Consider the following 57,671-nt stretch of genomic DNA (forward strand, 5'->3'; position numbering starts at 1 on the left):
CATCGGTGGCATGGCCGATGCCGGTCGCTGGGCGCTGGTGCGCAAACCCGGCGCGAATGCCGAACCGCCGGCGCGCGGCCCACGCTCGATCCCGCGGCGCTGGAGCATATCGCCCGGGTGCTGCTGCGCCGTTACGGCGTGGTGTTCTGGCGGCTGCTGGCGCGTGAGGCCGACTGGCTGCCGCCGTGGCGCGAACTGCTGCGGGTCTACCACCGGCTGGAGGCGCGCGGCGAGCTTCGCGGCGGGCGCTTCGTCGCCGGCGTGGCCGGCGAGCAGTTCGCCCTGCCGGAAGCGCTCGGCTTGCTGCGCGAGGTGCGCAAGCGGCCGCTGTCCGGCGAGCTGGTGGCGGTGTCGGCGGTCGATCCGCTGAATCAGTTGGGCACGTTGCTGCCCGGCGACAAGGTGCCGGCGCTGCCCGGCAACCGCATCCTCTATCGCGACGGCGTGCCGCTGGCGGCGCTGGTGGCCGGCAAGCCGCAGCTGCTGGCCGAGCTGGACGAGGCCGGGCAGCATGAGGCCCGGCGGCTGCTAGGGAGAGGTTGATTCCGGCGCGGCCGCGAACGAAACGTCAACAGCCCTGGTGTTGCGTCGGAGTCCTTGTAGGAGCCCGGGGGGACGCCGAGTCCTTGCCGGCGATCATCGGTGTTGCGACGGATCGCCCGCAGGCGGGTTCCTCCAGAATCGACTGCCGATATGTGCTAGGGCCGGCAGTCCAGCGTGGCGAGATCCTGGTGCATCCGCGCCAGGCGCTGTTGCAGATGCTCGCGCTGGCGTTCGTCGGCCATGCCGTGCAGGTCGGCCAGCAGCGTCAGCGCGGCCTGTTCGGCGCTGCGTTGCGCGGTGCGGTCGGCCTCGCTCAGCAGGGTCTCGCGCTCCTGCAGCAATTGTGCGATGCGCGCAGCGAAGCCCGGTTCGTCGCGCGCATTCAGCGCGTCGAGCAGGCTGCGCTGCCAGTGTTCGCGGTTCCTCAGCCAGCGTGCGTTCTGCGCACCGAGGCCGTGCGACCAGGCCAGCACGCGTTGGCGCTGCGCCGCGTCGAGCGGCCCGAACCAGTGTTCGAGGCGTTCCTGCATGCGTTCGGCCCGTTCGCGTATCTGCCGCTCCAGCGGCGGCGCCAGGTATTTCTCGCGATGTTCCAGGCGGTTGCTGTCGAGCGCCCGGGCCAGCTGGTGCAGCTGGGCATCGTCGAGGTCACGCAGCAGCTCGGTGGCGGTCGGGGTGATTTCGACGGCGATCGCGTGAATCGCCTGCTTCGCCTCGAGGTAATGCAGGCGCAGGTGATCACGGTCCAGTTCGCCGCCGGCGCTCTGCTGGCGCAAACGCTCGAGCCCAGCGAGGAGGTCGGGCAACTGGGTCCGGCAATGCCAGGCGAGGTGCTCGCCCAGGCGGGCTCTGAGTTTTTGCCGCTGGTTGCGGTCGAGGTCCAGGTAATCGTCGAGCGACCAGGGCACCAGCAGGTCGAGGTTGCGGTAGACCAGCGTCGCGCGGCTGCAGCCCGCCAGCAGCAGGCAGCCGAGCAGCGTCAGCAGAAACAGCCGGCCGGTCAAGCGCATCACGGGTCCTCGCCTGTAACGACAGTTCTGTAGAGCCGCGGCACCGGCGGCGGTTTCGTCAGGTCGGGCGAGAAAAACTGCGACGCGCATGGTCTTCCCCGTATGGGCCGCGACACGAGCCGCGGCAACTTGGCCAACAGCAGTGGAGAAACGCCATGACCCCGCAGATCAAGCACCTCAGCGGCGAAGACGTACCCAAAGCCTGGCGCCCGACCTGGGCCGTCTGCTGGGTGGTGGAACTGGACGGCACGCTGATCGGCGGCCCCTACGCCACCGAGCAGGAAGCGCGCGCCGTAGCCAACGGCGAGCAGGAGCCGCGGCTGTCGGAGACGCCCGCGCCCTGACGTTCGCCCTTGCCGCGCTGGGTGGGGCGTAATGCGTAGGTTGGGTGAGGCGCGTAGCGCCGAAGCCCAACATTCAACTGAGCTCAACCCAGCCTACCCAGCCTACCCAGCCTTTTGTCACGCCGTGGAAATGCATTGGCCCTGCCCCGCGTGTTATGCCCCGCGTACCTGGCCGGTAGGGGCTAGCGCGACAGCTCCAGGCAATACTGCGGGCAGGGCGCCCGGTAGTCGGCCATGGGCGGCGGCGGGGCGACCAACTGGTCGACCACCTCCAGGGCTTTCTCGAACGAGGGGTAGCCGCTGCGGGCGACGTCCAGCTCGGCGTAGGCCCGGCGGTAGTGCTCGGCCTTGGCCGGGTCGGGCTCGTCGAGAAGGTAGGGCTCCTGGTACATCTTGTAGAGCAGGGCGACGGCGTGGGGATGGCCCTTGGCCTTGGCCTTTTCCAGCAGGCGCAGGACCTGGGAGGTTTCCGGCCCCTGGCGGATCAGCAGCAGGGCCTGGTAGAGCTCGATCTCTCCGCGCCGGTCGAGGGGGGCGCTGCGGTCGAGCAAGGCCTGGGCCAGTTCGTAGCCGTCCTCGTTGCCGACGGTGATCAGGATCTTCGCCTGCAGCAGGTCGTTCTGGTACAGCAGTTGCTCGGCCCGGCAGGCACTATCGCTCCAGGGTTCGCAGGGGCCGGTGGCGCAACCGCCGAGGGCCAGCAGCAGGCCGATCACCAGTGCCTTTTTCATGACTGACGCGTTCTCCATTCGTTGTTTCGCCAGTATGGGCCGTGCCAGCTTCGATTCGCCAGAGGCGCTTGCTCAGTATTTCGGGCAGGGGGCGCTCATCTGCTGCAGGCCGTAGCGCCGAAGCAACTGCTGCCAGAGGGCGCTGCGCGGCAGGTCGGTGACCAGTTGCTGGATGAACTGGGTGGCCTCGGGACCGAGGCTGGCGGTGGTGAGCAGGTGGCGGTCGAACACGTACAGCGGGCTCGGGGAAACGTATAGCTGTGCCTGCGATACCTCGGTCACGCTGTAGAACAGCCATGCCGAACGTGGCATCAGGGCCACGTCAATGCGCTCCGAGAGCAGCTTGTTCAGGTTCTGCAGGTCGCTGTGCACATCCTCGCGGTGGATCAGGCCCTGGCCGATATCCTCTTCCAGGGCTGTGTAGCGATGCCCGAGGATGCCGCCGAGCCTACGCCCATGCAGCGACTGCGGCCCGTCGTAATCGAAGGGGGCCGCGCTGCGGGAGATGAAATCCTGGGTGTCGCACAGCAGCGGCAGCGTCCAGTGGGCCCCTGCTGTCAGCCGCGCCGGGAAGAATTCGGGGGTCGCCCACAGCAGCACGCCGGGCTCGTTGTCGGCGAGCCGCGCATCGAGGCGCTTGCGCGGGAGCTGCGTGAGCTGGAAGTCGAAGCGCTTCTGGTTGGTCGAGTGTTCGTTGAGCAACTGCACGAGGGCTTCGGAAAGGCCCTGGCTGTGCTCGGAGGCGAAGGGGGGCGAGGGCTGGTAGGCCCAGACAGCGACGCGCTCGACCGCCAGGACGTTCAGCGGGGAGAGGAGCAGCAACAACAGCAGCAGTTTCTGCATTGCGGTCCTGGAGACGGGCAGCGGATCGGTTCGACCCGGCAAGTGGCTCAAGACTGATTCAGCACAGCATGCAAAGCAAGCCTACCCCGCTGGCCGGTGTTCCGGCAGCGTCGGGGAGCGCGAGCGGCGGGATCAGAAGCGCTCGTGCGCGCCAGGTAGCGCCATTGGCCGGCCGGCAGCCTGGCCATCGACAGCCGGCCGATGCGGATGCGCTTGCTCGCCAGCACGTGCAGGCCGATGGCTTCGCAGAGCAGGCGTACCTCGCCCGGCGCGGGCTCCTTGAGCACCATGCGCAGGCGATTTTCGCTCTGCCAGCTGACCTTGGCCGCCGGCAGGCTCCGGCCGCGATGGTCGATGCCCTTGGCGAGCCGTGCCAGGTCGTTGGCCTCGGGCTCGCCGCTGACTTCGACGATGTATTCCTGTTCGAGCCGGTTGCGCGAGCCGGTCAGGACGCGGATCACCTCGCGCTGCTGGCTGAAGACCGCCAGGCCGCTGGTCTCGGTATCCAGCGGCAGCAGCTCGTTCTGCCGCAGCAGGTGGCGTCGCAGGGGCTCGATGCGGCTGGGGTCTTCGCTCCAGTGCGTGGCCGCCGTGAGCACGCGCAGGGCGCTTTCGGCATCGGCACTGGCTGCCTGGCCGGCAGGCTTGTGCAACAGCAGCGTGGCTGGCGCGATCTCTATCGCCGTGGCGCCAGCGCGCAGTTCGAGGCGTTGTTCGGGTTCGACCTTGCGGAAGGGGGCTTCCACCACCTGGCCGTCGACGGTCACCCAGCCGCCCTCGATATACAGCTCGGCCTCGCGTCGGGAGCAGCCGAGCTGTTCGGCGAGGCGTTTGGACAGGCGCACGGGGTCGGTCATGCTGAACTCGGCGGGGAGTGGGGAAGAACGCGGCGAGCCGCAGTGCGGACGGTGCTGGCTCGCCGAAAGCGTTGCGATTTCAGGCCATCACTTCTTGCTGATGGTGATCTGCCGGGACGGTCCCTGGGTCTGGCCACTGACCCGTTGGGGATGGTCTGGATTTCACCGCCGGCCTTGAGGAAGGCGGCCATCTGCTCGGCGAGCGACTGGCTGGTTTCGGTTGCGGGTTCGGGCTTGCGCTTGGCGCTGGTGGTTTTCGTGGCCATGGAGTGCTTTTTCCTTCAATCGGTCGAACCGGGCATTATACAGATTTTGATCGTTTTTTGTTCAGGTTTCTGTCTACGGTCATTTCTTGAAGCGTTTTCGCGGCACGTCCGGGGCTGGTTTGGTCTTCACTTTAATGTCCGTCAGCCAGGGTTCGGGCTGGCGACCGTCGGCCCATAGCGGAGGACCACCATGCTGCATCCCGTCATTCGCACCGCGCTCTGCGGTTCGCTTTTCGTCGCTGCGTTCGTCTTCGCCGCCGAGCCGCAGCGCTACCCCAGCGAGCAGGGCCAGGTGCTGGTCAAGCCGATCGTCGAAGGCCTGGAAAATCCCTGGGCGCTGGCCTTCTTGCCGGATGGCAAGCGCATGCTGGTGACCGAGCGGCCCGGGCACCTGCGGCTGGTCGGCCTGGATGGCAGCCTGTCCGAGCCGCTGGGCGGCGTGCCGGAGGTATTCGCCCGCGCCCAGGGCGGGTTGCTGGACGTGCAGCTGTCGCCGGATTTCGCCACGGACCGGCTGGTGTACCTGAGCTACGCCGAAGCCGGCGAGCAGGGAATGGCCGGGACGGCAGTGGGCCGCGGCCGGCTCAGCGAGGATCTGGCCCGGCTGGAGGACTTCGAAGTGATCTTCCGCCAGCAGCCGAAGCTCTCCAACGGCATCCATTTCGGCTCGCGGCTGGTGTTCGATCGCGAGGGCTACCTGTTCATCGCCCTCGGCGAGAACAACCAGCGGCCGACCGCGCAGGACCTGGGCAAGCTCCAGGGCAAGGTCGTGCGCCTCCGCCCCGATGGCACGGTGCCGCGGAACAACCCCTTCGTCGGCCAGCAGGGCGCCCGCCCGGAAATCTGGTCTTACGGCCATCGCAACCAGCAGGGCGCCGCGCTCAACCCTTGGAGCGGCGTGCTCTGGACCCACGAGCACGGCCCGCGCGGCGGCGACGAGATCAATATCCCCCAGGCCGGCAAGAACTACGGTTGGCCGCTGGCGACCCACGGCATCAACTACAGCATGCTGCCGATCCCCGAGGCCAGGGGCAAAACCGCCGAAGGCACCGAGCCGCCGTATCACGTCTGGGCGAAGTCGCCGGCCATCAGCGGCATGGCGTTCTACGACGCCGACCGTTTTCCCGCCTGGCAGCACAGCCTGTTCATCGGTGCCCTGGTGGACCAGTCGCTGATCCGCCTGCAGCTGGACGGTGGCCGCATCGTCGGCGAGGAACGCCTGCTCAAGGAACTGGGCGCGCGTATCCGCGACGTGCGCGTCGGCCCCGACGGCTACCTCTATCTGCTCACCGATGCCGGCAACGGCAGGCTGCTGCAGGTCGGCTTGCAGGCGCGGTAGCGCGAACGCCGCTTCGTCGTTGGTCAATCGCCGCACGACACGGGAGCAATCGCGCGCCCGCGCCGGTCCACTCTCTGGGAGGCCGCCACAACGCGGCGTTCCGCACCCGGGCGTGGGGCGTCGGCCCTGCATGCCGGCACGGCCCCGGGGCCGATAACAAGACGGAAGGAGAGGGTTGTGGCTGTAGTCATCAGCGGTGCGTTCTGCATCATCCTGGGGCTGGCGCTCGGCGCGGGAGGGGCGAAGGTCATCAGCCTCGGCGGGACCTGGTATTTCGCCATCGTGGCGATCGGTTTCCTGCTCACCGGCGCGTTGCTGCTGATGCGGCGGCGGGCGGCGCTGTGGTCCATGCGCTGCTGATGCTCGGCACGCTGGGCTGGGCGCTCTACGAGGTTGGGCTGGACGGCTGGCAACTGGCGCCACGCGGCAGCATCGTCGTACCGCTCGGCCTCTGGCTGCTGACGCCGTGGATCGTGCGGCGGCTGGGCTGGCAGCCGTTCGGTTTCCGTTCCTGGGGCGGCGCCGCGCTGCCGTTGCTGCTGGCGGTGGCGCTGTGGGGCGCGACGGCCGTCTACGCCATCGGCCACGACAGCCACGACATCAAGGGCATGCTGCCGCCGCCATTGGCCGGGGCGCCCGCCAGCAACGATCCGGTCCCCGCCGGCGATTGGCATGCCTATGGCCGCAACCAGCATGGCCAGCGCTATTCGCCGCTGGCGCAGATCACCCCGCAGAACGTCGAGCGCCTGCAACCGGTCTGGCACTACCGCACCGGCGATCTGCGTGGCCCGGACGACCCGGACGAGACCACCTACGAAGTCACGCCGCTGAAGATCGACGACAGCCTGTACCTGTGCACGCCGCACAACCGGGTGATCGCCCTCGACGCCGAGACTGGCGAGGAGCGCTGGCGCTTCGATCCCAAGGTGCCGCATTCGGTCAACCGGCAGCACCTGACCTGCCGCGGGTTGTCCTATCACGCCGCGCCGGAGCCCGCCGATGGGCAGGCCTGCCGCCAGCGCCTGTTCATGCCCACCGCCGATGCCCGTCTGATCGCGCTGGACGCCCATACCGGCGAGATCTGCCCCGGCTTCGGCGACAACGGCGAGGTGGATCTGTGGGCGAACATGCCGCATGTGAAGGAGGGCTTCTACTATTCCACCTCGCCGCCGGTGGTGGCCCGCGACCTGGTGATCGTCGGCGGGGCGGTGAACGACAACGTGCGCGCCAACGAGCCGTCCGGGGTGATCCGCGCCTACGACGTCTACAGCGGCGCGCTGAAATGGAACTGGGACCCCGGCAACCCCGAGGCGACCGCGCCCATCGCCGCCGGGCAGACCTACAGCGCCAGCAGCCCGAACAGCTGGAGCATCTCCAGCGCCGACGAGGAACTGGGCCTGGTCTACGTGCCGCTGGGCAACCAGGTGCCGGACCAGTGGGGCGGCCGCCGCAGCGAGAACAGCGAGCGCTTCTCGTCCTCGATCGTCGCCCTGGATATCGACAGCGGCGAGCTGCGCTGGGTGTTCCAGACCGTGCGCCATGACCTGTGGGACATGGACGTGCCGGCGCAGCCGAGCCTGCTCGACATCCAGACCGCGGACGGCCCGGTGCCGGCGCTGGTGGCGCCGACCAAGCAGGGCGATATCTATGTGCTCGACCGCCGCAACGGCGAGCCGATCCTGCCGGTGCGCGAGGTGCCGGCGCCGCAGGGTGCCGCGGAAGGCGACTGGGCCGCCGAGACGCAGCCCGCTTCGGCGCTGTCCTACGAACCGCCGAAACTGCAGGGCAAGGACCTCTGGGGCGCGACCCTGGTCGACCAGATGCTGTGCCATATCCAGTTCCATTCGCTGCGCTACGAGGGCCGCTACACGCCGCCGTCGACCCAGGGCACGCTGGTGCATCCGGGCAATTTCGGCGTCTTCAACTGGGGCGGGGTGGCGGTCGATCCGGTGCGGCAGATGGTCTTCAGCACGCCGGCCTACCTGGCCTTCACCTCGCGCCTGGTGCCGCGCGAGGACGACCTGACGACCTACGTCTCCGGCAAGGAGCCGTTCCTCAACGAGAATTTCGGCTCGCCGTTCGCGGTGGAGCTGGGCCCGTTCGTCTCGCCGCTCGGCCTGCCCTGTACCGCGCCGCCGTGGGGCTACGTGGCGGGGGCCGACCTGCGCACCGGCAAGACTCACTGGCTGCGCCGCAACGGCACGGTGCGCGACCGTGCGCCGCTCCCGCTGCCGTTCAAGATGGGTGTGCCGAGCCTCGGCGGGCCGATGCTCACCGCCGGCGGCGTGGCCTTCCTCAGCGGCACGCTGGACTACTACCTGCGCGCCTACGACACCGCCACCGGGCGCGAGCTGTGGAAGGCGCGGCTGCCGGCCGGCGGCCAGTCCACGCCGATGACCTACCGCAGCCGCTCGGGCCGGCAGATGGTGGTGGTGGTCGCCGGCGGCCACGGCTCGCTGGGCACCAGGGCCGGGGATTCGGTCATCGCCTATGCCTTGCCGCGCTGAAGCGAGGCGGCCGGCGCAGCCTTGCGGGCGTCCGCCGCCGCAATGCGGCTCGCGCCGAAACGTCAACGGACCTAGAATCGCCAGCTTTCTTGCTCGGGACACCTGAAATGGCCGCAATCGGACGCTACAACAGCCTGCCCATCGTCAAGCACACCGGTTTCGGCCTGTACCTGGACGGTGGTCCGGATGGCGAGATCCTGCTGCCCAAGCGCTATATCCCCAAGGACACGCCGACCGAGGTGGACGACTGGCTCAACGTCTTCGTCTACCTCGACAGCGAGGACAAACTGATCGCCACCACGGAAAAACCCAAGGTGCAGGTCGGCGAGTTCGCCAGCCTCAAGGTGGTGGAGATCAACCGCGTCGGCCTCTTCCTCGACTGGGGCCTGCCCAAGGACCTGCTGTTGCCGCACTCCGAGGAAAAGCGCCCGCTGCAGGTCGGCGACTACTGCGTGGTGTACGTCTACATCGACAAGCGCACGCGCCGCATCACCGCCACCGCGCGCCTGGACCGTCATCTGGACAAGACCCCGGCTGCCTATACGGCCGGCGAGGCGGTCGACCTGCTGATCGTCGAGGCCAGCGACCTGGGCTACAAGGCGATCATCAACGGCCGGCACTGGGGGCTGATCCACAAGAACGAGGTGTTCAAGTTCCTCCGTGGCGGCATGCGCGAGCGTGGCTATATCAAGGAAGTGCGCGCCGACGGCAAGATCAGCCTGAGCCTGCAGCCCATGGGCAGCGAGGCCGCGGATGCCCTGCAGGCGCTGATCCTGCAGCAGCTCGAGGAGAACCAGGGCGTGCTCGAACTGAGCGACAAGAGCCCGGCGCAGGAGATCGCCCGGCGCTTCGGCGTCAGCAAGGGCAATTTCAAGAAGGCCATCGGCGGGCTCTACAAGCAGGGGCGCATCGTCATCCATCCCGACCGCATCGAGCGGGCCTGAGCGTCGAAACGACCGTCCTGGTACATGGGGCTTTCGCTTTCGGGTGCGCTGCGCGCACCATCGGGCCGGGCCTCGGCGCATGCGGTGCGTGCAGTGCACCCTACCGTAGGTTGGGCTGAGTTCCGCGAAGCCCAACAAACGAGTTTCCAGCCATACACCACAGTCCGCCCATTACCTCACCGCCAGGCGTTGGGCTTCGCTGCGCTCAACCCAACCTACGTCACCGCCGGACCGTGCCGGGTATCGGAAGCGGTGTTGGCTTGACGGCTACAGATCCAGGCTGATCTGTTCGTTCCGGGCCTGCTTCCCGAGCGCCTCGCCGCGGCCCGGAACGTAGCTCAGCCGCCCGTCGACGAGGCGGGCCGGGGCGGTGAAGGGATGGGGGATCGCTGGCGTGTCGTCCTGGATATGCAGCACCTCGATGCCACGCACCTTCAGCACATCCGACACCAGCGAGCGGTGGCAGCGCCACCAGAGCAGTTCGGCGCACATCATCGCCGTGCGACGGCGCGCGGCGAGTTCCAGCAGGCGCGCCAGGCCTTCGGCGAATTCCGTGCTTTGCAGATGGTCGGCATAGCCGCGAAACGATGCATTGCGCCAGGCCATGTTCTGCGAGTCGGCATGCGCCCGGCGCCGGCCGCCGAGCGCTTCGAACCAGCAATAATCGATGCCGTGCTCAGCCAGCGCGCTGCGTAGCGTGTCGCCACCGAATTGCGGCAGCCGCCGCGAACCGGGAAAGCGTCGCACGTCGGCGATGGCTTCGATGCGGTGCTGCCGGAGCACCTCGACGAACTGCTCCAGCGAGCGTGTCGAGTGGCCGATGGTCCAGATGGCGGATGGCTGTTTCACCGTTTCCTCAGGGCAGTTTCTTCAGCGCCGAATGCCTGTGCATGGCGATGTGCTCGGTCTTGTCGCTCTTGATTTCGTACTGCGGCTCCTGCGCGCTGGCGTGACGCAGGTGGCCCTTGTAGTGGGTATCGCGCGTGTGCACGCGGATGATCGTGCCGCTGACATGCCCCGCCTCTGAGTTCCAGCCGACGTGATCGCCCACCTTGAAATGCTCGCCCATGAGTGGCCCCTGTGCAGTTGCCGATACTTCTTCTGACCCCGATGCGCAGAGGAAGGTCTCGCCTTTTGCCAATTGCCGTTCGTCGGGTAAGTTGCAATAGCTTTTGCCTGTTTCTTACTTGCAGAATTCAAAAAAATGACGCGCATAACTTGTTCTGAAGCTATTCAGGCACGATTTTCATAGTGTCATTTGGATATCAAATTGATTTTTGACAGTATCAAATTAATAGCCACTCGCAATTAACGGCGATTTTCTGGCGATACATTTCCGTCAGAAAAATTTCCATTCCTTTTTTGAACCTATTATAAAGCCGCCACGCAAGAGGTTTGACCGGTGTTCAGGGGGGCGGCGGGGGATTTCTTGCTGAACGGTTCGTTTGGTTGTGTCACCTGCGGCTTTTCTTCCAGCGCAACGCCCCACGACTCAATTGAGCTCTCGCCACTTTTTTAAAGGCAACGCCTTTAGACGTATTAAGTTCCGGAGAGATTGAATGCCCACCACTGTTTTTGCCGGTGCTCGCAAACTGCTCTGCACCTCTGTTGCCATGGCTGCGCTCATGGGCGGTTTCATGGTTGCAAGCGCACCGCTCGCCGCCGCATCGACCGCCGTCACCACGTCCAGCGTCAGCGCGCCGATCAATGCCTTCACCAACACCGATTGGCTGAACGGTGTATTCCGCACTTCGGCGGGTTTCTCCATCCAGGCCACTGCCGCCAACCAGGCGGCCTTCAAGGCGGGTGCCTCGGTGCAACTGGCCGATGGCCAGGTGCGCAAGATCAGCCGCGTGCAGATCGTCGGCGCCAACATGAGCGTGTTCCTCGAAGGGGCGCTGATCGACGGTAACAAGGTGGGCGCGCCGCGTGCGGTGACCATCGCCGGGACTTCGACGACGACTTCGCCAGTGAGCACCGCACCGTCCAGCGGTACTTCGGCGAGCATCAACGCCTTCACCAATACTGATTGGCTGAACGGCGTGTTCCGCGCCTCGGCGGGTTTCTCCATCCAGGCCACTGCCGCCAACCAGGCGGCCTTCAAGGCTGGCGTCTCGGTGCAATTGGCCGATGGCCAGGTGCGCAGGATCAGTCGCGTGCAGATCGTCGGCAGCAACATGAGCGTGTTCCTCGACGGTGCGCTGATCGACGGCAACAAGGTGGGCGCGCCGCGTTCGGTCAGCATTGCCGGTACGTCGACCGATACATCGACGCCGGCCCCGGCGCCATCTACCGAAACCAGTTACGCCACCAGCATCAATAACTTCACCAATACCGATTGGCTGAACGGTGTATGGCGCAAGTCCGCCGGTTTCTCCATTCCGGCGACCGACGCTAATAAGTCCGCTTTCAAAGTTGGCGTGTCGGTCAAACTTGCCGACGGCCAGGTGCGCAAAGTGACTGTCGTACAAGTTGTCGGCAGCAATATGAGTGTGTTCCTCGATGGCGCCGCGGTTAATGGCAGCGTTGTCGGTGCGCCCAATAAGTTGAGCCTGGCCTCGGCTACCAGCAGCCCGGCGCTGACCGCGCCCTCGCCAACCACTACGGTGGCGACCAGCAACCTGAACAACTTCACCAATACCGATTGGTTGAACGGTGTCTACCGCGCTTCGGCCGGTTTCTCCATCCAGGCCACTGCCGCCAACGTCGCCGCCTTCAAGGCGGGGGCGTCGGTGAAACTGGCCGACGGCCAGGTACGCAAGATCCTGCGTGCGCAGATCGTCGGCGCCAACATGAGCGTGTTCGTGGAAGGTGCGGTGCTCAACGGCACTACCCTGGGCTACCCGAAGACCGTTTCCGTGATCAGCGAGTCGAGCGTCAGCACACCTTCGGCACCTGCCGACAGCAGCCAGTCCGAGATCGCCCTGCCGGCGCCTACCGCGCCGGATACCACCAATGGCAAGCCGCGGCTGGTCGGGGTCAACCTGTCGGGCGCCGGTTTCGGGCCTTCCGTGGTGCCCGGCACGCACGGCACCAACTACACCTACCCGGCCGAGTCGTACTACAAGAAGTATTCCGACCTGGGCATGCCGCTGGTTCGCCTGCCGTTTCTCTGGGAGCGCATCCAGCCCAAGCTGAACACCCCGCTGAATGCCGAGGAGCTGGCGCGTCTCAAGCAGTCGCTGGACTTCGCGCACAAGCACAACGTCAAGGTGATCCTCGACCTGCACAACTACTACCGCTACTTCGGCAAGCTGATCGGCTCGAACGAGGTGCCCATCAGCTCCTTCGCCGCGGTCTGGAAGCAGATTGCGCAGCAGGTGGTGAACCATCCGGCCGTCGAAGGCTACGGCCTGATGAACGAGCCGTACTCCACCAATGGCCTGTGGCCGCAGGCTGCCCTGGCCGCCGCGCAGGCGATCCGCAGCGTCGATGCCCAGCGCTGGATCTACGTCGCCGGCGATCGCTGGTCGAGCGCCTACCACTGGCCGCACTACAACAGCCAGCTGATCAGCAACGCCTGGATGCGCGATCCGAAGAACAACCTGGTGTACGAAGCCCACATGTACGTCGACAGCGACTTTTCCGGCAACTACTTCAACAAGAGCGAGACGTTCGACCCGATGGTCGGTGTGAATCGCGTCAAGCCCTTCGTCGACTGGCTCAAGCAGAACAAACTGCGCGGCTACATCGGCGAGCACGGCGTGCCGGACTTCTCCCCGTCGGCCATCGTCGCCACCGACAACCTGATGGCCTACCTGCGCCAGAACTGCATTCCCAGCACCTACTGGGCGGCCGGGCCCTGGTGGGGCGACTACGCCCTGTCGCTGGATGTCAGCAGCGGCAAGCAGCGCCCGCAGCTGCCGGTATTGCAGAAGCACGCCAAGACGGCGCACAGCTGCACCAGCATCGGCCCGCTGTAAGGGCCGAGACGCGATGCATACGGAACGGGCCTTCGGGCCCGTTCTTGCGTTTGCCCGCCGAAAAGAACGCGCCTTCGCTACGGCTCGTCAGCCCGCGGCAGCAGCCGGGTGCATCTCGTGCTGGGCGATACCCCATCCCATGCCGCTTCGCCTGCTCGATTCCCCGCCAACCCGCAGCCCAGAGCGCATGCCGGCCGGTCCCGGCCATTCGGTTGGGCGAGTCGCTTCGCCCCCGGCGCTGGCTGCCACGGCGTGCCGGTCCGGGGCCGCGACTGCGCCGGCAAAGCCCTGAACCGCCCGGCTGGAGCGACGGAACTCAAAATTTGGGCCCCGGTCACCATTTATGTGCGCACTGAAACTGCACGGCCGCGGCAACCCCGCATCGCTGTGTTTCAACGGACCGTGGTCATCCGGCCAAACCCCATGAAAGGTGGATCAACATGACGACACCCGATGAAGACATCACAGGTTATGGCGGCCCAGCCAAGACCGGCTCCCTGCAGTCCACGGACAGCTCGCCCAGCCAGGCTCCGGCGCAGACCGCTGGCCCCGATGCCTCTCAGATGAGCGAATCGGCCAAGGCGAGTGCGCGTCAGGCCGCCGAGCAGGTCAAGCAGCAGGGCAAGATCCAGCTCGAGAACTATCGCGGCAGCGCCGCCGACGAGCTGGAAAAGGTCGCCCGCAGCGCCAAGGCCGCTGCGGCGGAACTGGAACAGCAGGATCGGGCGGGACTGTCCCACTACGTATCCGACATGGCGCAGAGCATGGTCGAGTTCGCCGACGACCTGCGCGGCAAGAGCGTCGACGAGCTGGTCGGCGAGGTCAATCGCCTGGCCCGCAACAATCCGGCACTGTTCATCGCCGGCAGCGTCGCCCTCGGCTTCGGCCTGACCCGCTTCGCTCGCGCCTCCAGCCACCGGGCGCAGGCCGGGCACCGCGAGCGACCCACGATTACGGCCATTCCGACGCCGCGCGACCGCATCCCACCTCACCCCTGGGCGTGCCGGCGGACGTGACGGCGGAAACCCTGCCCAGCCAGGCCGAGCTGGATTCGCGCCTCTCCAGCGGCGCACCCGCCGGCACCGTCGGCAGCATCAGCAACGCCGGCGTTCCCCCGGCAACCCAGGGCCTCGGCAACAATGGCAAAGGCACAGATGGAGGCTTAATCGATGAACGAGCAACGCAACCTCAATACGCCTTATGAACCGCTCCATTCCGAACCGGACGGCTCGGTCGGCGGCCTGCTGCGCCAGCTGACCCGTGAGGTGCCGTCGTTGTTCACCAAGGAGCTGGCACTGGCCAAGGCCGAGCTGAACGAATCGCTGCGCGCCACCAAGGCCGGTGCCGCCAGTGTCGCCACCGGCGGTGCGGTGCTGCTGGCCGGCTTCATCATCCTGCTGATGGCCGCCGTGTACTTCCTGGGCACCCTGATGGAAACCTGGCTGGCGGCGTTGATCGTCGGCGGCGTGGTCATGGTCATCGGCCTGATCATGGTCGCGGCGGGCAAGAAGAAGTTCGAAGCCTCGTCCTTCAAGCCCGATCGCACCCTTCATTCGCTGAATAAAGACAAAGAAGTCGTCAGGGGGCACGCATGAGCACTCATCATCGGATCGACGCCGAAGCGCAGAAAGACCCGGACACCCTCGAACGGGAAATCGACCAGCAGCGCGCCGAAATCGACCATATCGTTCACGCCCTGGAAAGCAAGCTGTCGCCCGGCAGATGATCGATACCGCGCTGGGCTATGCCAAGGGCGGCGGCGGGGAGTTCCTGCATAACCTGAGCGATACCGTGAAGGCCAATCCGGTGCCGACGCTGCTCACCTCGATCGGCCTGGTCTGGCTCATGGCCGGGCAGAACCGGCGACCGGACTACGGTGCAACCAGCGGCCCGTCGGTGACCGACAGGCTCGCTGCCAAGGCCTCGGGCCTCAAGCAGCAGGGCAGCGGCATCAAGGACAAGGCCGCGCAGATGCGCCACGATGCCTCCAGCACGCTGGACAATGCGCGCCAGCGTGTCGGTGATTCCGGCCGGCATGCAGCCGATAGCCTGCGCCATACGGCGGACCGTGCCCGTGGCGGTTTCTCGCAACTGCTCAACGAGCAACCACTGGCACTGGGAGCCATGGGTATCGCCCTGGGCGCATTGCTTGCCGCATCGATGCCACCTACGCGGCGCGAGGACGAGCTGATGGGCCCGAGCAGCGACGAGCTCACCGGCAGGCTCAAGCAGAAGGCGCGTGAAGGCTACGAGATGGCCAGCGCCGAGGGCGAGCAGCTGGCCAGCCAGGTCAAACAGGACCTCGGCCGCGACGACAGCCAAGCCATTTCGAGGCCTCACTGAGCGCAAAACGCCCGCTTGGCGGGGCGCCACTCGACATTTCACCGCAGCGACTGCGGTCGGGCTTGAGTCCGGCCGCAGAACCCCCGATAATCCGCCGCCTGGCGCCGGTGTAGCTCAGTAGGTAGAGCAGCGCATTCGTAATGCGAAGGTCGCAGGTTCGACTCCTGTCTCCGGCACCAATGAAATCAAAGGGTTAGCTTCGGCTAGCCCTTTTGTTTTTGGGCCGGTGTCTCACAAGTGTCCCTTTCTTGTCCCGCTAGCGGATCGCTTGACCGATACAGCGCTGGAATATGTTGGTCATCGCCTGATAGTCACAGGTTACCGCGTCGATATTGGCTTGGATCCACTCGCGCTCATCGACCTGCCACCAGTTGATCTCATAGCCGGCGTTCACAATGATGTGATCAAACAGGATCCGCTGCGCACGTCCGTTTCCTTCCCGGAAAGGGTGGACCATGTTCAGGTCGCCATAGAGTTCAGCGACAGCGGAAACCAACTGTTGCCGTGACATCCCCTCATACCAGTTGGCCGCCGCCAATTGTCTGAAGAGCTTCGTGGCCTCAGGCTCGATTCGGGTAACGTTGCAGAAGTGCGTACCGCCCTTCGATATGTCCACGGTACGTAGCTCTCCCGCCCATTCGTAAACATCTTCGAAGAGAGTGCGGTGGATCCGTTGCAGATAGGTGAGATCGTAGGGAGGAAGGGCGAAGTCAATGGTGCCTGCAGCGATTTCGGAAAGCGTGCGCTCAGCAGCGTGAAGCGCTTGGTCATCGGTCAGGTCCAGGCGGTTGCGTAGAACCGTGGTGCCTGGATAGCAGAGAGGATCTTGACCGACACCGTACTTATCGAGCATCAAGCCTGCCGAGCACGCAAGGCTCTCAGGGCAGCTTCGCGAGTTGGAAGTTTGCGTTTAGCGTCAGCTGGTGTGGTATCGAAGCCTTCCAGGCGCAGGCTGGCGGCATAGTTCGATTGGCGGACCTTCGCATAGTAGGTCTTCTTCTCTTCCAAGGTCAGATCGGGCATAGCTAAACCTCGTTCGCGGTGTGCGGGTCATTATAGCGGAATAGCGGATGCTAATTCGCAGCGTCTTGCCGGTCCTTCTGGCTGAGCAACGCCAGCGGCGAATGACTGAGCACGGTGGCAAAGTGATCCGGCGCCAGATGCGAGTACCGCATCGTCATCTTGATATCGCCGTGGCCCAGGATTCGTCTGTGCGTTGGCCATGTTCTGGTGCGTTTGCGCGTGCCAGAAACTGCCCTTTTCCGCAGCGATGCGGGCCTTTTCGTTTCGAGGTGCAGTGGCTCGTCAGAGCCAGGTCGAGAGGGTGATCGAGCCGAACTGGTCGTGCTCCTGCTGGCCTTCGAACTCGTGGGTGCGCCAGACACTGGCGAATGCCAGTTGCCAGCGATCCCAGGTCAGTGCCACGCCGAGCTTGGCGTCGCCGACCCATTCGCGACGATCGACCGAATGGCTGTCCTCGAAGGTGTTGCCGTCGAGCAGCATGTTCTGCGCCATGTAGCGCCCCTCGACATTGGCGAATCCATACCAGCCGAACCCACCGCCGGGGCGGAAGAACTGGCTGCCGCTTTGCGCCGGTGTCACCGCCGGAATGCTGAAGCTGCGCCCGAGGTTCTGTCCGAGGCGTGCGCCCAGCCCGGCCGAGGCGTAGGTGTAGAGATTGCCGAGCGAGAAGCCCAGGCTCGGGCCGTATTCCAGCTCCAGCCCGGCGAAGCGCTCCTGCAACCACCAGCGGTGCTGGTAGGCCAGGTTGATGAAGGGTTCGTTCTCCAGCTGGTTGTCCCAGCCCATGGGCTCGTCGCTGTCGGTGACCTTGTGCACCGCACGCTGCAGCCGCTTGCCACCGGCGGCGGGGCCGACGATGCCGACGTCCAGGTGCAGCCCCTCGGCCGCCCGCCAGCCTCGTGCTGCGTGTCGGCGAATAGCGACAGCCCGGCGAACATCAGTCCGGCATAGGGGCGATCGTCTTCGAGCAGGCGGTCGGTCTCGATTTCCTCGGGGGTGTAGATCTGGTGGCCGAAACGGTAGGCGACATTGCTCACGGTGTCACCCGACCACCCTGGCAGGAAGTCGGCGACGTTGCGGCTCCAGTGTTCCCGTTGCGGTTCGAAGCCCCAGATCAGTTCCAGGCCGTTGCTGTAATGGCCATCGCTGCCGGAGGAGATGATGTCGTTCTCCGCCTTGATCGAGAGGATGCCGGCCGATGCCAGCGTCGGTACGGCGAACAGGGTGGCGAGCAGGCAGGGACGCAGCAGAGGTGGGCAGTGCATGGCGGTACTCCTGGGCTTACATTCGTTTTTGTATGTTTCGCTTTGGACCGCCGTCACGCATGCCGGTTCGCTTGGGGCTCATGGTTGTGCAAAGGTTCCCGCATTTTCGGCGATGATCGAGTCGTCCAGGGCGTCCTGCTCGGCCTCGAGCAACTGCCGGGCAAGCGCCGAGGAGAAATCCCGCACCGCTGACCAGCGCAGGTGGATGGCATCGACGAAGGCCGAGGGTGGGGCGACCCATTCGCGGTCCGCGTTCCAGTAGCGGGCCGTGTCGCTGTCGGCTAGCGCGGCGCTCAGTCGGTTGTCGAAGTAGTCGAGGAAGCTGCCGTCGTGATCGAACTCTTCCTTCCATTGCGGATGCAGTGGCGTCGATACCACCATCAGTTGGCGTTTCTCCTGCTCCAGGCGGCCGGCCAGTGCCGCCAGTGCAGTGAAGCAACCGCTATCGAGCGGGTCCGGGCGCCCGTAGAACAGGCCACGGTCGCCGCGTGGTTCCAGCGGGCCATCGCCGTAGCGGTTGAATACCAGCGGGTCCCATTCGATCAGGTTGGCCCGCTGCGCCTTGATCGTGCGTGCATTGTGCAGCAGCGAGCGCGGCGAGAAGTAACGCAGATAGTAGTTCCAGGGTGAGACCTGTCCGTTGACGTAGCTGTCGACGTCGTTGCGGTCGAATACCGCGTCCGGCACCTTCCAGCAGCCGGCGAAGTCCAGTGGATCGACAATCATCACCACCTGGCGGATGCCCGGATGGCGGTCGAGCAGCCAGTTCGCGACGTAGACCGCCTGGTTCGCGTGCAGCCCGCAGAAAGCGCCGTTGAATGGGCGCGAGCCGGGTGCCTGTTCGACGAGTACCTCGCCGTCGACGTGGCGCCAGGCGACCGAGGAGCCGATCACCAGCAGGTTCGGGTCACGCACGGGATTGTCGCGCAGGAAGCTGAGCTTCTCGTCCACGCACAGGCTGTTGGAGAAGGCCGGCGGGGGCAGGTTGTCGGTGATCTCGAGCCCGGCCAGCAACAGCGCGAAGGCGCCGAGCGAGCCGAATAGCCCGACGAGCAGGGCCAGCAGGTAGGTCGCGCGCATGCCGGCCGGATCGGCCTCGGCCCGGGCGGCCGAACCGCCCAGGGATGTTTCGACGGTTCCGCTCATGGCTTAGCGCCCCTCGAGCTTGGTCTGGATCAACTGGACGAAGTGGCCGACGTTCTTCAGCGATTCCAGTTCGGCGGTGCGGAACTTGATGCCGAAGCGCTGCTCGGCGGCGACGATCAGCAGGACGTGCGCCTGGCTGTCCCAGCCATCGATGCAGTCGGCGGTGGTTTGCGCGCTGAGGACGATGTCGTCATCGTCGAACACGTCATGAAAGACCTGGGTCAGCGCCGCGAGAATGTCCTTTTCGTTCATGCTTGCACCTGGATGAAGTGGTCGAGGGGAGCGCGCGAGGCCAGCTCGCAGCGCCAGAAATTTGCGTCGCGCTCGGCGCCTGCCGGGGCCGGGCGTTGCTGGAAGCCCAGCCGTGGATAATGTTCGGCCACCATGCCGTTGCGCTCGGTGGGTCGGTATTCGCCGACCAGTGCATGCCAGCCGGCTGCCGCTGCAGCATCGGCCAGGGCCTCGAGCACCGCGGCCTCGACCTGGCGGCCGAGCACGCGGCAGCTCATCAGCCAGCTGTCGATGAGCAATTCGTTCGCCTCGATGCCGGCGTCGGGGCGTGCCAGCACCACGCTGATCAGGCCGTTGTCGCCGAACTTGTCTTCCAGGCGCAGGGCCAGGGCGATGGCGCGTGGATCGCCGGTGATGCGCTCGACCTCGGCCTCGGTGTAGCGTCGCGTGGTGAGGTTGAACTGGTTGGTCTTGTTGATCAGTTGGGTGCTGCGCGCCAGTTCGGCGGGGCCGATGCGGGTAACGCGCAGGATCATGTCCAGGCCGCGCAGGTAGCCGTCCATGTCGGTGGCCTGGCCCAGCGCCACCTTGCGCTCGGCATTGGCGGCATAGCTGCGGCCGCGGCCGGTGTCGTCGGTGGTGAAGGACGCCGCCTCGAAATAGCCGGCCGCTGCCAGCCGGGCCGGGTAGTCGGCGACGTCCTCGGGCAGTTCCGGGACCGCCACGGCGGGCAGCTCACGGCGCACGATGTCGCGTTCGGCCGGGTTGTCGTCGACGAACACCAGGCTGTCGAGGCCGATGTCGAGCAAGGTGGCGATGCGCCGCAGGTTGCCGGCCTTGTCGTCCCAGTTGGCGATGAAGGCGGCGACATCGCGGCGGGTGATGGCCATCTCTCGGTGGGCGAACGCCGCTTCGGCCACGTCCAGGTCGTTCTTGCTGCATACCGCGAGGATCACCCCGCGGCGTGCCAGTTGCGCGGCGTAGCGCTGGAAGGCGAGGAAGGCTTCGCCGCTGGCGCTGCCCTGGCCCAGCTGGATGCCGTCGACCCCATCGTCGCCGGCCACGCCGCCCCACAGGGTGTTGTCCAGGTCGAGTACCAGGCATTTGCGCGACAGCCCGAGCGCGGCGGCGAGAACCCGCGCCAAGTGGTCGCCATAGAGCGGCGCCAGCGTCGGGCTGACCAGCTGCTTGGCCTGATGCCAGCGCACCGGGTCGGCCAGGCCATTGCCATAACCGCCGGCCTGCCAGGCGAGGTCGAGCAGCAGCACGCCGTCTTCCCGCGCGGCGTTGCGGATGGCGGCGTTCAGGCGCTCGATCAGGGCCAGTGGCGAGGCGGGCACCAGCGCTTCGTAGGAGCCGAACAGCGGCGGATCGACCGGCACCAGCGTCTGTTGCACGACCTGCGCGGCGTAGCGTTCGCGGGCTCGCCGCCAGAGCAGGCGCAGCTCGTCGACACGCGCCTGCACGGCGGTATCGACCTCGGCCGGCGAAGCGTCCAGCGGCACCTGCAGCGGCGTGTCGCGGGCATCCAGGGCCAGCACCACGAACTGCGGGACGAAGGCGTTCAGTGCCGGGTCGTCGGCCAGCAGCGCCTGGCGATACATGCCGTAGGGCGTGACATGCAGCGCCAGCGCCAGGCGCCGCAGCAACCCGGCGACGCGAATGGCCGGCAGCAGGTGATCCACGGTGTGCGAGGCCAGCAGCGCCACGCGCAGCGGCATGAGTCGCGCCGCCGCTGCATGCTCCGCCAGCACGGCGGCGGCCAGCCGGTCCAGCCGGGCGGTGAGGGTGAAATCCCGGCGGTAGCCGGCGAGCCGGATGGCTTCGGCCAGGCGCACCAGCGGATCGTCCAGGTGCTTGGCCTGGCCGATGGCGGCGCTGAGGTCGGGATGTGGGGGTAGCCAGGAGAGTTGTTCCATTACCAGGGACTCCTTGTCGCGGTTCAGAACTGGAAGTAGAGGAATTCGGTCGGTGCCATGGAGAAGGCGACGGCCAGGGCGAAGAACCCAAGCATTCCGATCGCCACGCCGTACGCGGGGGCGGGGCGCCAGGCGCCGAACGGCAGCCAGCGCCCGGTCCAGTGCGGCTGCGGCTGGAAATTCAGCGCGGTACGGAAATGCCCCATCCACTGCTGGATGTTCGGCATGCCCCAGACGAACAGCAGCAGCGCGGCGATGTAGACGAAGTCGGAACGGTCCATCCGCGTGCTGACCGGGCTCAGCCCGAGCATGCCGGCGAGTACGGCCAGCGCCGCCGGCACGTCGGCGGCGCGGAAGAACACCATCGCCACCACCACGCAGAGGAAGGTCAGCAGCACCGCCGGCAGCCGATGCCACCAGAGGTCGCTGTCCAGCTGGCGCCCGTGGCTCACCTTCCAGGCGCGCCAGCCATGGGCAACCACCAGGTAGAAGCCGTGCAACAGGCCGAATACGACGAACTGCCAGCCGGCACCGTGCCAGATGCCGGAGATGAACATGGTGAAGACGGTCGGATAGGCGACCAGGGCGAAGAAGGTTCCGGCGGTCATCCTGCCGCGCCGCGGTTGCGGCTTGCCGGCCGCCATCCGCGCGCGGGTCACGCGCAGCACGATGGGATTGTAGATGTAGGCGGTAAGAAAGCGCGTCAGCGTCATGTGCCAGCGCGACCAGTAGTCGATGACGTTGCGTGCCTTGAACGGGCTGTTGAAGTTCGCCGGCAGGCTGATGCCGAACAGCAGGGCCAGGCCGATGGCCATGTCGCTGTAGCCGGAGAAGTCGAAGTAGATCTGCAGGGTGTAGGTCAGTGCCCCGGTCCAGGCGTCGTAGAAGGATGGAATCGAGCCATCGACGGCGAGGCTGAACACCGGTGTCGCCTTCAGCGCCAGGGTGTCGGCGATCACCACTTTCTTGAACAGCCCCAACAGGAAGATCGTCGCGCCCAGGGAGAGGTTGTCCAGCCGGGCGCGAAAGGTAGCGCGCTCGCGGAACTGGGCGAGCATCTCGCCGTGGTGGGTGATCGGCCCGGCGATCAGCTGCGGGAAGAAACTGATGAACAGGCAGTAGTTGGCGAAGCCGTGCTCCTCCACCACGCCGTCGTGGGCATCGACCAGATAGGCGATCTGCTGGAAGGTGAAGAAGGAGATGGCCAGCGGCAGGATGATGTCGTGCACGCGCCAGCCGAGTTCGAAGGCTTCGTCGAGGTTGCCGAAGAGAAAGCCGGTGTACTTGTAGTAGCCGAGCAGCAGCACATTGGCCGCCATCGCCAGGCCGAGCACCAGGCGTGAGGGGTGCTGGCGCAGGTAGCCGCCGAGCAGGTAGTTGAACAGCATGCTGCCGGCCAGCAGCGGCACGTAGGCCGGGTTCCACCAGCCATAGAAGACCAGCGACAGGACGGTCAGCCAGATGACCGCGAGGCGCTGCCGGCCCGAGCCGGTCAGCACGAAGAATCCGATCAACACCAGCGGGAGAAATCCCGCGATGAACTCCACAGAATTGAAAAGCATCTTCCTTAATCCCTGTTCAGCGTATGTGCTCAACGCTGCCCAGACCGCCTGTGGGGCGGGGCGATCCATCCTGTTCGGTAACCGTCTACTACCGTCGCGGCACTGCGCCCGCCCTTGGCAGGTGCCGCGGCATCCTCGGTCCTTCACCGGATGCTTCGCTCGGGCATCGGCCACCCGGCCGGTACCCCCTGAGCTCCTCTGGCTCCGACTTGGAGCTGTAAGCAAAAGTTTCAGCGTTCCGTGCGCCACCGGGCGCTTTCCCGTCTCTGGCCGGCAACCCCGCGAACGGCCTGGCCTGCAGCGGCCGGCCTTTCGTCGGCGAGCCATCCCGGGCGTTCCGTTGTGGACAAGCGTTGGGGGCGCTGGCGGCAGCGTTCAAGCCGACATGCCGTTGCCGGCCAGGCCTGTCAGAGTGCGCTGGGCGCGGCCTGCTGGCACGCGGGCTGTTCGTCGGGCTGCTGCTCGGCCGGCGGCTGTTCGAGCTTGCGCTGCAGGTGGCGGATGGTGCGTTTGAGGCGGTGCACCTTGTCTTCCAGCTGGAAGACCTTGCGGTGGTTGTAGAACATGCCCAGCACGAACCCCAGCGAAGTGAAGACCAGGCTATAGATGAGTGCGGCGTCGTAGAGATAGCTGGAAAACATCCTGTCGTCCTTCTTGTTGTGGCGACCGCCTACATCCCGGAGGCGGGGCGATCGCAGGTGACCCTGATATCGATCAGCCACCTTGAGACAGGGCGCACATTGGAAACGTTCCCGGGTGCTGCTCGTCCTGCCGCAACCCGTGGGGGGCAGCCTGGGTTAGCGGGAAATGGCGGACATCGCGATGGCCGCGGCGGCGGTCCGGGTTTCCACGCCGAGCTTCACGTAGACGTGTTCCAGGTGCTTGTTCACCGTGCGCGGGCTGAGGCCGAGGATGTCGCCGATGTCGCGGTTGGTCTTGCCGCAGGAGACCCAGTGCAGCACTTCCACCTCCCGCCCGGTCAGCTGGAAGCGCTGGGTCAGCATCGCCTGGACCTGTTGTTCGTCCGGTGGCGCCTGCAACTGCTGCGAGGTCTGGCGGGCGCTCTGCAGTGCGCGCGCGGTACGCAGGTGGGCGGCCACCCGGGCCAGCACCTGTTCCGGGTGGATGGGCTTGGTCACGTAGTCGATGCCGCCGGCCTCGAAGCCTTCGAGCACGTGTTCGCTTTCGGTCAGGGCGGTCATGAACAGCACCGGCACGTCTTCCAGCTCCGCCTGGGCCTTGATCCGGCGGCAGGTCTCGAAGCCGTCGAGCCCCGGCATCATGGCGTCGAGCAGGACGATGTCGGGTTTCAGGCGCTGCATGCGCTCCAGTGCGCTGAGGCCGTCGAGCGCCACCAGTACCATGTAGCCGGCCTGGTCGAGGGCGCCCGACAGCAGGGCGAGGTTGTCGGGGACGTCATCGACGATCATCACGACGCCCTGGGTCTGCGGATGATCAACTGGATGCATGGCTGTTCTCCGTGGGGGGCGGGCTTTCGGCGGCCTGCAGCGCCTGGTCGAGGCGCCGACCCAGCTCGTCGAGCTGGAAACGCCTGGCCAGCTGGCGCAATGCCTCGATCTGCTGGGCGGCGGCGGGTTCGTCGCGCTCCAGCTGGTCGAGCAGTTGCAACACGCCGCGCAGGTAACCCAGCGAGGCCTGTTGCTGGAGCGACAGCAGGGCCGCCGCCGGCAGGCCGACGGGGCGGGGCCTGGGCTGGCCCGCATCGCGCCGGATCCATTCCAGCGCCAGCTGCTGCCTGATCTTGTCCAGCAGGATCGGCGCGTGCACCGGCTTGGGCAGGTAGTCGTTGCAGTCGGCGGCCACGCTGGAGCCGTCGACGAAGGCGTTGGCCGAGATGACGATGATCGGCGCCGTCGAGCCGATGGAGCGGCGAATCAGCGCGGCGGTCTGCCAGCCGTCCAGCTGCGGCATGGACAGGTCCATCAGGATCAGGTCGGGATTGTGCAGCGACACCTGGCTCAGCGCCTCCTGGCCGTTGGCCGCCATCAGGACCTCGAAGCCCAGCGGCTCGAGCATGCCGACCAGCACCCGGCGGTGCTCGATATGGTCGTCGACCACCAGCACGCGCCGGCGCGGACCGAGGTAGCCGACGATGTCGTGCTCGACGTGCACCACCGCCTGCGGCACGCGCACCTCGGAGAGGAACAGCCGCAGCTGGAACACGGTGCCGCGTCCTTGCTCGCTCTTCACCGACAGCTCGCCGCCCATCAGCGCGGTCAGCATGCGGGTGATGGTCAGGCCGAGGCCCAGGCCGTTGTCCTGGCGCAGCGGGTCGCCGCGTTCGAAGGGCTGGAACAGCCGCTCGACCTGTTCGGGGGCGATGCCGATGCCGGTGTCGGCGATCTCGAAGGTGGCGGTCTCGCGCAGGTAGCTGGTGCGCAGGCTGATGCTCCCGGCGTCGGTGTAGCGCACGGCGTTGCCGAGCAGGTTGATGAGGATCTGCCGCACGCGCTTCTCGTCGCCGCGCACCACGGCCGGCATGCGGCCCTGGCTTTCGAAGTGGAAGCGCAGGCCCTTTTCCTCGGCCTGCGGCGCGAACATCTGGCGCAGCTGGACGAGGAATTCCGGGAAGGCGATCTCCGAAGGCTCGAGGTTGAGCTTGCCGGCTTCGATCCGGGCCACGTCGAGCAGGCCGTCGATCAGCGACAGCAGGTGCGCGCCGCTGCGGTGGATGGTGCCCAGGGCATCCTTGTGCCGGGTCGCCATCGCCGTATCGCGCAGCAGGATCTGCGCGTAGCCGAGGATGCTGTTGAGCGGCGTGCGCAGCTCGTGGGAGAGGCCGGTGACGTAGCGGCTCTTGGCGGCATTGGCGGCCTCGGAGGCTTCCTTGGCCTTCTGCAGTTGTTCGTCGGTCTTGCGGTGGGCCTCGATCTCCTGCATCAGCAGGTGGGTCTGGCGGTCGGATTCCTCCTGGGCGACGCGGCGGCTCTCGCGCGTCAGCACCACCCACCAGGCGAGGATGCCGGCGAACAGCGACAGCGTCAGGAAGGCCTTGATGAAGGCCTGGTAGAGGCTTTCGCCGGCCTCCCGGGAGCCTGCCGCGACACCCGGCGAGACTTGGCTGTAGATCAGCCAGAGCGCCAGCGAGAGCAGCCCGACGATCAGCCCGAGCACGCCGAGATACTGCGCCAGGCGGGTGTGCAGGCGAGGGATGGAGACCTGCGGGAAGACCCAGCGGAGGAGGTTTTCCCATTGCGCGGAGAAGCGCGCGTCGGGCTTGCAGAGGTCGCCGCAGCGGGCATCGAGCGAGCAGCACAGCGAGCAGATCGGCGCGCCGTAGGCGGGGCAGAAGGCGGTGTCCGGCTCCTCGAAGGCATTGCTGCACAGCACGCAGGCGACCTTGCCGCGCACGCTGTAGGGATAGAGCAACTGCGGCTGGCGTTGCCGCGCGATGTAGTAACGCCCGCCGGTGAGCCAGGCGATCAGCGGCGCGCAGACCAGCGCCGTGCCCAGCGCGATGATCGGCGAGGCCGCCTGGGCCAGCGTGCCGAGGGCGCCGCTGTGGGCGAGGATGGCCAGCAGCGAGGCGATCAGCATGGCGCCGACGCCCACCGGGTTGATGTCGTAGAGGTGCGCGCGCTTGAATTCGATCTCCCGCGGCGACAGGCCCAGCGGCTTGTTGATCACCAGGTCCGCCACCAGCGCGCCGATCCAGGCGATGGCGACGTTGGCATAGAGCCCGAGCACCTGCTCGATGGCCTCGAACACGCCGAGCTCCATCAGCATCAGCGCGATCGACACGTTGAACACCAGCCAGACCACCCGGCCGGGGTGGCTGTGGGTGACGCGGGCGAAGAAGTTCGACCAGGCCAGCGAGCCGGCGTAGGCGTTGGTCACGTTGATCTTCACCTGCGAGACGATGACGAACAGCACCATCGCGCCCAGCGCCCATTCCGGCGAGGCGAACACGTAGCTGAAGGCCACCAGGTACATCTGCGTCGGCTCGGCGGCCTTGTCCAGCGGGATCTCGTGCTGCAGCGCGAGGAAGGCGAGGAAGGCGCCGGCGAGCATCTTCAGCGCGCCGGGGATGATCCAGCCGGGGCCGGCGGCGAGCATTGCCAGCCACCAGCGGCGGCGGTTGTGGCGGGTCTTCTCCGGCAGGAAGCGCAGGTAGTCGACCTGCTCGCCGATCTGCGTGATCAGCGCCAGCGCCACGGTGCAGGCGGCGCCGAACGACAGCATGTTGAACGCGCCGCCATCGGCTTCGCGACCGGCGAAGCTGGTCAGGTCGGCCAGCGCCCCGGGGTTCTTGGCGATGACGAAGGCATAGGGCAGCAGCAACAGCGCCAGCCAGACCGGCTGCGTCCACAGTTGCAGGCGGTTGATCAGGGTGATGCCGTAGGTCACCAGCGGCACGATGATGATCGAGCAGACCACGTAGGCCAGCGCCAGCGGGATGGCGAAGTACAGCTCCAACGCCAGCGCCATGATCGCCGCCTCGAGGGCGAAGAACAGGAAGGTGAAGCTGGCGTAGATCAGCGAGGTGATGGTCGAGCCGAAGTAGCCGAAGCCGGCGCCGCGGGTCAGCAGGTCCATGTCCACGCCGTAGCGCGCGGCGTAGTAGCTGATCGGCAGGCTGGTGAGGAAGATCACCAGGGCCACGGCGAGGATCGCCCAGAGGGTGTTGGTGAACCCGTAGGAAAGCGCCAGGGTACCGCCGATGGCCTCCAGGGCGAGGAACGACACCGCGCCGAGGGCGGTGTTGGCGATGCGGAATTCCGACCACTTGCGGAACGACTTGGGGTGAAGCGCAGGGCGTAGTCTTCCAGCGTCTCGTCGGCGACCCAGCTGTTGTAGTCGCGGCGGATCTTGACGATGCGCTGTGTTCCTGTGAGTTGCACGCGGGCGGCCCCGGCTGATGGTCGTTTCATGGCTCGAGCAACTTCCGTGCCCCGTGCGGCACTGCCTGGCATTGAACGGCGGGCCGCGTGCCAGACGCCTGCGCAGCGGCGCTCCGCCGCCGCGGGCAGGTACGCATGCGTGGCCGTGCTCCATACGGGCGCAAGGATGCACCAGCAACGCTCCGGCGCGGATACGTCAGATGACGTACCCCTTTACGTCATCCTGCGTATACCCCGGCCCGCCCGCCGAGCCCATTCTTGCTCCCGACCCGATGCCGGCCCGCAGCCGCCAGGCTGCCGCAAGCCATGCACGGCCCACCGAGACAGGAGCATTCATCATGGATTCAAAACTGACGGGTTCGTCACGCCGCCTTCCCCGCCGGCTCGCGCAGGGGGCTGCGGCACTCTCGCTGCTGGCGATGAGCATCTTCGCCTCGACCGCCAGCGCCGAGGTCAACACCACCGGGCTGGCCGTCACCGATACGGAAGTGGTGGTCGGCCAGCTGCATTCGGCCACCGGCACCATGGCCATTTCCGAGACCGGCTCGATCCAGGCCGAGCGCCTGGCCATCGAGCAGATCAACGCCGCGGGCGGCATCCTCGGCCGGCAGATCAAGGTGGTCCAGGAAGATGGCGCCTCCGACTGGCCGACCTTCGCCGAGAAGGCCAAGAAGCTGCTGGAACGCGACAAGGTCGCCGCGGTGTTCGGCTGCTGGACCTCGGCCTCGCGCAAGGCGGTGCTGCCGATCTTCGAGCGCGAGAACGGGCTGCTCTACTACCCGACCTTCTATGAAGGGCTGGAGCAGTCGAAGAACGTCGTCTACACCGGCCAGGAGGCTACCCAGCAGATCCTTGCCGGCCTCGACTGGGTCGCCAAGGAGAAGGGCGCCAAGACCTTCTACCTGCTCGGCTCGGACTACATCTGGCCGCGCACCTCGATGAAGATCGCCCGCAAGCACATCGAGAACGTGCTCGGCGGCAAGGTGGTCGGCGAGGAGTACTACCCGCTGGGCAACACCCAGTTCGGCTCGCTGACCAACAAGATCAAGCTGAAGAAGCCCGACGTGATCTTCGCCGCAGTGGTCGGCGGCTCCAACGTCGCCTTCTACAAGCAGCTCAAGGCCGCCGGCATCACCGCGGACAAGCAGACCCTGCTGACCCTGTCGGTCACCGAGGACGAGCTGCTGGGCATCGGCGGCGAGAACATGGCCGGCTTCTACGCCTCGATGAAGTACTTCCAGAGCCTGGACAACCCGAACAACGCCGAATTCGTCAAGGCCTTCAAGGCCAAGTACGGCAGCGACGCGGTGATCGGCGACGTGACCCAGGCCGCCTACCTCGGCCCCTGGCTGTGGAAGGCCGCGGTGGAGAAGGCCGGCAGCTTCGACGTCGACAAGGTGGTCGCCGCCTCCAGGGACATCGAGCTGAACACCGCTCCCGAAGGCTACGTTAAGGTGCACGAGAACCATCACCTGTGGAGCAAGACCCGCATCGGCCAGGTGCAGGCCGACGGCCAGTTCCAGGTGGTCTACGAGTCCGATCTGATCGAACCCAACCCGTTCCCGAAGGGCTACCAGTAACGGCAGCTTGAAGCGGAAAGCCTGAAGCTGGAAGCAAAAGCGATCTGCTCTTCGCTTCCAGCTTTTGGCTTGCGGCCTTCTCTTACGATTCAGGAGACCATCATGGAATGGCTATCGGAGTTTGGTGCCATCGCGGCCATGCAGGGCTTCAACGGGCTGTCGGTGTTCTGCGTGCTGCTGCTGATGGCCCTCGGCCTGGCGATCATCTTCGGCCAGATGGGGGTGATCAACATGGCCCACGGCGAGTTCCTCACCGTCGGCGCCTACACCACCTATCTCGTCTCGGTGCTGACGCTCAAATATGCGCCCGAGCTGCAGCCCTACTACTTCTTCGTCGCCATCGTGCTGTCCTTCGTCATCGCAGGGGCGCTGGGCTGGCTGGCCGAATGGGCACTGATCAGCAAGCTCTACCAGCGCCCGCTGGATACGCTGCTGGCGACCTGGGGGCTGTCGCTGGTGATGCAGCAGGCGTTTCGCTCGATCTTCGGCGCGCGCGAGGTCAGCGCCAGCATGCCGGACTGGCTGATGGGCTCGTTCAACCCCACCGACGCCATCGACATTCCGCGCAACGGCCTGTTCGTGATGGCCGTGACGCTGCTGCTGACCGCGGCGATCTTCTTCCTGCTGTACCGCTCGCGCTGGGGCCTGCAGGTGCGCGCCACGGTGCAGAACCGGGTGATGAGCCGCGCGGTGGGGATCAACACGAAAAAGGTCGACCGCATGACCTTCGCCCTCGGCTGCGGCGTGGCCGGGGTCGCCGGCGCGGCGTTCACCACCATCGGCTCGACCGGGCCGACGTCCGGCTCGCTGTACATCGTCGACACCTTTCTGGTGGTGGTCTTCGGCGGCGCCGCCAGCCTGTTCGGCACCATCGCCTCGGCGTTCTCCATCGCCCAGACGCAATCGATCGCCGAATTCTTCATCAGCGGTTCGATGGCCAAGGTGCTGACCCTGTCGGCGGTGATTCTGATCCTGATGCTGCGCCCGCAGGGGCTGTTCTCGATCAAGGTGCGCAAATGATGGGCTGTTTTCTTGTGGGGATGGCGAACGACGTGAGGGCCAGGGCATGAACACGACACTCGATAAATTCCTCGGCGGCAAGCAGGGGGGCATCGGCCTGCTGATCCTCGCCGCGCTGATTCTGGTGGTATTTCCGCTGGCGCTGGATGCCTTCCGCCTGAACATGGTCGGCAAGTACCTGACCTACGCCTTCGTCGCCGTGGGGCTGGTGCTGTGCTGGGGCTATGGCGGCATTCTCAGCCTCGGCCAGGGCATCTTCTTCGGCCTTGGCGGCTACTGCATGGCGATGTTCCTCAAGCTGGAGGCGTCGGACCCGGAGAGCACCCGCATCCAGTCCACGCCGGGCATTCCGGACTTCATGGACTGGAACCAGCTCACCGAGCTGCCGTTGTTCTGGCAACCGTTCCAGAGCTTCGGCTTCACCCTGGTCGCGGTGGTGGCGGTGCCGGCGATCCTCGCGCTGATCATCGGCATGGCGATGTTCAAGCGCCGCGTGGGCGACGTGTACTTCTCCATCGTTACCCAGGCCATCGCGGCGATCCTGACCATCCTGATCATCGGCCAGCAGGGCCTGACCGGCGGGGTCAACGGCATCACCGACCTGAAGACCCTGCTCGGCTGGGATATCCGCAGCCACGAGGCGAAGACCATCCTCTACTTCGTCAACGCCGCGCTGCTGCTGGGCTGCATCCTGCTCGGCCGCTTCATCCTCGCCTCCAAGCTCGGCCGCCTGCTGATGGCCATGCGCGACAAGGAAGAGCGGGTGCGTTTCTCCGGCTACGACGTGGCCAGCTTCAAGATCTTCGTGTTCTGCGTGGCGGCGAGCTTCTCGGCCATCGGCGGGGCGATGTTCACCCTGCAGGTGGGCTTCATGTCGCCGAGCTTCGTCGGCATCGTGCCGTCGATCGAGATGGTCATCTTCGCCGCCGTCGGTGGGCGCATGTCGCTGCTTGGCGCGGTGTACGGCGCGCTGCTGGTGAACTACGGCAAGACGGTGTTCTCCGAGAGCTTCCCGGAGCTGTGGCTGTACTTCATGGGCGGGCTGTTCATCGCCGTGGTCATGTACTTCCCCAACGGCCTGGCCGGCCTCTGGCAGAGCCATGGCCGCAAGTGGCTGGCGCGCTTGCGCCTGCCGGACCGGCGGCGACCAGCGGCGGCGCAACCCGCCGAGCAGCAGTCGACCGTGGGCGCCGGAACGATCGATGCGGTTCCCGCCAAGCAACTGGAGAGCACCCCATGAGTGGATTTCAGATGCCTAAACCGGTGCTGGCCATCGAAGGCCTGACGGTTTCCTTCGACGGCTTCAAGGCGGTCGACGACCTCAATCTCTACCTGGACCGCAACGAGGTGCGCGTGGTGATCGGCCCCAACGGCGCCGGCAAGACCACGGTGCTCGACCTGATCTGCGGCAAGACCAAGGCCAGCGGTGGCTCGATCCAGTTCGACGGCCGCGAGCTGACGAAGATGAAGGAGTTCGACATCGTTCGCGCCGGGGTCGGGCGCAAGTTCCAGAATCCCTCGATCTACGAGAACCTCAGCGTGTTCGAGAACCTGGAAATGTCCTACCCGGCCGGGCGCAAGGTGTTCGGCGCGCTGTTCTTCAAGCGCAGCGCCGAGGTGGTGGCGCGGGTCGAGGAGGTCGCCGCGGAAATCGGCCTGGCCGACCAGTTGCACGACGAGGCCGGGCTGCTCTCGCACGGGCAGAAGCAGTGGCTGGAGATCGGCATGCTGCTGATGCAGGACCCGGCGCTGCTGATGCTCGACGAACCGGTGGCCGGCATGAGCGTCAGCGAGCGGGCGCAGACCGCCGAGCTGCTCAAGCGCATCAGCCAGGGCCGCTCGGTGCTGGTGATCGAGCACGACATGGAGTTCGTCAAGAGCATCGCGCACAAGGTCACGGTGCTGCACCAGGGCAAGGTCCTGGCCGAGGGCAGCATGGAGGCGGTGCAGAGCAATCCCAAGGTGATCGAGGTGTACCTGGGGCATTGAGGTGGTGCGGGCCCTGGCAATGCGTGGATAACGCTTCGCGGTTATCCACCCTACGCCGACGGCTGGCCCGCGCACCGTAGGGTGGACATCGCCGCAGGCATGTCCACGCGTGTCGCCCAACAGGCACAAAAAAGGAGTTCAGCATGTTCCAGATCAGCAATCTCGCCTCCGGCTACGGCCAGAGCCAGATCCTTCACGACCTCGAGCTGAAGGTCGACAAGCAGGAAATCGTCGCGGTCATGGGCCGCAACGGCATGGGCAAGACCACGCTGTTCAAGACCCTGATGGGCATCGTGCCGCAGATGGCCGGCAGCGTGAAGGTCGACGGCCAGGAGGTCGCCGGGCTGGAGACCCACCAGCGGGTGGCCAGCGGCGTCGCCTACGTGCCCCAGGGGCGGATGATCTTCCCCAGCATGACCGTGCTGGAGAACATCCAGACCGGCCTGCCGGCCTCGGCCGGCGGCCAGGTGCCGGAGGACCTCTACGCGCTGTTCCCGGTGCTGCACGAGATGCGCAAGCGCAAGGGCGGCAACCTCTCCGGCGGCCAGCAACAGCAGCTGGCCATCGCCCGCGCGTTGGCGACCAATCCCAAGGTGCTGCTGCTGGACGAGCCCACCGAGGGCATCCAGCCGTCGATCATCAAGGACATCGCCCGCACGCTGAAGGAAATCCGCAACTTGCGCGACCTGACCATCGTCGTCTCCGAGCAGGTGCTGTCCTTCACCATGGAAATCGCCGACCGCTTCCTGGTGATCGAGAAGGGCCGCTTCGTGCTAGAGGAAAGCGCGGCCAACGCCGACGAGGCGACCATCAGCCGCTACCTGTCGGTCTGAAAAGCAGCCGCAAGCTTCAAGCCGCACGCTACAAGAGAGAGCCGGGGTACTGCGCAACCGCAGGGCCTCGGCTTTTGTCTTTCTCGCCGTTTACAGCTCGCCGCTGCCCTACGTCATCCAACGTATTTCGCAAATACCGAGGACGGCGAAGACTAGCTCCCGTGTTCAGCGCAACGCTGATTTCCATCCACGTCCCAGGAGCTTCGTCATGACCGATACCCTGATCAAGGTCGATTTGAACCAGCCCGCCCCCGAGAACGAACAGATCCACAACCGCTGGCACCCGGACATTCCCATGGCCTGCTGGGTGAACCCGGGCGACGACTTCATCCTCGAGACCTACGACTGGACCGGCGGCGCGATCAAGAACGACGATGACGCCAGCGACGTGCGCGACGTGGACCTGTCCACCGTGCACTACCTGTCCGGCCCGGTGGGCGTGAAGGGCGCCGAGCCGGGCGACCTGCTGGTGGTCGACCTGCTCGACATCGGCGCCAAGCAGGACTCGCTGTGGGGCTTCAACGGCTTCTTCTCGAAGACCAACGGCGGCGGCTTCCTCACCGATTATTTCCCTGCGGCGCAGAAGTCCATCTGGGACTTCGAGGGCATGTTCACCAAGAGCCGGCACATCCCCGGCGTGCGCTTCGCCGGGCTGATCCACCCCGGGCTGATCGGCTGCCTGCCCGACCCCAAGCTGCTGTCGGCCTGGAACGAGCGCGAGCAGGCGCTGATCGACACCAACCCGACCCGCGTGCCGCCGCTGGCCAACCCGCCGTTCGCCGCCACCGCCCACGCCGGCAAGGCCTCCGGCGCGCTGCGCGACAAGATCGCCGCCGAGGGCGCGCGTACCGTGCCGCCGCGCGAGCATGGCGGCAACTGCGACATCAAGGACCTGTCGCGCGGCTCGAAGATCTTCTTCCCGGTCTACGTCGACGGTGCCGGGTTGTCGGTGGGCGACCTGCACTTCAGCCAGGGCGACGGCGAGATCACTTTCTGCGGCGCCATCGAGATGGCCGGCTGGGTGCATATGAAGGTCGAGCTGATCAAGGGCGGCATGGCCAAGTACGGCATCAAGAACCCGATCTTCAAGCCCAGCCCGATCGTGCCCACCTACAACAACTACCTGATCTTCGAAGGCATCTCGGTGGACGACAGCGGCAAGCAGGCCTACCTGGACGTCAACCTGGCCTACCAGCAGGCCTGCCTGAACGCCATCGAGTACCTGAAGAAGTTCGGCTATTCCGGTGCCCAGGGCTACTCGCTGCTCGGCTCGGCGCCGGTGCAGGGGCACATCAGCGGCGTGGTCGACATCCCCAACGCCTGCGCCACGCTGTGGCTGCCGACCGATATCTTCGAGTTCGACATCAACCCCAGCGCCGCCGGCCCGATCAAGCACCTCGACGGCAGCATCGACATGCCCATCGCATACGACAAATGACCGGAACGTAGGTTGGGTTGAGCGAAAGCGAAGCCCAACGGACGGACTAAGCCGACCCAACCTACGTTGCCGAGAGGACGATCAGCATGCCCATCTACGAATACGACTGCGCCGCCTGCGGCGATTTCACCATGCTGCGGCCCATGGCCGACCGCGACCAGCCGTGCGCCTGCCCGGCCTGCGGCGGCGAGGCGCGGCGGGTGATCCTCAGCGCGCCGGGCCTGGCGACCATGGCCGGCAGCCAGCGCCGTGCCATCGAGACCAACGAACGCAGTGCCCATGCGCCGCAGTCGCTGGCCGAATACAAGGCCAACCGCAAGCACGGCGCCGGCTGCAGCTGCTGCGGACCGAGCAAGCCGAACACACCGACCAAGGCCAACCCGCACGGGCTGAAAGCCAGCCCCTCGGCGCGGCCGTGGATGATCAGCCACTAACCATTGTTTCCAGCAGGGTGGAAATCGCTACGCGGATTTCCACCCTACGTTGCCAAGCCCTCCGGCGTAGGGTGGAAAACGGCGAAGCCTTTTCCACCGAGAGCCCGCCCGCGAGCCAAACCGAACCAAACGGAGACCCACCATGCGTCACGGAGATATTTCCAGCAGTCCCGATACCGTCGGCGTCGCCGTCGTCAACTACAAGATGCCGCGCCTGCACACCAGGGCCGAAGTGCTCGATAACGCCCGCAAGATCGCCGAGATGATCAAGGGCATGAAACTCGGCCTGCCGGGCATGGACCTGGTGGTGTTCCCCGAGTACAGCACCATGGGCATCATGTACGACCCCGGCGAGATGATGGAGACCGCCACCACCATCCCCGGCGAGGAGACCGCGATCTTCTCCTCCGCCTGCCGCGAGGCCAGGACCTGGGGCATCTTCTCGCTGACCGGCGAACGCAACGAAGACCCGGCCAAGGCGCCCTACAACACTCTGGTGCTGATAAACGATGCGGGCGAGATCGTGCAGAAGTACCGCAAGTGCATCCCCTGGTGCCCGATCGAGCTGGTACCCGGGCGACCGTACCTATGTGACCGAAGGCCCGAAGGCATGAAGATCAGCCTGATCATCTGCGACGACGGCAACTACCCGGAGATCTGGCGCGACTGCGCGATGAAGGGCGCCGAGCTGATCGTGCGCTGCCAGGGCTACATGTACCCGGCCAAGGAGCAGCAGGTGCTGATGTCCAAGACCATGGCCTGGGCCAACAACTGCTACGTGGCGGTGGCCAACGCCGCCGGCTTCGACGGCGTGTACAGCTATTTCGGCCACTCGGCGATCATCGGCTTCGACGGCCGTACCCTGGGCGAATGCGGCGAGGAGGAAATGGGCATCCAGTACGCCCAGCTGTCCATCTCGCAGATCCGCGACGCCCGCGCCAACGACCAGTCGCAGAACCACCTGTTCAAGCTGCTGCATCGCGGCTACACCGGCGTCTACAACTCCGGCGACGGCGACCGGGGAGTGGCCGACTGCCCGTTCGAGTTCTACCGCACCTGGGTGCTGGATGCCGAGAAGGCCCGGGAGGATGTGGAGAAACTCACCCGCCGGACCGTCGGCGTCGCCGATTGCCCGGTGTACGAGCTGCCGCATGGCGGCAAGGAAAAGGCGGCTGGCTGACCTGTGTCCGCCGGCAGGCCCGGTTTTTTTGTAGGAGCCGGCTTGCCGGCGATGCTCTTGAGGTTTACGGAAGGAACGCCATGCCCTTCGTCAACGATTTGATCGAGCACAACCGCGAGCGCCTGGCCGAGCAGGAAGTGGCGGCCAGGTTGCAGCAGTCGCGCTTCCTGTTCGAGCCGGATGTGGTGATGACATCGCTGCGCGCACGCATCGTCGGCCAGGACGCCGCGCTGGCGGCCATGGAGGCGATGCTCAAGGTGGTCAAGGCCGATATCGGCGACCCCGAGCGGCCGCTGGCGGTCAACCTGTTCATGGGGCCCACCGGGGTCGGCAAGACCGAGATCGTCCGGCTGCTGGCGCAGGCCATCCATGGCCGGCCGGACGCCTTCTGCCGCATCGACATGAATACCCTGGCCCAGGAACATTACGCCGCCGCGCTCACCGGCGCGCCACCGGGCTACGTCGGCAGCAAGGAGGGCACCACGCTGTTCGATGTCGAGGCCATCGCCGGCAGCTTCGGCCGGCCGGGCATCGTCCTCTTCGACGAGCTGGAGAAGGCCAGCCGGGAAGTGGTGCGCAGCCTGCTCAACGTGCTCGACAGCGGCCAGCTGACGCTCGCCGCCGGCACGCGGCGCATCGACTTTCGCAACAGCCTGGTCTTCATGACCAGCAATATCGGTGCGCAGGACGCCGCCGAGTACCGCTCGCGCTTCCAACGGGGCTGGCGCCGCGCGCTGCGCCTGCGGCCGCGAGGCGAGGGCACGCTGCTGGAGCGGGCCTTGCACCGGCATTTCGAGCCGGAATTCCTCAACCGGATCGACCGCATCCTGGCCTTCGAGCGGATCGATGGGCAATGGCTGCAGGCGCTGCTGGACATCGAGCTCGGCAAGCTCGGCCAGCGGTTGCGCAAGGCCCGCTGCGAGCTGTTCGTCAGCACCCCGGCGCGGGACTGGCTGTGCAGCGGCCACGACGCCCGTTTCGGCGCGCGCGACCTGGCGCGCCGGTTGCGGACCCAGCTGGAACCGGCGCTGGCGCAGGCCATGCTGGACAATCCCGACTGCCGGCGCTTCACGGCCGAGGTGTTAGCCGAGCAGTTGCGCGTCGTCGCGCTGCGCTGATCCGGGTTCGTCGCACCGGGCCTCCCGCGCCCCCGACGCCTGCCGAACTCTTGCACGGCGGCATCGTCCCAATTCAGACAGTTCTGTTCCGGTTGGGGGAATGCATGGCAATCCTGGATACGCGCGGGGTCGGAGCGCTGACCCTGCTCAAGCGCACCTTCAAGGAGTTCAGCAACGACGACATGTCCACCTACGCCTCGGCACTGGCCTATCGGGCGTTGTTCTCGCTGTTTCCCTTCCTGCTCTTCCTCATGGCCCTGCTGGGCTTCCTGCACCTGCCGGAGTTCTTCGCCTGGCTGCGCGAGCAGGCCTCGCTGGTGCTGCCGCCGGTGGCACTGGATCAGGTCAACCCGGTCATCGACCAGTTGCAGGAGCAGAAGGGCGGCCTGCTCTCCATCGGTATCCTGGTCGCGCTGTGGACGGCTTCGGTGGGTGTGCGCTCGCTGATGAATGCGATGAACAAGGCCTACGACGTACAGGAAGGTCGCCCGAGCTGGAAGCTGGCCCTGTTGTCGCTCGTCTACACCGTCGGCATCGCGGTCATGCTGCTGCTGGCCGCCGGCCTGATGGTGATCGGACCGCAGGTGATCAGCTGGCTGGCCGAGCAGGTCGGGCTGAAAGACGTCGTGGTGCTGCTATGGAGCTGGCTGCGCTGGCCGATCGCGGTATTGCTGATGATGCTGGTGGTGGCGGTGCTGTACTACGTCGCGCCGGACGTCGAGCAGGAGTTCCGTTTCATCACGCCGGGCTCGGTGCTGGCGGTGATCGTATGGATCGTCGCCTCGATCGGCTTCGGCATCTATGTGCAGAACTTCGGCAATTACGATGCGACCTACGGCAGTATCGGGGCAATCATCGTGTTGCTGCTGTATTTCTACATCTCCGCCGCGGTGCTGTTGCTCGGCGCCGAACTCAACGCGGTGATCGAGCATGCCTCGGCCGAGGGCAAGGACCCCGGCGACAAACGCCTCGACTCCTAGGGTCTGTTGCCGTTTCGTCGCGAGCCGCGTTGCTGCGTCAAATGGCGCCAGGCAAGGCGCGGGACGCAGGCAATGGTCGCTCCCTTGCCAAGTCCCGCAACGCCGCATGGCGCCATTTGCCGCGCAACCCGAAGGGCCGGGCGCGGCCGCGAACGAAATGGCAACAGACCCTAAGGTCTTACTGGCCCGGCGGCGCGAACGACTCTCCAGCCTAACGGTCATTTATTGCAATACAGGGTTCTTCGCGTGGGACCGACCGGTGCGGCGCCCGGACGCTACGCAGGCCCGCAGAGGACCGAACGGAGACGCTGCATCTTGCATATTGCCGATATGACCATGTTCTACGCACCCGCCAGCGGTGGCGTGCGCACCTACCTCGAGGCGAAACACCGTCGACTTCAGTTCTACCCGGGCGTTCGGCACAGCATCCTGGTGCCGGGCAGCTGCTATGGCCACAACAACGGCGTCTACCAGGTGCCCGCGCCGGTGCTGCCGTTCGGCAAGGGCTACCGTTTCCCGGTGCGCCGCGCGCCCTGGCGCAATCTGCTGCGCTCGCTACGCCCCGACCTGATCGAGGTCGGCGACCCGTACATGACCGCCTGGGCCGCGCTGGATGCCGGGCGCCGGCTGGATGTGCCGGTGATCGGTTTCTATCATTCGGACCTGCCGCTGTTGGTCAGCAACCGGATCGGCCACTGGCTGGGGACCAACCTGAACGGCTACGTCTCGCGGCTGTACGGCAGCTTCGACCGCGTACTCGCGCCCAGCCAGGTGATGGCCGACAAGCTCATCGAGCTGGGGGTGAACAACGTCTTCGTGCAGCCGCTGGGGGTCGATCTCGACACCTTCCAGCCTGGCCGCCGGGCGCCCGGCCTGCGCGCCGAGCTGGGGCTGGCGGACGATACCCGGCTGATGATCTTCGCCGGCCGCGGCTCGCGGGAAAAGAACCTGCATGTCCTGCTGGACACCGCGCGCCAGCTGGGCAAGCCCTATCACCTGCTGCTGGTGGGCTCGAGCATGCCGCACCGGGTGCCGGACAACGTGACGGTGATCGACCGCTTCTGTCCCGCCAGCGAGGTGGCACGCTTGCTGGCCAGCAGCGATGTGCTGCTGCATGCCGGCAACCAGGAAACCTTCGGCCTGGTGGTGCTGGAGGCGATGGCCTGCGGTATTCCGGTGGTAGCGGCGCGCGCCGGTGCGCTCCCCGAACTGGTGCCCTTCCACAGCGGGCGGCTGTGCCGGCCGCTGGACGCGCATGCCATGGCCCGGGCCGTGCGCGAGCTGTTCGAGGTCGGCCCGCGCATGCTCGGCCTGCAGGCCCGTCAGCACGTGGAGGCGCACCATGCCTGGGATGCGGTGGTCGCCGGGCTGCTCGCGCATTATCACGCGGTACTCGGCACCGCCGATCTGCCGGTCGCCTTGAATGTCTGAACGCGCGCTGATGCTGGTGTTGCACGACGTGGCGCCGGAAACCTGGGCGGACTACCGGCCGTTCGTCGAGGCGGTGGATGCGATCGGCGGCGTGCCCATGACCTGGCTGGTGGTGCCGGATTTCCATAACCGCAACCCGCTGCGGGCACATCCGGCATTCCGCCGCCTGCTCGACGGGCGCCTGGCACGTGGCGACGAACTGGTGCTGCACGGCTGCTATCACGCCGACCAGGCAGCGCCACCACGCACGCCGAAGGACTGGTTCATGCGCCGGGTCTATACCCATGAAGGCGAGTTCTATTCGCTGACCGAGGACGCCGCGCGCGAACGGCTGGGGCAGGGGCTGACGTTGTTCCGTCACTACGGCTGGCCGCTGCACGGCTTCGTCGCGCCGGCCTGGCTGATGAGCCGGGCACCCGCCGTGCGCTGGCCGGCAGCGGGCTGCTGTACACCAGCGACCCACGGCACTTCTACCTGCTGCCGGACTTCACGCCCATCGTGGCGCCGGGGTTGGTCTGGAGCGCACGCAGTGCCTGGCGCCGCGGTTTGTCCTGGCTGGTCAGCGAGGGGCAGCTTCGCCAGCAGCGTCGGGCGCCGCTGCTGCGCCTGGGGCTGCATCCGGTGGACATGCGCCACGGCTTTTCCCGTGACTACTGGCTGGCCGTGCTGCAGCGCCTGCTGCAGGAGGGTCGGCAGCCGACCACCAAGGTCGACTGGTTGCGCCGCTACGCGCCGTCGAGTCCTGCGGCATGAACCGTCGCTGGTGGCTGCTGGGCGCACTGTTCGCCGCGGCGCTGATTCCGCTGCTGCTGGGCGGCACCGGCCTGTTCGAGCGGCTGGGGCGCTTCCCGGCCAGCCTGCTGGCGATCATGCTCGGCATGATCCTGCTGGGTTGGTATCTCAATGCCTTGCGCCTGCGGTTGTTGCTGGGGCGGCGCAGGCTGGGGCAGCGGCGTGCATTCGGTATCGTCATCGCCACCGAATTCGCCATCTGCGCCACGCCGGGCGGCGCCGGCGGGCCATTGACCTTGATGGCCCTGCTGATGCGCCAGGGCGTGGCACCGGCGAGAGGGACGGCGACCTATGCGGTCGAGCAGCTGAGCGACCTGCTGTTCTTCGCCTGTGCGCTGGTCGGCGTACTGTTCTATGCACTGACCCACGCGCTGAACGCCTACATGGCCAGCCTGCTGGGCTTCAGCGCGGCACTGCTGATCGGGGTGATGGTGTTGCTGGCGCTGCTCGGGCGCTTCCATCGCCAGGTGTTCCTGCTCAACGGCTGGCTGGTCACCCGCCTGGGCGTGCAGGCCTCGCGCAAGCGCCGCTGGGCGCGCAAGTTGCTGGGGTTTCGCAATGCGCTGGTCGACTGTTTCCGCCTGCCGCGCCGGATCCTGCTGGCGGTGTTCGGCCTGACCATTGCGCACTGGTTGTTGCGCTACAGCGTGCTCTACCTGACGTTGCGGGGGCTGGGCAGCGAGATCGCCTGGGCCTGGACCTTCCTGGTGCAGCTGCTGGCGCTGACGGCCGGCCAGCTCAGCCTCCTGCCGGGCGGCGCCGGCAGTGCCGAGCTGGCGTCGGCGGCGCTGCTGACGCCGATGGTGGGCAAGTCGGCGACCGCCGCGGCGATCCTGATCTGGCGCTTCGTGACCTATTACTTCTACCTGATCGTCGGTGCGCCGGTGTTCCTGCACCTGGCCGGTCGGCCCTTGCTCCGCCGCCTGCTGCGCGCACGACAGGCCTGAACCTGCGATCCGATGACCGGGGGAAACCATCGCCGCGCCCGCCCGGTCCACTCCCATGCCATCGATAAAAACAGAAGGGGACCGCCATGAGCAGCAGCGAAGACAAGATCAAGGGCAACGCCAACGAAGCCGTCGGCAAGATCAAGCAGGGCGTGGGCGAAGCGACGGACAACCAGCGCCTGAAGGGCGAAGGCCAGCGCCAGGAGATCAAGGGCGAAGCTCAGCAGGCCAAGGGCGAGGTGAAGGATGCCCTGAAACGGGGAATCGACAGGACCTGAGGCCGCTGTCGGCTGCGCAAACGAAAATGCCCGCATCGCTGCGGGCATTTCTGCATGGCTGGCCGGGCTGAAGGATCAGCGCTCCAGGTACTGCAACTTGTCCTTCACGCCGTCCCATTCCTCGGCGTCCGGCAGCGCATCCTTCTTCTCGGTGATGTTCGGCCAGACCTCGGCGAGGTCGGCGTTCAGCTCGATGTATTCCTGCTGGTCGTCGGGCACCTCGTCCTCGGAGAAGATCGCCTGGGCCGGGCACTCCGGCTCGCAGAGGGCGCAGTCGATGCACTCGTCCGGGTGGATCACCAGGAAGTTCGGGCCTTCGTAGAAGCAGTCCACCGGGCAGACTTCCACGCAGTCGGTGTATTTGCACTTGATGCAGTTGTCGGTGACGACGAAGGTCATGTCTAGCTATCTCCTCAGGCGTGTCAGGTTGGCGTTACGGTGACGCCCCTGCGGCTAGGCGGCATCAGGCAAATGCCGCATATCCAAAAAATGCGCGCGATTCTAGCAGCTTTCTCGGTGCATCAAACGCGCGATTTCAAGCTGTATAGCAGCTCCAGGGCCTGACGCGGCGTCATGTCATCGGGATTGATGCGTCCCAATTCCTCGATCACCGGGTGCGGCAGGCTGGCGAACAGGTCATTCTGCAAGGGGGGCGCTGGTTGGCCGGGCGCTATTCTCGGCGCTTCGTGGGGCAGGCTGGTGGTTTCCAGCCGCGACAGATGGTCGCGTGCGCGCTGGATCACCTCGCCCGGCACGCCGGCCAGTTGCGCCACCGCCAGGCCGTAGCTCTGGCTGGCCGGCCCCGGCAGCACGTGGTGGAGGAAGACGATACGCTCGTTGTGCTCGGTGGCCGAGAGGTGCACGTTGGCCACCACCGGCTCGCTTTCCGGCAGCACGGTCAGCTCGAAGTAGTGGGTGGCGAACAGGGTGAAGGCGCGCAGCTTGGCCAGGTGCTCGGCCGCCGCCCAGGCCAGCGACAGGCCGTCGAAGGTGCTGGTGCCGCGGCCCACTTCGTCCATCAGCACCAGACTCTTGTCGCTGGCGTTGTGCAGGATGTTGGCGGTCTCGCTCATTTCCACCATGAAGGTCGAGCGCCCGCCGGCGAGGTCGTCCGAGGAGCCGATGCGGGTGAAGATACGGTCGACCAGCGACAGCTCGCAAGCCGCCGCCGGGACGAAGCTGCCGATCTGCGCCAGCAACACGATCAGCGCGGTCTGGCGCATGTAGGTGGATTTACCGCCCATGTTCGGCCCAGTGATCACCAGCATGCGGGTGGCGTCGTCGAGGCCGAGGTCGTTGGCGACGAAGGGTGTCTCCAGTACCTGCTCGACCACCGGATGGCGGCCCTGCTCGATGCGCATGCAGGGCTGCTCGACGAAGCGCGGGCGATTGAGGTCGAGGTTCAGGGCGCGTTCGGCGAGGTTGCTCAGCACGTCCAGCTCGGCCAGGGCGGCGGCGCTTTCCTGCAGCGGCGCCAGGTGTTCGATGAGCTTTTCCAGCAGCTCGTCGTAGAGCAGCTTCTCGCGCGCCAGCGCGCGGCTCTTGGCCGACAGTGCCTTGTCCTCGAATTCCTTGAGCTCGGGGGTGATGAAGCGCTCGGCGCCCTTGAGCGTCTGCCGGCGGATGTAGTCGGCCGGGGCGGATTCGGCCTGCTTGCTCGGCAGCTCGATGAAGTAGCCGTGCACGCGGTTGTAGCCGACCTTGAGGTTGGCCAGGCCGGTGCGGGCCTTCTCGCGGGTTTCCAGGTCCATCAGGTACTGGCCGGCGTTCTCGGAGAGCGACTGCAGCTCGTCCAGCTCGGCGTCATAGCCGGTCTTGAGCACGCCGCCGTCGCGGATCACCGCCGGCGGGTTGTCGATGATCGCCCGCGCCAGCAACTCGGCCAGTTCGGGATAGGTGGCGATGCTCGTGGCCAGCGCATTGAGATGCGGCGCGACCAGTTCCTGCATGCCGGCCTGCAGTTGCGGCAGCGCAGCCAGGGCGTCGCGCAGGCGCGCCAGGTCGCGTGGGCGGGCGTTGCGCAGGCCGATGCGGGCGAGGATGCGCTCGAGGTCGCCGATGTCCTTGAGCTGCGGCTGCAACTGTTCGAAGCGGTAGTGTTCCAGCAGGCAGGTGATCGAGTCCTGGCGCGCCTCGAGGACCTCGCGGTTGCGCAGCGGGCGGTTCAGCCAGCGGGTCAGCAGGCGCGAGCCCATGGCGGTCTGGCAACGGTCCATCACCGACTGCAGGGTGTTGTCGCGGCCTCCGGCGAGGTTGACGTCCAGCTCCAGGTTGCGGCGCGTGGCGCCATCGAGGATCACCGTGTCGTCGAGGCGTTCGTGGCGCAGGCTGCGCAGGTGGGGCAGGGCGGTGCGCTGGGTTTCCTTGGCGTAGGCCAGCAGGCAGCCGGCGGCGCCGATGGCCAGCGTCAGGTTCTCGCAGCCGAAGCCCTTCAGGTCCTGGGTGGCGAACTGTTGGCAGAGGCTCTTGAACGCCGAGTCGCGGTCGAAATCCCAGGGCGCGCGGCGGCGCACGCCGCGGCGTTTCTCCAGCGGCAGGCCCTGCGGCCAGTCGTCGGGGATCAGCAGCTCGGCCGGGCTCAGGCGCTCCAGCTCGGCCAGCAGGGTTTCCCAACCCTTGAGTTCCTGCACGTTGAAGCGGCCGCTGGCGATGTCCAGCACCGACAGGCCGAACAGCTTCTCGTCGCCGACCACCGCGGCCAGCAGATTGTCGCGGCGCTCGTCGAGCAGCGCCTCGTCGCTCACCGTGCCCGGGGTGATGATGCGCACCACCTTGCGCTCCACCGGCCCCTTGCTGGCGGCGGGATCGCCGATCTGCTCGCAGATCACCACCGATTCGCCGAGCTTGACCAGGCGCGCGAGGTAGCCTTCCACCGAATGGAAGGGAATTCCCGCCATGGGGATCGCGGTGCCGGCCGACTGACCGCGCGCGGTCAGGGTGATGTCCAGCAGCGCGGCAGCCTTCTTGGCGTCGTCGTAGAACAGCTCGTAGAAGTCGCCCATGCGATAGAACATCAGCTGGTCCGGATGCTCGCGCTTGAGCTTCCAGTACTGTTGCATCATGGGTGTGTGCTGCGAAAGATCAGAAATTGCTTTATTCATCAGGCTTAGAGCTAGGTTGTATTTTTCGTGGGCAAATATGGGGCATTGTCATTTCTGCATGCCTGTCCAAATGTGTTGCAGCTCGTTCGGGGGCTCGTTGCCCATCCATTTGGCGACATCTGGACCGGCATGGTGAAGGCCTTATGCCCACCTGCTTGGCGATGGACGCAAGGGTACCACGCGCTACCAGACACCAGCAGGCGTAGGTGTGGCGGGCCTGATATATTTGTGGCCATTTGACATCAAAAGGAATTGAGAAATGGCTTGGATGGGTGGCAAGAACTCTCTCAAAACGGTGAAAGAGGCACTGGCGAAAACCACCGCAAAAGTGGCCGACTCTGTCTCTTCAGCGAGGGTTGGTCAGGCAGTTGGGACAGTCAAGGACAATGCTCTCGATATAGCGGAGCAGGCCAAGGAGGCTGGGGCTGCTGGATTGTCGGCTGCGGCGCAGAGGACAGGGCAAGCCTGCGGAGGTGTGACAGGGCAGATCAAGAGCTTCGACTACTCTGAGCTCGTAAGGGTGGAGTACTACAAAGAGTCCTTCGTTAAATATAAGGATTTGAGCTCGACCAAGATTGCCGAGTACTTCAAGGCTACGTTTGAAGTAGATAAGACGACCATGGAAATGGTCGATGATATCCGAAGTAGCCTTCCTGTTCCTGCCGCAACGGTCGACGATATTTTCGCGCAGTGCAAGAAAGAGGCGATGCGTCGGGCAATCGCTTCCTTCTGCCTCAGTGGCGTAATGCATGATATCGATCGGCATAGTGCTGCCAAGTACGAAAACCTGTCAGAGTCATACAGCCAGTTCTCTGATCGCACTGGCAATGCCATGTTCGATGATCCGAATTTTGTGGCTATGAAAAATGCGAGATACGATGCTCGCAAAGATTGGACGTTGTTGGAGAATGGTTATAATCGGGACGATATGCTCGATCCTTATGGGGCGGACGTCGAGCATGTGATAGCCCGTAAGGCCTATTATGCTGATGTACTGCTCCGTGCAGGAAGCACTGATAACGATTTTGTGCGAGTGATTAACTCAAAAGATAACTTGGTGTTTGCTAATGATTCGCTCAACCGCTCATTGAAGGATCAGAATATCTTCGATTATCTTTCCATTAACGGCACTCCTCGAAACGATGATCCAGATCTGATCGATGTAACTATCAAGAGCACGGGGGAGGTTGTAACTGTTCGTCTATCAGACGTCGAAGAGTCAGTAGCGCGTGCCGAGAGTGATAGGCATCAGCATCGACTGGATGCTGCCAAAGAAATCGGAGTTACTGTAGCGAAAACCGGCGCGGCCATGGCCATGCAGCAGGTTGTAGGTCTGATCGTCCTAGAAACCATTGATATATTCGTTGATGAGATCCGCGATATGACCATCAACGGCAATTTCATCAGCGAGGCGGGGCTTATCAGCGGCACTAAGGAGCAAGCCCTACGCATTCGACAACGCTTGAACGAACGGTTCGAAGAACGGCAGATTTGGCTTCGCGCACAGTCACTTGGAATCGAGGCAGGTGTGTCGGGTGCTCTGAGTGTTATTCCACAGATATTGATTTCTTTAATAATCAAAATGCCAGCTTTCGTGCTTGCTATGATCCGCGAGTGCACGCTAAGCGTGGTGCGATGTGTGCGGGTGCTGGCAAGCAAGGATAGTGACAATAAGCTTGAAGCGATCGGTGTGATTCTAGCCGGTACGGCCTCGGCGATTGTCGGGGTATACGTCGGTAAGGTTATCGGGAATGCGTTGGCAGGGGTTCCGCTACTAAACAAATTCAATGGTCAGATAACAAGCGTGCTGACCGGTTTGCTCGTAACGGCAGTGCCGCTGACGGCGATATATACACTTGATAGACAGAAAGCCAAGCTGCGATTTATCGCATCTGGTTTTGCAGGGGCAGCAACAGGCTCGGCTGCCGCTGAAGAGAAAGTTGTTGAGTAACTCTAAGCGCACCGATTACGGGAGGTTGGATAAGGAAGTTCTTGATTGACGGTTGGGGAGCCGGCCTCGCCGTCAACACGAGGCTTTGGAACAGTACAATTCGATGCCTGGTGGGGGACGGTGCGAGGCGAGTCGTGCAGTCGCATATGTCACCGGTCTCTCTTTCCTGGGCCCGTAATGAGTCTTACGGCCTGCACATCCATCCATGCGTAACTTATCCAGGCTCTACTGTAGCCAGCCTGGCAAGGGATGCGCTTCCCGCTGAAAGCCGGCAAGGTTACCACGGGCCTGCCACACTCAGCAGGTATGGCGCTGCACAGCGGTGGGCTACGCAAGGGGGCGCGATGGCGTGAGCGATGTCAGCGGTCGGCACGCGCGGCGCGCGCATTGACAAGCGGGCCGGCGCCGCCGATAAGCTGCGTTCTATCGAAGCGCCGGAGCCGTACTTTCGCGGGGCCTTCGATGCATTTCTTCCGACCTCGCAGTTGCGCAGCGCCCTGTGGCAGCTGTCGCGGTAGCTTGCCCGGGTTTTGTCGTCGCTGCGGTCCGCGAAGGCAACACGGCTTGCCTGGGGCGTTTCTCGCGTCGATTTCTGGCGACTTTCCCTCTCATCACACCCACGTGAGCAGCAGACATGCCCCGACTCCTCGGACTCGACGCCCTGCGCGGCGGAGCGGCGCTGTGCGTCGCCTATTCCCATCTGATCGCCAAGATGAAGCGCGACGGCTTCTTCGACGAACTGACCAGTTACCTGTTCCTGTCGACCAAGACGGTGCTGGATGTCGGCAAGACCAGCGTGCTGGTGCTGTTCGCGCTGAGTGGCTATTTCATCGTCGCCGGCCTGTACCGGAACCGACAGACCTTCGAGCGGCCGGTGGCGGCATTCGTGTTCCAGCGTTTCTTCCGCCTGTTCCCGTTGTACTGGCTGTCGCTGCTGCTCGGCACGATGTTTCCCTGGGACGACCCGGCGCGGCTGTTCTCGGCGTTGGTCATCGCCGTCAACGCGACGATGCTGCAGGGCTTCTTCCTGGTCGAGAACGTGATCGGTCTGTACTGGACACTGCAGATCGAGATCACCTTCTACGTGCTCTGCGTGGTGATGTTCGCCTTCAGGCCGGGTAGCTCCGCTCGGCTGGATCTGCTCTTGCTGGTCCTGCAGTACGGTTTCACCTTATTGCTCGCCTACCTGCGCTACAGCCTGGAGGCCAAGTTGCCGGTGGCGCTGCCGCTGATGGTGAGTGTGTGCTTCCTCGGCGCGCTGTGGAAAAGCACCGACAACGGACGCGCCACTAGTTCCGGCGGCTACGCCTGGGCTGCGGTCGCGCTGTTCTATGTCTTCCTCCTGCCGACCTGCGTGCTCGCCTATTCCCACGATAGCGGGCTCGGTGAAACCTGGTATCGCTATCTCGTGAGCTACAGCCTGGGGATGGCGATCTTCCTGCTGGCGACGCGAATCAAGGGGCAGGGGCTGCGCTGGCTGGCGCCCGTCGGGGGCGTGGGCTACATCATCTTCCTGACCCATCCCTCGGTGTTCGCCATCGCCGAGCGCCTGCACTTCCATCCCTCGGCGCTGGCCATTCCCGGTCCGCTGTACATCGGCATCATGCTGGCGGTCGTTACACTATTCGCCTTCTTCATCAAGCGTACCCTGGCCGATCCGATCCAGGGTTACGGCGACCGGGTGGTCAGCCGGCTGGGCCGCCGTCGACAGGGCGGACTGGTCCGACCGGCGCAGCCGCAGGCGTAATGCTGGCGCAGGGGCGCCGCTCGAGCGGTCCGGCGATCCGGCGGGCTGAAGTGTGTGGGCAGCTGGTGTAGGGTAGCGGTTTTTCCGCTTCCGGAGCCCCGATGACGCTCACCGATCTCGCCTCGCGATTGGGCGAAGCCTGCAACGACAGGATGCACAGGTCACCACCGCCGAATCCTGTACCGGCGGCGGGATCGCCGAGGCGATCACCCGGATCGCCGGCAGCTCGGCCTGGTTCGAGGCCGGCTACGTCACCTATTCCAATGTGCAGAAGACCCTGCAGCTCGGCGTGCCGGCGCAGCTGTTCGAGCAGGTGGGGGCAGTCAGTGCCGAGGTGGTGCGGGCCATGGCGCGCGGTGCCCAGCAACGCAGCGGCGCGCGCTTCGCGGTGGCGGTCAGTGGTATCGCCGGGCCGAGCGGCGGTTCGACGGACAAGCCGGTGGGCACGGTCTGGATCGCCTGGGCCGATAGCGCGCAGCTGCATACCCGGCGCTACCTGTTTGCCGGCGACCGCCAGGCGGTGCGCGAGCAGACGGTGGTGGCCGCGCTGCAAGGACTGTTGTGCCTGGCGGCTGGAGAAAATCCGGCGCAGGGCTAGGCGAGCAAATTTGCCTATGTTCTAATACTGTCTACTTATACAGTTGTTGTGGCCTCTGGCCCTCTTGATCAAGTGAGGATTCGATGGACGAGAACAAGAAGCGCGCCTTGGCTGCAGCCCTGGGCCAGATCGAGAAGCAGTTCGGCAAGGGCGCGGTGATGCGCATGGGCGATCACGATCGCCAGGCGATCCCGGCCATTTCCACCGGCTCGCTGGGGCTGGATATCGCACTGGGCATCGGCGGCCTGCCGAAAGGCCGCATCGTCGAGATCTACGGCCCGGAATCGTCGGGCAAGACCACCATGACCCTCTCGGTCATCGCCGAGGCGCAGAAGATGGGCGCCACCTGCGCTTTCGTCGACGCCGAACACGCGCTGGACCCGGACTACGCCGGCAAGCTGGGCGTCAATGTCGACGACCTGCTGGTGTCGCAGCCGGACACCGGCGAGCAGGCGCTGGAAATCACCGACATGCTGGTGCGCTCCAACGCGGTGGATGTGATCATCGTCGACTCCGTGGCGGCGCTGGTGCCCAAGGCCGAGATCGAAGGCGAAATGGGCGATGCCCACGTCGGCCTGCAGGCACGCCTGATGTCCCAGGCGCTGCGCAAGATCACCGGCAACATCAAGAACGCCAACTGCCTGGTCATCTTCATCAACCAGATCCGCATGAAGATCGGCGTGATGTTCGGCAGCCCGGAAACCACCACCGGCGGTAACGCGTTGAAGTTCTACGCCTCGGTGCGCCTGGACATCCGTCGTACCGGCGCGGTGAAGGAAGGCGACGAGGTGGTCGGCAGCGAAACCCGCGTCAAGGTAGTGAAGAACAAGGTGGCGCCGCCGTTCCGCCAGGCCGAGTTCCAGATCCTCTACGGCAAGGGCATCTACCGCAACGGCGAGATCATCGATCTCGGCGTGCAGCAGGGCCTGGTCGAGAAGTCCGGCGCCTGGTACGCCTACAAGGGCAACAAGATCGGCCAGGGCAAGGCCAACGCCGCCAAGTACCTGGAAGACAATCCGGAGATCGGTCGCGAGATCGAGCAGCAGATTCGCGAGAAACTGCTGGTGGTCAGTGGCAGCGGCAAGGCGAACGTGGTCAGCGAAGACCTGGTCGACGCCGATCTCTGATCCGCATGCCCGTCGTGCTCGATAGCCCCGCCGCGGTGCGGCGGGCGGCAATGGACCTGCTGGCCCGACGCGAGCATGGGCGCGTCGAGCTCTTTCGCAAGTTGCGCCAGCGCGGCGCCCCGCCCGAACTGATCGAACAGGCCCTGGATCGTCTCTGCGAGCAGGGCCTGCTGTCCGAATCGCGTTACCTCGAAAGCTTCGTCAGGAGCCGGGTTAATGCCGGCTATGGGCCATTGCGCATCCGTGAGGAGCTGGCCCAGCGCGGGCTGCCGCGCGCGGATATCGAGCAGGCCTTGCGCGACAGCGGCTTCGACTGGGGCGAGCAACTGCGCGATGCCTGGCAACGCAAGTTCGGCCGGCTGCCAGCAGACGCCCGCGAACGCGCCAAGCAGGGGCGCTTCCTCAGCTACCGGGGCTATCCGCCGGAGCTGATCGGCCGGTTGCTGCGTGGTGGCGCATCAGACGACTGAGTACCTTGCCTGCAGGTTGGTCTGCGCATGTGGATTACAAGTAGGGGCACGCTGTTTGTAGGAGCCAGCTTGCTGGCGATTAGCTTTTCAACAGTATCGCCAGCAAGCTGCCTTCTACAGAAATCCGGGCTCGGGCCCACACATCTGCGGATGCGCATCACTCCCTGTGTGCGCCCCCGTGGTGATTGCAGGCCGCAGGCCCGAACCTTCGTCCATCAGTCCTCGGTCGCCAGCAGCGGTGCCCAGCTGGTGGGCTCGTTGATGTAGTCGGTGAGCTCGCGCAGCCGTCCATGGTCGCGACCGTTGAAGACGAAGCTCAACCGCGGCAGGCGCTGCAGTTCCGGCTCGTCCAGTTCCGATTCGCAGCACGCTTGCTGTTCGAATGCGCCGCTCAGGCACAGGTCGGCGAACTCGTCGTTCAGGTACTCCATGGCCAGTTCGTTCAACGGGTGGTTCATGCGCAGGACGAAGCGGTCCTTGAGCCAGCGGCTGGAGTGGAAATTGCGATAGAAGTCGGCGATTTCCTTGGCGGCTTGCTCGGCATCGTCCACCAGGCGCATCAGGCGCATGTCGCTGGGCAGGATGTAGCGGTTTCCTTCCAGCTGGCCGCGCATGAACCGCAGCGCATCGCTCCAATACGAGCCGCCCGGTTCGTCGAGCAGCACCACCGGTACCAGCGGACTCTTGCCGGTCTGGATCAGCGTGAGCACCTCCAGTGCTTCATCGAGCGTGCCGAAGCCGCCGGGGCAGAGTACCAGGGCGTCCGCCTCCTTGATGAAGAACAGTTTGCGCACGAAGAAGAAGTGGAACGACAGCAGGTTGTCGGTGCCGTCCACCGTCGGGTTGGCATGCTGCTCGAAGGGAAGCGTGATATTGAGCCCGAGGCTGTTATCGCGCCCGGCGCCTTCGTGGGCGGCAGCCATGATGCCGCCGCCGGCGCCGGTGATGACCATGAAGTTGTAGTGCGCCAGGGTGCTGCCCAGCTGGCGCGCCAGTGCATACAGCGGGTGCTCGATCGGCGTGCGGGCAGAGCCGAACACCGTGACCTTGCGGCGCCGCTTGAACTGGTCCAGGCGGCTGAAGGCGTGCTCCATCTCGCGCATCGTCTGCAGCAGGATCTTGGCATCCCAACGGCTGCGGTCGGCCTGGGCCATGCGCATCACGGTGACCAGCATTTCCCGGTACAGCGGCAGGTTGGGGCTGGTTTCGGGCACGACCATGGTGACGAGTTCATCGATCCTGCTTTCGAGGTCGGCGCCGCTGGTCTTGAAGTGTCGCGACAGGTAGTCGTCCGGATCGAAAGACATACAACTTCTCCATGTATGAGTGCTACGCCCAGGCTGAGGCCGCAATCGGCGGAATTCAAGCCGAAGGCGTTTGGGCAGGGCCGTTCCGCTGCCGGAGCCCGGGGCTCCGGCGCGTTCGGATGGGCGCTAGCACTCAGAGCGCGATGCGATCACCGGGTTCCGGTATGCGGGCTTCCCAGTTGAGGCGGTCGCGAATGGCCTGTTGCAGGACCTGCATCTTTTCCAGTTCGCCGTGGACCAGATAGAGCTCCGGGCGGTTCTCGAACTGGCTGACCCAGTCGATCAGCTGCGATTGGCCGGCATGCGCGGAAAACCCGCCGAGCGTATGGACCTTGGCATTCACGGCAATGCGCTGGTGCAGTAGCTTGACGCTTTTCGCCCCGTCGACGATGGCGCGGCCGAGGGTGCCGCGGGCCTGGAAGCCGGGGATCACCAGATGGCACTCTTCGCGCCAGAGGTTGTGCTTGAAGTGGTGCAGGATGCGCCCGCCGGTGCACATGCCGCTGCCGGCGATGATGATCACGCCGCTCTTGAAGCGGTTGATGGCCATCGACTCTTCGGGCGTCGGCGTGGGCTTGAGTATCGGCAACCAGCGTTCGGCGTAGAGCTTGCTGCTGGTTGCGCTGAGCGCGGGGGCGATGCCGTTGAGGTCCAGCTGGTCCTTGTAGTGCGAGTAGATGGCGTTGGCGCCGATCGCCATGGGGCTGTCGAGGAAGACCGCCTGCTGTGGCAGGCGGCCTTCGCGATGGAAGCGGCCGAGGTAGTAGATCAGGTCCTGGGTGCGCCCGACGGCGAAGGACGGCATCAGCACGTTGCCGCCATCGCGATGGGCCTGCTGCAGGATGCCAGCCAGTTCCTCGAGCGTGGCGTCGTGGCTGCGGTGGTCGCGGTCGCCGTAGGTCGACTCCATCAGCACCACGTCGGCTTCCTTGAGCACGGTGGGCGCGTGCATCAGCGGCGAGCAGGTGTTGCCCAAGTCTCCGGAAAATACCAGGCGGCGGGTCCGGCCGTGGTCCCGTACATCCATCTGCACGATGGCCGAGCCGAGGATATGGCCGGCATCGTGGAAGGTCACGCTGACCCCGGCTGCGGCTTCGAATGTCTCGCCATACCGATGCGGTGCGCGCTGGCCGAGCATGCGTTCGGCGTCGACCCGGGTGTAGAGCGGCTGGATCAACGGCTTGCCGATACGTGCGCGCCACTTGTTCTCCCATTCGGCATCCTTTTCCTGGATCTGCGCCGAATCCAGCAGCATCAGCTCGAGCAGTTCGGCCGTGGCATCGGTGCAATGCACCGGGCCGCGATAGCCGAGTGCGACCAGGCGCGGCAACAGGCCGCTGTGATCGATATGGGCATGGGAAAGCACGACCGCGTCGAGGGTCTTGGGGTCGAAGGCGAAGGGCGCGCGGTTGTCGCTTTCCTCCTGCCGGCGTCCCTGGTGCATGCCGCATTCGAGCAGAACCCTCGCGCCGTCATGGGTCTCAATGAGATAGCAGGAGCCGGTGACCTGTTGTATCGCGCCGAGAAAACTGAGCAAAGCCATGTTGCCTTCCTGTCTGTACGATGGTGTCCACTTTGCAGGCTCGGTTGCCAGGAGCACTTGATACATATCAGAGATAACGAAACGAGCCCTGCCTAGACTACAGCACATCCTGCTTACCGACGGAGTGATCCCATGAGTCAGCTACTGCCCAGCCTCACCGAGCTGGATCAACATGCCCAAGCCGAGCCGGAATTCGCTGCCTGGCGCGGCGGCTTCGGGCCGTTCGAGCATGCGCTGGAGACCCAGGCGGCCGTATTCCGCCTGGCCCACCAGTTGGTACAAGCAGGGCATCAGCCGGATCTCGCCAGCGTCTACCGGGTGCTGCAGGCCGTCGATCGCGTTGCCAGCGCCGGCCTCTGGCTGGTGGTGCACATGACCTACGCGCGCCATGTCCGGCTCGATGGCACGCCGCTGGGCGCCGAGGACTTCAAGCGCAGCCCCGAAGGGCATACCGGCGGTGCGCTGAACATGGTGCCGGCCTATGCCGGCTACCTGGCGCTGAATGCCCTGACCGGCCGGACCCGCGCCTGGCTGATGGGGCAGGGCCATTGCGTGGCGGCGGTCGATGCGCTCAACCTGCTGACCGGCAACCTGCACCCCGAACAGGCGCAGGCCTACGGTGAAGGCGAAAAGGGCATGAATCGCCTGCTGCAGGATTTCTACGGCTATCGCCAGGCCGCCGACGGCAGCCCGCTGGCGCCGCTGGGCAGTCACGTCAATCCGCATACCGCAGGCGGTATCGCCGAGGGCGGCTATCTCGGTTTCGCCGAACTGCAATACGCGCACATGCCCTTGCCGGGCGAGACGCTGGTGGCCTTCCTCTCCGATGGCGCCGCGGAAGAGCAGCGCGGCAGCGACTGGATTCCGCGCTGGTGGCGGGCCGAGGATTGTGGAATGGCGTTGCCGGTGATGATCGCCAACGGTCGGCGTATCGAGCAACGCACCTCCCTGGGCACCGAAAAGGGGCTGGAGGATTTCCGCCAGCACTTGGGGCAGTGCGGTTTCGACCCGATTCCCTTCGATGGCCGCGACCCCGCCGCCTTCGTCGCCACGCTCTGGGAAATGGAGCTGCGCCTGGGGCGCCGGGTCGAAGAGAAGGACCGGGGCATCCTCAACTACCCGCTGCCGATACCCTATGGCATCGCCGAGACGGTCAAGGGCTTCGGCTTCTATGGCGCCGGCACCAATGCCGCACACAACCTGCCGCTGCCAGGCAATCCGCGCCTGGATTCCGAGGCCCGCGAACTGTTCAACGAGCACGCGGCGCGCCTGTTCGTCCCGCAGGCGGAACTGGATGCCGCACTGGGCCTGTTCGTCCGCCATCGCCAGGGCCGTCCGCTCGAGCGTGACAACCCGCTGGCGCTGCGCCGGCCCGCGGAACCGCGCATGCCACAGCTGAACTACCGTGACGATGCCTGCTCGCCGATGGCGGCGGTCGACCGCTTCTTCGTCGAACTGACCCAGGCCAACCCGTCGCTGCGTCCGCGCGTGGGCAATCCGGACGAACTGGCGAGCAATCGCCTGGCTGGCGTGCTCAAGGCGCTCAAGCACCGGGTGATCGACCCGGAAAGCGAACTCGAAGCGATCGATGGGGCCGTCATCACCGCGCTCAACGAAGAGGCCGTGGTGTCCGCCTGCCTCGCCAATCAGGGTGGCTTGAACCTGGTCGCCAGTTACGAAGCGTTCTGCGTGAAGATGCTCGGTGTGGTGCGCCAGAGCATCATCTTCTCCCGCCAGCAAAAGGAAATCGGCCGGCCGGCCGGCTGGCTCGGCTGGCCGCTGATCGCGACCTCGCATACCTGGGAAAACGGCAAGAACCAGCAGTCGCACCAGGACACCACCTTCTGCGAGGCGCTGCTCGGGGAAATGAGCGACATGGTGCGCGTGCTGTTCCCGGCCGACCACAACAGCGCCCTGGCCCTGTTGCCGTCGATCTACAAGGCGCGAGGGGAGCTGGCTTGCCTGGTGATGCCCAAGCGCGATCGGCCGTGCTATTTCAACCAGGCCCAGGCCGAGCAGCTGGCGCGCGATGGCGCGATCGTCGTCGAAGAGAATCCGGGGGAGGGGGCGTTGCTACTGATCGCCAACGGCAGCTATCAGCTGGGTGAGATGCTGCGCGCCGCAGAGCGCCTCAAGGAAGCCGAATGCGCCTACCGGCTGGTGTATCTACAGGAGCCCGGTCGTTTCAGGGCGCCGCGCGACCACTGGGAGGTGGAGGCGCGGGCGAGCGACGGGGTGGCGGAGCGGCTCTTTCCCGACCGCATGGAAATGCGCGTGCTGCTGACCCACATGCGCCCGGAGGTGGCGCGTGGGCACCTGTGCCGATCCTGCCGGATGCGCGCAAGAGTTCGGTGCTCGGCTATCGCAATCGTGGCGGCACGCTGGACGAGTTCGGCATGCAGTTCGCCAACCGCGCCAGCTGGGCCAATGTGCTAGCCGCCTGTGCACGGCTGCGCAACGTGCCGCGCACCGCCTTGCTGACGCGTGAGGAAGCGGCTGCGGTGGCCGGCAGGGGCGATCCCGAGACCCTGCGCGACGACTAGCGCCAGGCACTGAGCCGGGCTTCCCTGAGGGCGGCCCGCTACAGGCCGCAATCCGCGGCCTTGTAGCGCTCGGTGGCGATCGGCCTGTTGGATTTGTACTCGCTGAACTCGTAGCGCAGCACGGCGCCCTGGCTCATCAGCGTGCGCAGGCCCTGGTTGCCGCAGACGCTGACGCCGAGCTGACTGCGCACGTCGGCCGGGTTGTCGCGCATCTGGGCGGCATGCCGCGGCTGCACGCTGAGGTGGTTGACCAGTTCGTTGCCGTCGACGGTGTAGCCCTGGTCGAGGATGTCTTCGTTGATCGCCCGCGGCGTGCCGACGCTGCTTTCCCGGGCGACCTGGTCGAGTAGCTGGCCCAGTTGCCGCTCCTGGAGCGAGGCGGCATGGGCGATGGGAAGGGCGAGGCTCAGAGCGAGCAGAGTGGTCAGACGGTACATGGCGCTCTCCTTATGACTGCGCTTGTTCGACCGACGGGGTGGGGTACGGTTCATTTGCCATTTCCGCCGCGGGCCGGTAGCTTGGCCCGGATTGTCGCGCAACCTCTGAGCGGACCGCTGTGCGCCGGGTTTCGGTGCCGCGTGCTCCGTCCCGATCCCGTCCTTCCGAACGACCCCGAGCCGATCCATGCCCCATGCCGTAGCCCGCCTGCGCGACGAGCGCCTGGCGCGCAGTCTGAAACCCTTCGTCGCCCGAGGGTCGCGCGCGCCACGCTGCGCGCGCTGCCGTGTACCGTTCAGCCACTGCCTGTGCCCGTGGCTGCCGGAGGTCGACAGCCGCAGTGGCGTCTGCCTGCTGATGCACGACATCGAACCGCTGAAACCGAGCAATACCGGCTGGCTGATCGCCGATGTGGTACCCGATACCTTCGCCTTCAGCTGGCAGCGCGCGGGTGTGGATCCGCACCTGCTGCAACTGCTCGCCGATCCGCAGTGGCAACCGCTGGTGGTCTTCCCGGGCGAATACGCCGTGCCGTCGCGCGTGGTCGAGTGCATCGAGCCGCAGCCCGGCAAGCGGCCACTGTTCGTCCTGCTCGACGCGACCTGGACCGAGGCGCGCAAGATGTTCCGCAAGAGTCCCTATCTGGATGGCCTGCCGGTGCTCAGCCTGCGGCCGGAGGCCCTGTCGCGCTATCGCCTGCGGCGCTCGACCCGCAGCGATCACCTGTGCACCGCGGAAGTCGCGGCGCTCTGTCTCGATCTGGCCGGCGATGCGGCCGCGGCCAACACCCTGGATGCCTGGCTGGACGTCTTTACCGAGCACTACCTCGGCGCCAAGCACCATCGCCAGCCGGACCTGCAGAACGCCGCGCATCGGGCCCTGCAGGCAGCGCCCGCGCCATAGCCGCGCGGTGCGGCGATCAGGCCTTGGCGGCTTCGACGGCCAGTGGTTCCGGCCTGCGCGGCCACAGTTGGGCGGCCAGCATGCCGAGGAACATCAGCACGCAGCCCAGGTAGCCGCGCGGGGTGAGGCTCTCGTCGAGGAACAGCGCACCGGCAATGGCCGCGAACACCGCCTCGAGGGAGAGGATGATCGCCGCATGGGAGGCGATCGCGTGCTTCTGTGCCACCACCTGCAGGGTATAGCCGACCGCGACCGCGAACAGCCC

42 protein-coding genes, 1 tRNA gene and 11 pseudogenes (1 of these 54 running past the window's edge) are annotated in these 57,671 nt (G+C 65.7%); 31 read left to right on the top strand and 23 right to left on the bottom strand.

Features of this window, described 5'->3' with window-relative positions; translation table 11 throughout:
* Positions 1-543, top strand: a pseudogene (locus BAY1663_RS02100) (ATP-dependent DNA helicase); the annotation flags it as partial.
* 155 nt (positions 544-698) lie between these two features.
* Here the strand turns inward: BAY1663_RS02100 and BAY1663_RS02105 are convergent.
* Entirely contained in the window at positions 699-1,553 is an 855-nt protein-coding gene (locus BAY1663_RS02105) for a DUF6279 family lipoprotein (RefSeq protein ID WP_037037629.1), read from the bottom strand.
* Positions 1,554-1,708: 155 nt separating this feature from the next.
* Here BAY1663_RS02105 and BAY1663_RS02110 point away from each other — a divergent pair, with 155 nt between their 5' ends.
* The gene (locus tag BAY1663_RS02110) at positions 1,709-1,897 is read left to right on the top strand and encodes a hypothetical protein (RefSeq protein ID WP_037037631.1); all 189 of its coding nucleotides are present in this window, start codon (positions 1,709-1,711) and stop codon (positions 1,895-1,897) included.
* A gap of 182 nt (positions 1,898-2,079) precedes the next feature.
* Here the strand turns inward: BAY1663_RS02110 and BAY1663_RS02115 are convergent, their stop codons facing one another.
* From BAY1663_RS02115 to BAY1663_RS24390, 4 genes and pseudogenes are all read right to left on the bottom strand, one after another.
* Complete coding sequence (locus tag BAY1663_RS02115) at positions 2,080-2,628, bottom strand: hypothetical protein (RefSeq protein WP_037037633.1); 549 nt, start codon at positions 2,626-2,628, stop codon at positions 2,080-2,082.
* Between the two features lie 72 nt (positions 2,629-2,700).
* Positions 2,701-3,471 (bottom strand): hypothetical protein, encoded by a 771-nt coding sequence (locus tag BAY1663_RS02120; protein ID WP_037037635.1) that lies wholly within the window; start codon positions 3,469-3,471, stop codon positions 2,701-2,703.
* A 132-nt stretch (positions 3,472-3,603) separates the two neighbouring features.
* Positions 3,604-4,328, bottom strand: a pseudogene (locus BAY1663_RS02125) (RNA pseudouridine synthase).
* Positions 4,329-4,415: 87 nt separating this feature from the next.
* Positions 4,416-4,594 (bottom strand): annotated as a pseudogene (locus tag BAY1663_RS24390) (hypothetical protein).
* A gap of 190 nt (positions 4,595-4,784) precedes the next feature.
* Between BAY1663_RS24390 and BAY1663_RS02130 the strand changes: the two are divergent.
* The 3 genes and pseudogenes from BAY1663_RS02130 to BAY1663_RS02140 all read left to right on the top strand — a co-directional run bounded on the left by BAY1663_RS02130 (position 4,785) and on the right by BAY1663_RS02140 (position 9,384).
* Positions 4,785-5,933, top strand: coding sequence for a PQQ-dependent sugar dehydrogenase (locus BAY1663_RS02130; protein ID WP_037037637.1), 1,149 nt, complete (start codon positions 4,785-4,787; stop codon positions 5,931-5,933).
* Positions 5,934-6,110: 177 nt separating this feature from the next.
* Positions 6,111-8,440 (top strand): annotated as a pseudogene (locus BAY1663_RS02135) (glucose/quinate/shikimate family membrane-bound PQQ-dependent dehydrogenase).
* A gap of 107 nt (positions 8,441-8,547) precedes the next feature.
* Positions 8,548-9,384: a S1 RNA-binding domain-containing protein gene (locus BAY1663_RS02140; RefSeq protein ID WP_037037638.1), complete on the top strand. Its 837-nt coding sequence runs from the start codon at positions 8,548-8,550 to the stop codon at positions 9,382-9,384.
* Positions 9,385-9,651: 267 nt separating this feature from the next.
* Here BAY1663_RS02140 and BAY1663_RS02145 read toward each other — a convergent pair whose 3' ends face one another.
* A complete protein-coding gene (locus BAY1663_RS02145; protein ID WP_037037640.1) occupies positions 9,652-10,233 on the bottom strand; it encodes a DUF488 family protein in 582 nt (193 codons plus the stop codon).
* A 7-nt stretch (positions 10,234-10,240) separates the two neighbouring features.
* Positions 10,241-10,453, bottom strand: a complete 213-nt coding sequence (locus BAY1663_RS02150) for a DUF2945 domain-containing protein (RefSeq protein ID WP_037037642.1) — start codon at positions 10,451-10,453, stop codon at positions 10,241-10,243.
* A 490-nt stretch (positions 10,454-10,943) separates the two neighbouring features.
* On the opposite strand from BAY1663_RS02150, the gene BAY1663_RS02155 reads away from it, so the two are divergent.
* From BAY1663_RS02155 to BAY1663_RS02175, 5 genes and pseudogenes are all read left to right on the top strand, one after another.
* On the top strand, positions 10,944-13,307 hold the full coding sequence (locus tag BAY1663_RS02155) for a glycoside hydrolase family 5 protein (RefSeq protein WP_256206501.1): 2,364 nt from the start codon (positions 10,944-10,946) through the stop codon (positions 13,305-13,307).
* A gap of 440 nt (positions 13,308-13,747) precedes the next feature.
* A pseudogene (locus tag BAY1663_RS02160) lies at positions 13,748-14,511 on the top strand (hypothetical protein).
* On the top strand, positions 14,477-14,902 hold the full coding sequence (locus BAY1663_RS02165; protein WP_037037644.1) for a phage holin family protein: 426 nt from the start codon (positions 14,477-14,479) through the stop codon (positions 14,900-14,902). The pseudogene BAY1663_RS02160 and the gene BAY1663_RS02165 overlap by 35 nt, the downstream one beginning before the upstream one ends.
* Positions 14,899-15,650 (top strand): annotated as a pseudogene (locus tag BAY1663_RS02170) (DUF3618 domain-containing protein). Before BAY1663_RS02165 ends, BAY1663_RS02170 begins: the two are co-directional and overlap by 4 nt.
* Positions 15,651-15,753: 103 nt before the next feature.
* Positions 15,754-15,829: transfer RNA gene (locus BAY1663_RS02175), tRNA-Thr, on the top strand.
* A 77-nt stretch (positions 15,830-15,906) separates the two neighbouring features.
* On the opposite strand, the gene BAY1663_RS02180 is transcribed toward BAY1663_RS02175, so the two are convergent.
* The 10 genes and pseudogenes from BAY1663_RS02180 to BAY1663_RS02220 all read right to left on the bottom strand — a co-directional run bounded on the left by BAY1663_RS02180 (position 15,907) and on the right by BAY1663_RS02220 (position 27,688).
* On the bottom strand, positions 15,907-16,503 hold the full coding sequence (locus BAY1663_RS02180; protein WP_037037646.1) for a putative adenosine monophosphate-protein transferase Fic: 597 nt from the start codon (positions 16,501-16,503) through the stop codon (positions 15,907-15,909).
* Complete coding sequence (locus BAY1663_RS23230) at positions 16,503-16,673, bottom strand: YhfG family protein (RefSeq protein WP_128576036.1); 171 nt, start codon at positions 16,671-16,673, stop codon at positions 16,503-16,505. The genes BAY1663_RS02180 and BAY1663_RS23230 overlap by 1 nt, the downstream gene beginning before the upstream one ends.
* 282 nt (positions 16,674-16,955) lie before the next feature.
* Positions 16,956-17,938, bottom strand: a pseudogene (locus BAY1663_RS02185) (lipid A deacylase LpxR family protein).
* Between the two features lie 78 nt (positions 17,939-18,016).
* Positions 18,017-19,084, bottom strand: coding sequence for a hypothetical protein (locus BAY1663_RS02190; RefSeq protein ID WP_037037652.1), 1,068 nt, complete (start codon positions 19,082-19,084; stop codon positions 18,017-18,019).
* Between the two features lie 3 nt (positions 19,085-19,087).
* Positions 19,088-19,336, bottom strand: coding sequence for an acyl carrier protein (locus tag BAY1663_RS02195; protein WP_037037654.1), 249 nt, complete (start codon positions 19,334-19,336; stop codon positions 19,088-19,090).
* The gene (locus BAY1663_RS02200) at positions 19,333-21,234 is read right to left on the bottom strand and encodes an HAD-IIIC family phosphatase (protein ID WP_037037656.1); all 1,902 of its coding nucleotides are present in this window, start codon (positions 21,232-21,234) and stop codon (positions 19,333-19,335) included. Before BAY1663_RS02200 ends, BAY1663_RS02195 begins: the two co-directional genes overlap by 4 nt.
* A 23-nt stretch (positions 21,235-21,257) precedes the next feature.
* Positions 21,258-22,796, bottom strand: a complete 1,539-nt coding sequence (locus tag BAY1663_RS02205; RefSeq protein WP_037037658.1) for an MBOAT family protein — start codon at positions 22,794-22,796, stop codon at positions 21,258-21,260.
* Positions 22,797-23,203: 407 nt separating this feature from the next.
* Positions 23,204-23,437 carry a hypothetical protein gene (locus BAY1663_RS02210; protein ID WP_037037660.1) on the bottom strand — a complete coding sequence of 78 codons (234 nt, stop codon included), beginning with the start codon at positions 23,435-23,437 and terminating at the stop codon, positions 23,204-23,206.
* 156 nt (positions 23,438-23,593) lie between these two features.
* Positions 23,594-24,265: a response regulator gene (locus tag BAY1663_RS02215; RefSeq protein WP_037037662.1), complete on the bottom strand. Its 672-nt coding sequence runs from the start codon at positions 24,263-24,265 to the stop codon at positions 23,594-23,596.
* A pseudogene (locus tag BAY1663_RS02220) lies at positions 24,252-27,688 on the bottom strand (ATP-binding protein). Before BAY1663_RS02220 ends, BAY1663_RS02215 begins: the two are co-directional and overlap by 14 nt.
* A 389-nt stretch (positions 27,689-28,077) precedes the next feature.
* Here BAY1663_RS02220 and urtA point away from each other — a divergent pair.
* The 14 genes and pseudogenes from urtA (at position 28,078) to BAY1663_RS02290 (ending at position 41,678) form a co-directional block, all read left to right on the top strand.
* Entirely contained in the window at positions 28,078-29,238 is a 1,161-nt protein-coding gene (gene urtA, locus BAY1663_RS02225) for an urea ABC transporter substrate-binding protein (RefSeq protein ID WP_371257577.1), read from the top strand.
* A 102-nt stretch (positions 29,239-29,340) separates the two neighbouring features.
* Complete coding sequence (urtB, locus tag BAY1663_RS02230) at positions 29,341-30,258, top strand: urea ABC transporter permease subunit UrtB (RefSeq protein WP_037037665.1); 918 nt, start codon at positions 29,341-29,343, stop codon at positions 30,256-30,258.
* A gap of 46 nt (positions 30,259-30,304) precedes the next feature.
* The gene (gene urtC, locus BAY1663_RS02235; protein WP_037037666.1) at positions 30,305-31,498 is read left to right on the top strand and encodes an urea ABC transporter permease subunit UrtC; all 1,194 of its coding nucleotides are present in this window, start codon (positions 30,305-30,307) and stop codon (positions 31,496-31,498) included.
* On the top strand, positions 31,495-32,247 hold the full coding sequence (gene urtD / locus BAY1663_RS02240) for an urea ABC transporter ATP-binding protein UrtD (RefSeq protein WP_037037667.1): 753 nt from the start codon (positions 31,495-31,497) through the stop codon (positions 32,245-32,247). The genes urtC and urtD overlap by 4 nt, the downstream gene beginning before the upstream one ends.
* 143 nt (positions 32,248-32,390) lie before the next feature.
* Positions 32,391-33,080 carry an urea ABC transporter ATP-binding subunit UrtE gene (gene urtE, locus BAY1663_RS02245; RefSeq protein ID WP_037037668.1) on the top strand — a complete coding sequence of 230 codons (690 nt, stop codon included), beginning with the start codon at positions 32,391-32,393 and terminating at the stop codon, positions 33,078-33,080.
* A 208-nt stretch (positions 33,081-33,288) separates the two neighbouring features.
* On the top strand, positions 33,289-34,518 hold the full coding sequence (gene fmdA, locus BAY1663_RS02250; RefSeq protein WP_037037669.1) for a formamidase: 1,230 nt from the start codon (positions 33,289-33,291) through the stop codon (positions 34,516-34,518).
* Between the two features lie 86 nt (positions 34,519-34,604).
* Complete coding sequence (locus BAY1663_RS02255) at positions 34,605-34,952, top strand: zinc ribbon domain-containing protein (protein ID WP_037037670.1); 348 nt, start codon at positions 34,605-34,607, stop codon at positions 34,950-34,952.
* A gap of 142 nt (positions 34,953-35,094) precedes the next feature.
* Entirely contained in the window at positions 35,095-36,132 is a 1,038-nt protein-coding gene (locus tag BAY1663_RS02260; RefSeq protein WP_128576038.1) for an aliphatic amidase, read from the top strand.
* Between the two features lie 80 nt (positions 36,133-36,212).
* Positions 36,213-37,250 carry an AAA family ATPase gene (locus tag BAY1663_RS02265; RefSeq protein WP_037037671.1) on the top strand — a complete coding sequence of 346 codons (1,038 nt, stop codon included), beginning with the start codon at positions 36,213-36,215 and terminating at the stop codon, positions 37,248-37,250.
* Between the two features lie 104 nt (positions 37,251-37,354).
* Entirely contained in the window at positions 37,355-38,230 is an 876-nt protein-coding gene (locus BAY1663_RS02270) for a YihY/virulence factor BrkB family protein (protein WP_037037672.1), read from the top strand.
* Between the two features lie 315 nt (positions 38,231-38,545).
* The gene (locus BAY1663_RS02275) at positions 38,546-39,661 is read left to right on the top strand and encodes a glycosyltransferase family 1 protein (RefSeq protein ID WP_037037673.1); all 1,116 of its coding nucleotides are present in this window, start codon (positions 38,546-38,548) and stop codon (positions 39,659-39,661) included.
* A pseudogene (locus BAY1663_RS02280) lies at positions 39,654-40,414 on the top strand (DUF2334 domain-containing protein). The gene BAY1663_RS02275 and the pseudogene BAY1663_RS02280 overlap by 8 nt, the downstream one beginning before the upstream one ends.
* Positions 40,411-41,400, top strand: coding sequence for a lysylphosphatidylglycerol synthase transmembrane domain-containing protein (locus tag BAY1663_RS02285; protein WP_037037674.1), 990 nt, complete (start codon positions 40,411-40,413; stop codon positions 41,398-41,400). Before BAY1663_RS02280 ends, BAY1663_RS02285 begins: the two are co-directional and overlap by 4 nt.
* A gap of 86 nt (positions 41,401-41,486) precedes the next feature.
* Positions 41,487-41,678: a CsbD family protein gene (locus tag BAY1663_RS02290; protein ID WP_037037675.1), complete on the top strand. Its 192-nt coding sequence runs from the start codon at positions 41,487-41,489 to the stop codon at positions 41,676-41,678.
* Positions 41,679-41,753: 75 nt separating this feature from the next.
* On the opposite strand, the gene fdxA is transcribed toward BAY1663_RS02290, so the two are convergent.
* The gene (fdxA, locus tag BAY1663_RS02295; RefSeq protein WP_037023371.1) at positions 41,754-42,077 is read right to left on the bottom strand and encodes a ferredoxin FdxA; all 324 of its coding nucleotides are present in this window, start codon (positions 42,075-42,077) and stop codon (positions 41,754-41,756) included.
* A 122-nt stretch (positions 42,078-42,199) separates the two neighbouring features.
* Positions 42,200-44,767, bottom strand: a complete 2,568-nt coding sequence (gene mutS / locus BAY1663_RS02300; RefSeq protein ID WP_164838423.1) for a DNA mismatch repair protein MutS — start codon at positions 44,765-44,767, stop codon at positions 42,200-42,202.
* A gap of 271 nt (positions 44,768-45,038) precedes the next feature.
* On the opposite strand from mutS, the gene BAY1663_RS02305 reads away from it, so the two are divergent.
* The 5 genes and pseudogenes from BAY1663_RS02305 (at position 45,039) to recX (ending at position 50,672) form a co-directional block, all read left to right on the top strand.
* A complete protein-coding gene (locus BAY1663_RS02305) occupies positions 45,039-46,730 on the top strand; it encodes a hypothetical protein (protein WP_051497054.1) in 1,692 nt (563 codons plus the stop codon).
* 634 nt (positions 46,731-47,364) lie between these two features.
* Entirely contained in the window at positions 47,365-48,477 is a 1,113-nt protein-coding gene (locus BAY1663_RS02310) for an acyltransferase (RefSeq protein ID WP_037037677.1), read from the top strand.
* A 101-nt stretch (positions 48,478-48,578) separates the two neighbouring features.
* Positions 48,579-49,075, top strand: a pseudogene (locus tag BAY1663_RS02315) (CinA family protein).
* 83 nt (positions 49,076-49,158) lie between these two features.
* The gene (gene recA, locus BAY1663_RS02320; RefSeq protein ID WP_037037679.1) at positions 49,159-50,202 is read left to right on the top strand and encodes a recombinase RecA; all 1,044 of its coding nucleotides are present in this window, start codon (positions 49,159-49,161) and stop codon (positions 50,200-50,202) included.
* A 5-nt stretch (positions 50,203-50,207) separates the two neighbouring features.
* Positions 50,208-50,672 carry a recombination regulator RecX gene (gene recX / locus BAY1663_RS02325; protein WP_037037680.1) on the top strand — a complete coding sequence of 155 codons (465 nt, stop codon included), beginning with the start codon at positions 50,208-50,210 and terminating at the stop codon, positions 50,670-50,672.
* A gap of 215 nt (positions 50,673-50,887) precedes the next feature.
* Here the strand turns inward: recX and BAY1663_RS02330 are convergent, their stop codons facing one another.
* Together BAY1663_RS02330 and BAY1663_RS02335 are read right to left on the bottom strand one after the other, a co-directional pair.
* A complete protein-coding gene (locus BAY1663_RS02330; protein WP_037037681.1) occupies positions 50,888-51,979 on the bottom strand; it encodes an LOG family protein in 1,092 nt (363 codons plus the stop codon).
* A 133-nt stretch (positions 51,980-52,112) separates the two neighbouring features.
* Positions 52,113-53,522, bottom strand: a complete 1,410-nt coding sequence (locus tag BAY1663_RS02335; RefSeq protein ID WP_037037682.1) for an MBL fold metallo-hydrolase RNA specificity domain-containing protein — start codon at positions 53,520-53,522, stop codon at positions 52,113-52,115.
* A 132-nt stretch (positions 53,523-53,654) separates the two neighbouring features.
* Here BAY1663_RS02335 and BAY1663_RS02340 point away from each other — a divergent pair.
* Positions 53,655-56,065 (top strand): annotated as a pseudogene (locus BAY1663_RS02340) (xylulose 5-phosphate 3-epimerase).
* A gap of 38 nt (positions 56,066-56,103) precedes the next feature.
* Here BAY1663_RS02340 and BAY1663_RS02345 read toward each other — a convergent pair.
* Positions 56,104-56,502 (bottom strand): quorum-sensing-regulated virulence factor family protein, encoded by a 399-nt coding sequence (locus tag BAY1663_RS02345; RefSeq protein ID WP_128576044.1) that lies wholly within the window; start codon positions 56,500-56,502, stop codon positions 56,104-56,106.
* Between the two features lie 187 nt (positions 56,503-56,689).
* On the opposite strand from BAY1663_RS02345, the gene BAY1663_RS02350 reads away from it, so the two are divergent.
* On the top strand, positions 56,690-57,406 hold the full coding sequence (locus BAY1663_RS02350) for a tRNA-uridine aminocarboxypropyltransferase (RefSeq protein ID WP_037037684.1): 717 nt from the start codon (positions 56,690-56,692) through the stop codon (positions 57,404-57,406).
* Between the two features lie 16 nt (positions 57,407-57,422).
* On the opposite strand, the gene BAY1663_RS02355 is transcribed toward BAY1663_RS02350, so the two are convergent.
* Positions 57,423-57,671 carry the final stretch of a DMT family transporter gene (locus tag BAY1663_RS02355; RefSeq protein ID WP_037037686.1) on the bottom strand. 660 nt of this gene lie beyond the right edge of the window, so 249 of the gene's 909 nt are visible here — the last part of the coding sequence; its start codon lies off the right edge, out of view — the gene reads right to left on this strand; its stop codon occupies positions 57,423-57,425.

It is taken from the genome of Pseudomonas sp. BAY1663 (assembly GCF_000582595.1).
Lineage (GTDB): Bacteria > Pseudomonadota > Gammaproteobacteria > Pseudomonadales > Pseudomonadaceae > Stutzerimonas > Stutzerimonas stutzeri_AF.

Coding starts and splice junctions, on each gene's coding strand:
- BAY1663_RS02105 (WP_037037629.1), bottom strand. CDS start 1,553: ATGCGCTTGACCGGCCGGCTGTTTCTGCTGACGCTGCTCGGCTGCCTG.
- BAY1663_RS02110 (WP_037037631.1), top strand. CDS start 1,709: ATGACCCCGCAGATCAAGCACCTCAGCGGCGAAGACGTACCCAAAGCC.
- BAY1663_RS02115 (WP_037037633.1), bottom strand. CDS start 2,628: ATGAAAAAGGCACTGGTGATCGGCCTGCTGCTGGCCCTCGGCGGTTGC.
- BAY1663_RS02120 (WP_037037635.1), bottom strand. CDS start 3,471: ATGCAGAAACTGCTGCTGTTGTTGCTGCTCCTCTCCCCGCTGAACGTC.
- BAY1663_RS02130 (WP_037037637.1), top strand. CDS start 4,785: ATGCTGCATCCCGTCATTCGCACCGCGCTCTGCGGTTCGCTTTTCGTC.
- BAY1663_RS02140 (WP_037037638.1), top strand. CDS start 8,548: ATGGCCGCAATCGGACGCTACAACAGCCTGCCCATCGTCAAGCACACC.
- BAY1663_RS02150 (WP_037037642.1), bottom strand. CDS start 10,453: ATGGGCGAGCATTTCAAGGTGGGCGATCACGTCGGCTGGAACTCAGAG.
- BAY1663_RS02155 (WP_256206501.1), top strand. CDS start 10,944: ATGCCCACCACTGTTTTTGCCGGTGCTCGCAAACTGCTCTGCACCTCT.
- BAY1663_RS02165 (WP_037037644.1), top strand. CDS start 14,477: ATGAACGAGCAACGCAACCTCAATACGCCTTATGAACCGCTCCATTCC.
- BAY1663_RS02180 (WP_037037646.1), bottom strand. CDS start 16,503: ATGCTCGATAAGTACGGTGTCGGTCAAGATCCTCTCTGCTATCCAGGC.
- BAY1663_RS23230 (WP_128576036.1), bottom strand. CDS start 16,673: ATGCCCGATCTGACCTTGGAAGAGAAGAAGACCTACTATGCGAAGGTC.
- BAY1663_RS02190 (WP_037037652.1), bottom strand. CDS start 19,084: ATGAGCGGAACCGTCGAAACATCCCTGGGCGGTTCGGCCGCCCGGGCC.
- BAY1663_RS02195 (WP_037037654.1), bottom strand. CDS start 19,336: ATGAACGAAAAGGACATTCTCGCGGCGCTGACCCAGGTCTTTCATGAC.
- BAY1663_RS02200 (WP_037037656.1), bottom strand. CDS start 21,234: ATGGAACAACTCTCCTGGCTACCCCCACATCCCGACCTCAGCGCCGCC.
- BAY1663_RS02205 (WP_037037658.1), bottom strand. CDS start 22,796: ATGCTTTTCAATTCTGTGGAGTTCATCGCGGGATTTCTCCCGCTGGTG.
- BAY1663_RS02210 (WP_037037660.1), bottom strand. CDS start 23,437: ATGTTTTCCAGCTATCTCTACGACGCCGCACTCATCTATAGCCTGGTC.
- BAY1663_RS02215 (WP_037037662.1), bottom strand. CDS start 24,265: ATGCATCCAGTTGATCATCCGCAGACCCAGGGCGTCGTGATGATCGTC.
- urtA (WP_371257577.1), top strand. CDS start 28,078: ATGAGCATCTTCGCCTCGACCGCCAGCGCCGAGGTCAACACCACCGGG.
- urtB (WP_037037665.1), top strand. CDS start 29,341: ATGGAATGGCTATCGGAGTTTGGTGCCATCGCGGCCATGCAGGGCTTC.
- urtC (WP_037037666.1), top strand. CDS start 30,305: ATGAACACGACACTCGATAAATTCCTCGGCGGCAAGCAGGGGGGCATC.
- urtD (WP_037037667.1), top strand. CDS start 31,495: ATGAGTGGATTTCAGATGCCTAAACCGGTGCTGGCCATCGAAGGCCTG.
- urtE (WP_037037668.1), top strand. CDS start 32,391: ATGTTCCAGATCAGCAATCTCGCCTCCGGCTACGGCCAGAGCCAGATC.
- fmdA (WP_037037669.1), top strand. CDS start 33,289: ATGACCGATACCCTGATCAAGGTCGATTTGAACCAGCCCGCCCCCGAG.
- BAY1663_RS02255 (WP_037037670.1), top strand. CDS start 34,605: ATGCCCATCTACGAATACGACTGCGCCGCCTGCGGCGATTTCACCATG.
- BAY1663_RS02260 (WP_128576038.1), top strand. CDS start 35,095: ATGCGTCACGGAGATATTTCCAGCAGTCCCGATACCGTCGGCGTCGCC.
- BAY1663_RS02265 (WP_037037671.1), top strand. CDS start 36,213: ATGCCCTTCGTCAACGATTTGATCGAGCACAACCGCGAGCGCCTGGCC.
- BAY1663_RS02270 (WP_037037672.1), top strand. CDS start 37,355: ATGGCAATCCTGGATACGCGCGGGGTCGGAGCGCTGACCCTGCTCAAG.
- BAY1663_RS02285 (WP_037037674.1), top strand. CDS start 40,411: ATGAACCGTCGCTGGTGGCTGCTGGGCGCACTGTTCGCCGCGGCGCTG.
- BAY1663_RS02290 (WP_037037675.1), top strand. CDS start 41,487: ATGAGCAGCAGCGAAGACAAGATCAAGGGCAACGCCAACGAAGCCGTC.
- fdxA (WP_037023371.1), bottom strand. CDS start 42,077: ATGACCTTCGTCGTCACCGACAACTGCATCAAGTGCAAATACACCGAC.
- BAY1663_RS02305 (WP_051497054.1), top strand. CDS start 45,039: ATGGCTTGGATGGGTGGCAAGAACTCTCTCAAAACGGTGAAAGAGGCA.
- BAY1663_RS02310 (WP_037037677.1), top strand. CDS start 47,365: ATGCCCCGACTCCTCGGACTCGACGCCCTGCGCGGCGGAGCGGCGCTG.
- recA (WP_037037679.1), top strand. CDS start 49,159: ATGGACGAGAACAAGAAGCGCGCCTTGGCTGCAGCCCTGGGCCAGATC.
- recX (WP_037037680.1), top strand. CDS start 50,208: ATGCCCGTCGTGCTCGATAGCCCCGCCGCGGTGCGGCGGGCGGCAATG.
- BAY1663_RS02330 (WP_037037681.1), bottom strand. CDS start 51,979: ATGTCTTTCGATCCGGACGACTACCTGTCGCGACACTTCAAGACCAGC.
- BAY1663_RS02335 (WP_037037682.1), bottom strand. CDS start 53,522: ATGGCTTTGCTCAGTTTTCTCGGCGCGATACAACAGGTCACCGGCTCC.
- BAY1663_RS02345 (WP_128576044.1), bottom strand. CDS start 56,502: ATGTACCGTCTGACCACTCTGCTCGCTCTGAGCCTCGCCCTTCCCATC.
- BAY1663_RS02350 (WP_037037684.1), top strand. CDS start 56,690: ATGCCCCATGCCGTAGCCCGCCTGCGCGACGAGCGCCTGGCGCGCAGT.